At 66.5% G+C, this 56,639-nt stretch carries 54 protein-coding genes, 3 tRNA genes and 1 pseudogene (1 of these 58 running past the window's edge); 39 read left to right on the forward strand and 19 right to left on the reverse strand.

The annotated features are described in order from the left end of the window. The 6 genes and pseudogenes from NF876_RS09985 to NF876_RS10010 form a co-directional block, all read left to right on the forward strand. A pseudogene (locus NF876_RS09985) lies at positions 1-212 on the forward strand (aminotransferase); the annotation flags it as partial. Positions 213-280: 68 nt separating this feature from the next. Then, positions 281-1,603 (forward strand): homoserine dehydrogenase, encoded by a 1,323-nt coding sequence (locus NF876_RS09990; protein WP_262268654.1) that lies wholly within the window; start codon positions 281-283, stop codon positions 1,601-1,603. Between the two features lie 57 nt (positions 1,604-1,660). After that, complete coding sequence (glpX, locus tag NF876_RS09995; protein WP_262268655.1) at positions 1,661-2,659, forward strand: class II fructose-bisphosphatase; 999 nt, start codon at positions 1,661-1,663, stop codon at positions 2,657-2,659. A gap of 271 nt (positions 2,660-2,930) precedes the next feature. Further along, positions 2,931-3,371 carry a GNAT family N-acetyltransferase gene (locus NF876_RS10000; RefSeq protein WP_262268656.1) on the forward strand — a complete coding sequence of 147 codons (441 nt, stop codon included), beginning with the start codon at positions 2,931-2,933 and terminating at the stop codon, positions 3,369-3,371. 27 nt (positions 3,372-3,398) lie between these two features. After that, positions 3,399-5,210 (forward strand): single-stranded-DNA-specific exonuclease RecJ, encoded by a 1,812-nt coding sequence (gene recJ, locus NF876_RS10005; protein ID WP_262268657.1) that lies wholly within the window; start codon positions 3,399-3,401, stop codon positions 5,208-5,210. A 135-nt stretch (positions 5,211-5,345) separates the two neighbouring features. Then, positions 5,346-5,420: transfer RNA gene (locus NF876_RS10010), tRNA-Glu, on the forward strand. Positions 5,421-5,530: 110 nt separating this feature from the next. On the opposite strand, the gene NF876_RS10015 is transcribed toward NF876_RS10010, so the two are convergent. After that, positions 5,531-5,833 (reverse strand): hypothetical protein, encoded by a 303-nt coding sequence (locus NF876_RS10015; protein WP_262268658.1) that lies wholly within the window; start codon positions 5,831-5,833, stop codon positions 5,531-5,533. A 261-nt stretch (positions 5,834-6,094) separates the two neighbouring features. Here NF876_RS10015 and NF876_RS10020 point away from each other — a divergent pair, with 261 nt between their 5' ends. After that, complete coding sequence (locus tag NF876_RS10020) at positions 6,095-6,328, forward strand: DUF6894 family protein (RefSeq protein WP_099508000.1); 234 nt, start codon at positions 6,095-6,097, stop codon at positions 6,326-6,328. A 64-nt stretch (positions 6,329-6,392) separates the two neighbouring features. On the opposite strand, the gene NF876_RS10025 is transcribed toward NF876_RS10020, so the two are convergent. The 3 genes from NF876_RS10025 to NF876_RS10035 form a co-directional block, all read right to left on the reverse strand. After that, a complete protein-coding gene (locus tag NF876_RS10025; RefSeq protein WP_262268659.1) occupies positions 6,393-6,647 on the reverse strand; it encodes a hypothetical protein in 255 nt (84 codons plus the stop codon). 94 nt (positions 6,648-6,741) lie between these two features. Next, on the reverse strand, positions 6,742-7,368 hold the full coding sequence (locus tag NF876_RS10030) for a 2-dehydro-3-deoxy-6-phosphogalactonate aldolase (protein ID WP_262268660.1): 627 nt from the start codon (positions 7,366-7,368) through the stop codon (positions 6,742-6,744). 94 nt (positions 7,369-7,462) lie between these two features. Further along, positions 7,463-7,747, reverse strand: a complete 285-nt coding sequence (locus tag NF876_RS10035; RefSeq protein ID WP_262268661.1) for a hypothetical protein — start codon at positions 7,745-7,747, stop codon at positions 7,463-7,465. A 314-nt stretch (positions 7,748-8,061) separates the two neighbouring features. Here NF876_RS10035 and NF876_RS10040 point away from each other — a divergent pair, with 314 nt between their 5' ends. The 3 genes from NF876_RS10040 (at position 8,062) to speB (ending at position 10,936) form a co-directional block, all read left to right on the forward strand. Then, a complete protein-coding gene (locus NF876_RS10040; RefSeq protein WP_262268662.1) occupies positions 8,062-8,577 on the forward strand; it encodes an Lrp/AsnC family transcriptional regulator in 516 nt (171 codons plus the stop codon). A gap of 99 nt (positions 8,578-8,676) precedes the next feature. Next, the gene (gene rocD, locus NF876_RS10045; protein WP_262268663.1) at positions 8,677-9,876 is read left to right on the forward strand and encodes an ornithine--oxo-acid transaminase; all 1,200 of its coding nucleotides are present in this window, start codon (positions 8,677-8,679) and stop codon (positions 9,874-9,876) included. A 19-nt stretch (positions 9,877-9,895) separates the two neighbouring features. Continuing rightward, positions 9,896-10,936: an agmatinase gene (gene speB, locus NF876_RS10050; RefSeq protein WP_262268664.1), complete on the forward strand. Its 1,041-nt coding sequence runs from the start codon at positions 9,896-9,898 to the stop codon at positions 10,934-10,936. 124 nt (positions 10,937-11,060) lie between these two features. On the opposite strand, the gene NF876_RS10055 is transcribed toward speB, so the two are convergent. Continuing rightward, positions 11,061-12,020, reverse strand: coding sequence for an acetyltransferase domain-containing protein (locus tag NF876_RS10055; protein ID WP_262268665.1), 960 nt, complete (start codon positions 12,018-12,020; stop codon positions 11,061-11,063). Between the two features lie 104 nt (positions 12,021-12,124). Between NF876_RS10055 and NF876_RS10060 the strand changes: the two genes are divergently transcribed. The 4 genes from NF876_RS10060 to NF876_RS10075 all read left to right on the forward strand — a co-directional run bounded on the left by NF876_RS10060 (position 12,125) and on the right by NF876_RS10075 (position 14,479). Then, on the forward strand, positions 12,125-12,838 hold the full coding sequence (locus tag NF876_RS10060; RefSeq protein ID WP_262268666.1) for an SIR2 family NAD-dependent protein deacylase: 714 nt from the start codon (positions 12,125-12,127) through the stop codon (positions 12,836-12,838). 127 nt (positions 12,839-12,965) lie between these two features. Further along, a complete protein-coding gene (locus NF876_RS10065; RefSeq protein WP_262268667.1) occupies positions 12,966-13,586 on the forward strand; it encodes a cold-shock protein in 621 nt (206 codons plus the stop codon). Further along, positions 13,586-14,053, forward strand: a complete 468-nt coding sequence (locus NF876_RS10070) for a DUF192 domain-containing protein (RefSeq protein ID WP_262268668.1) — start codon at positions 13,586-13,588, stop codon at positions 14,051-14,053. The genes NF876_RS10065 and NF876_RS10070 overlap by 1 nt, the downstream gene beginning before the upstream one ends. 9 nt (positions 14,054-14,062) lie before the next feature. Then, positions 14,063-14,479, forward strand: coding sequence for a hypothetical protein (locus tag NF876_RS10075; RefSeq protein WP_262268669.1), 417 nt, complete (start codon positions 14,063-14,065; stop codon positions 14,477-14,479). A gap of 4 nt (positions 14,480-14,483) precedes the next feature. Here the strand turns inward: NF876_RS10075 and NF876_RS10080 are convergent, their stop codons facing one another. The 3 genes from NF876_RS10080 to NF876_RS10090 all read right to left on the reverse strand — a co-directional run bounded on the left by NF876_RS10080 (position 14,484) and on the right by NF876_RS10090 (position 16,801). Then, positions 14,484-15,368, reverse strand: a complete 885-nt coding sequence (locus NF876_RS10080) for a GGDEF domain-containing protein (protein ID WP_262268670.1) — start codon at positions 15,366-15,368, stop codon at positions 14,484-14,486. A 138-nt stretch (positions 15,369-15,506) separates the two neighbouring features. Further along, entirely contained in the window at positions 15,507-15,767 is a 261-nt protein-coding gene (locus tag NF876_RS10085; RefSeq protein ID WP_262268671.1) for a PilZ domain-containing protein, read from the reverse strand. 671 nt (positions 15,768-16,438) lie between these two features. After that, a complete protein-coding gene (locus tag NF876_RS10090) occupies positions 16,439-16,801 on the reverse strand; it encodes a CVNH domain-containing protein (RefSeq protein ID WP_262268672.1) in 363 nt (120 codons plus the stop codon). Positions 16,802-17,238: 437 nt separating this feature from the next. Between NF876_RS10090 and NF876_RS10095 the strand changes: the two genes are divergently transcribed. The 8 genes from NF876_RS10095 to NF876_RS10130 all read left to right on the forward strand — a co-directional run bounded on the left by NF876_RS10095 (position 17,239) and on the right by NF876_RS10130 (position 24,701). Further along, a tRNA-Pro gene (locus tag NF876_RS10095) sits at positions 17,239-17,315 on the forward strand. A gap of 37 nt (positions 17,316-17,352) precedes the next feature. Continuing rightward, complete coding sequence (locus NF876_RS10100; protein ID WP_210811866.1) at positions 17,353-17,658, forward strand: ETC complex I subunit; 306 nt, start codon at positions 17,353-17,355, stop codon at positions 17,656-17,658. A 20-nt stretch (positions 17,659-17,678) separates the two neighbouring features. After that, positions 17,679-17,755, forward strand: a tRNA-Arg gene (locus NF876_RS10105). A 321-nt stretch (positions 17,756-18,076) separates the two neighbouring features. Beyond that, positions 18,077-18,658: an Hsp20/alpha crystallin family protein gene (locus NF876_RS10110; protein WP_262268673.1), complete on the forward strand. Its 582-nt coding sequence runs from the start codon at positions 18,077-18,079 to the stop codon at positions 18,656-18,658. A gap of 185 nt (positions 18,659-18,843) precedes the next feature. Continuing rightward, entirely contained in the window at positions 18,844-19,917 is a 1,074-nt protein-coding gene (locus tag NF876_RS10115) for an NAD(P)-dependent alcohol dehydrogenase (RefSeq protein WP_262268674.1), read from the forward strand. 151 nt (positions 19,918-20,068) lie between these two features. Beyond that, a complete protein-coding gene (locus tag NF876_RS10120; RefSeq protein ID WP_262268675.1) occupies positions 20,069-20,902 on the forward strand; it encodes a universal stress protein in 834 nt (277 codons plus the stop codon). A 28-nt stretch (positions 20,903-20,930) separates the two neighbouring features. Beyond that, positions 20,931-23,525, forward strand: a complete 2,595-nt coding sequence (locus NF876_RS10125; protein ID WP_262268676.1) for a cation-translocating P-type ATPase — start codon at positions 20,931-20,933, stop codon at positions 23,523-23,525. A 165-nt stretch (positions 23,526-23,690) separates the two neighbouring features. Next, complete coding sequence (locus tag NF876_RS10130) at positions 23,691-24,701, forward strand: 2-hydroxyacid dehydrogenase (RefSeq protein ID WP_262268677.1); 1,011 nt, start codon at positions 23,691-23,693, stop codon at positions 24,699-24,701. Between the two features lie 37 nt (positions 24,702-24,738). On the opposite strand, the gene NF876_RS10135 is transcribed toward NF876_RS10130, so the two are convergent. After that, a complete protein-coding gene (locus NF876_RS10135; protein ID WP_262268678.1) occupies positions 24,739-25,434 on the reverse strand; it encodes a DUF1003 domain-containing protein in 696 nt (231 codons plus the stop codon). A gap of 107 nt (positions 25,435-25,541) precedes the next feature. Here NF876_RS10135 and NF876_RS10140 point away from each other — a divergent pair, with 107 nt between their 5' ends. After that, positions 25,542-27,143, forward strand: a complete 1,602-nt coding sequence (locus tag NF876_RS10140) for an MBL fold metallo-hydrolase (RefSeq protein ID WP_262268679.1) — start codon at positions 25,542-25,544, stop codon at positions 27,141-27,143. A 167-nt stretch (positions 27,144-27,310) separates the two neighbouring features. Beyond that, positions 27,311-27,538 carry a DUF6691 family protein gene (locus NF876_RS43140; protein ID WP_315975019.1) on the forward strand — a complete coding sequence of 76 codons (228 nt, stop codon included), beginning with the start codon at positions 27,311-27,313 and terminating at the stop codon, positions 27,536-27,538. On the opposite strand, the gene NF876_RS10145 is transcribed toward NF876_RS43140, so the two are convergent. Next, a complete protein-coding gene (locus NF876_RS10145; RefSeq protein ID WP_262268680.1) occupies positions 27,471-28,451 on the reverse strand; it encodes an aldo/keto reductase in 981 nt (326 codons plus the stop codon). The two genes, NF876_RS43140 and NF876_RS10145, sit on opposite strands and share 68 nt — an antisense overlap. A gap of 209 nt (positions 28,452-28,660) precedes the next feature. Here NF876_RS10145 and NF876_RS10150 point away from each other — a divergent pair, with 209 nt between their 5' ends. Further along, the gene (locus tag NF876_RS10150) at positions 28,661-28,960 is read left to right on the forward strand and encodes a hypothetical protein (RefSeq protein ID WP_262268681.1); all 300 of its coding nucleotides are present in this window, start codon (positions 28,661-28,663) and stop codon (positions 28,958-28,960) included. Positions 28,961-28,987: 27 nt separating this feature from the next. Here the strand turns inward: NF876_RS10150 and NF876_RS10155 are convergent, their stop codons facing one another. Both NF876_RS10155 and NF876_RS10160 read right to left on the reverse strand, forming a co-directional pair. After that, positions 28,988-29,185 carry a DUF779 domain-containing protein gene (locus NF876_RS10155; RefSeq protein ID WP_373696642.1) on the reverse strand — a complete coding sequence of 66 codons (198 nt, stop codon included), beginning with the start codon at positions 29,183-29,185 and terminating at the stop codon, positions 28,988-28,990. Between the two features lie 17 nt (positions 29,186-29,202). After that, positions 29,203-31,068, reverse strand: a complete 1,866-nt coding sequence (locus NF876_RS10160) for a PHA/PHB synthase family protein (protein ID WP_262268682.1) — start codon at positions 31,066-31,068, stop codon at positions 29,203-29,205. 481 nt (positions 31,069-31,549) lie between these two features. On the opposite strand from NF876_RS10160, the gene NF876_RS10165 reads away from it, so the two are divergent. Beyond that, positions 31,550-33,031, forward strand: a complete 1,482-nt coding sequence (locus NF876_RS10165) for a methyl-accepting chemotaxis protein (RefSeq protein WP_262268683.1) — start codon at positions 31,550-31,552, stop codon at positions 33,029-33,031. A 32-nt stretch (positions 33,032-33,063) separates the two neighbouring features. On the opposite strand, the gene NF876_RS10170 is transcribed toward NF876_RS10165, so the two are convergent. Next, on the reverse strand, positions 33,064-33,345 hold the full coding sequence (locus NF876_RS10170; protein ID WP_262268684.1) for a hypothetical protein: 282 nt from the start codon (positions 33,343-33,345) through the stop codon (positions 33,064-33,066). 254 nt (positions 33,346-33,599) lie between these two features. Between NF876_RS10170 and NF876_RS10175 the strand changes: the two genes are divergently transcribed. After that, entirely contained in the window at positions 33,600-33,797 is a 198-nt protein-coding gene (locus NF876_RS10175; protein WP_262268685.1) for a hypothetical protein, read from the forward strand. A 65-nt stretch (positions 33,798-33,862) separates the two neighbouring features. On the opposite strand, the gene NF876_RS10180 is transcribed toward NF876_RS10175, so the two are convergent. Together NF876_RS10180 and NF876_RS10185 are read right to left on the reverse strand one after the other, a co-directional pair. After that, positions 33,863-34,855 carry a phasin family protein gene (locus tag NF876_RS10180; RefSeq protein WP_262268686.1) on the reverse strand — a complete coding sequence of 331 codons (993 nt, stop codon included), beginning with the start codon at positions 34,853-34,855 and terminating at the stop codon, positions 33,863-33,865. A gap of 77 nt (positions 34,856-34,932) precedes the next feature. Next, a complete protein-coding gene (locus tag NF876_RS10185; RefSeq protein ID WP_262268687.1) occupies positions 34,933-35,130 on the reverse strand; it encodes a hypothetical protein in 198 nt (65 codons plus the stop codon). 473 nt (positions 35,131-35,603) lie between these two features. Here NF876_RS10185 and NF876_RS10190 point away from each other — a divergent pair, with 473 nt between their 5' ends. After that, positions 35,604-36,812, forward strand: a complete 1,209-nt coding sequence (locus NF876_RS10190) for an efflux RND transporter periplasmic adaptor subunit (RefSeq protein ID WP_262268688.1) — start codon at positions 35,604-35,606, stop codon at positions 36,810-36,812. Continuing rightward, complete coding sequence (locus tag NF876_RS10195; protein ID WP_262268746.1) at positions 36,812-39,958, forward strand: efflux RND transporter permease subunit; 3,147 nt, start codon at positions 36,812-36,814, stop codon at positions 39,956-39,958. Before NF876_RS10190 ends, NF876_RS10195 begins: the two co-directional genes overlap by 1 nt. 22 nt (positions 39,959-39,980) lie before the next feature. Here NF876_RS10195 and NF876_RS10200 read toward each other — a convergent pair whose 3' ends face one another. Continuing rightward, a complete protein-coding gene (locus NF876_RS10200; protein WP_262268689.1) occupies positions 39,981-40,355 on the reverse strand; it encodes a hypothetical protein in 375 nt (124 codons plus the stop codon). A 147-nt stretch (positions 40,356-40,502) separates the two neighbouring features. Between NF876_RS10200 and NF876_RS10205 the strand changes: the two genes are divergently transcribed. Further along, positions 40,503-42,536, forward strand: coding sequence for a prolyl oligopeptidase family serine peptidase (locus NF876_RS10205; protein ID WP_262268690.1), 2,034 nt, complete (start codon positions 40,503-40,505; stop codon positions 42,534-42,536). Between the two features lie 229 nt (positions 42,537-42,765). Further along, positions 42,766-45,201, forward strand: coding sequence for a helicase-related protein (locus NF876_RS10210; protein ID WP_262268691.1), 2,436 nt, complete (start codon positions 42,766-42,768; stop codon positions 45,199-45,201). 144 nt (positions 45,202-45,345) lie between these two features. On the opposite strand, the gene NF876_RS10215 is transcribed toward NF876_RS10210, so the two are convergent. Then, positions 45,346-46,515 carry a M20 aminoacylase family protein gene (locus tag NF876_RS10215; RefSeq protein WP_262268692.1) on the reverse strand — a complete coding sequence of 390 codons (1,170 nt, stop codon included), beginning with the start codon at positions 46,513-46,515 and terminating at the stop codon, positions 45,346-45,348. A 96-nt stretch (positions 46,516-46,611) separates the two neighbouring features. Here NF876_RS10215 and NF876_RS10220 point away from each other — a divergent pair, with 96 nt between their 5' ends. The 6 genes from NF876_RS10220 (at position 46,612) to NF876_RS10245 (ending at position 52,571) form a co-directional block, all read left to right on the forward strand. After that, positions 46,612-47,325: a phosphoribosyltransferase gene (locus NF876_RS10220; protein ID WP_262268693.1), complete on the forward strand. Its 714-nt coding sequence runs from the start codon at positions 46,612-46,614 to the stop codon at positions 47,323-47,325. A gap of 159 nt (positions 47,326-47,484) precedes the next feature. Beyond that, on the forward strand, positions 47,485-48,525 hold the full coding sequence (locus tag NF876_RS10225) for an ABC transporter substrate-binding protein (protein WP_262268694.1): 1,041 nt from the start codon (positions 47,485-47,487) through the stop codon (positions 48,523-48,525). A gap of 10 nt (positions 48,526-48,535) precedes the next feature. Continuing rightward, the gene (locus tag NF876_RS10230; protein ID WP_262268695.1) at positions 48,536-49,384 is read left to right on the forward strand and encodes an ABC transporter permease; all 849 of its coding nucleotides are present in this window, start codon (positions 48,536-48,538) and stop codon (positions 49,382-49,384) included. Further along, the gene (locus NF876_RS10235; protein ID WP_262268696.1) at positions 49,381-50,172 is read left to right on the forward strand and encodes an ABC transporter permease; all 792 of its coding nucleotides are present in this window, start codon (positions 49,381-49,383) and stop codon (positions 50,170-50,172) included. Before NF876_RS10230 ends, NF876_RS10235 begins: the two co-directional genes overlap by 4 nt. A 6-nt stretch (positions 50,173-50,178) precedes the next feature. Further along, the gene (locus NF876_RS10240) at positions 50,179-51,246 is read left to right on the forward strand and encodes an ABC transporter ATP-binding protein (protein ID WP_262268697.1); all 1,068 of its coding nucleotides are present in this window, start codon (positions 50,179-50,181) and stop codon (positions 51,244-51,246) included. Further along, positions 51,246-52,571 carry an amidohydrolase family protein gene (locus NF876_RS10245; RefSeq protein ID WP_262268698.1) on the forward strand — a complete coding sequence of 442 codons (1,326 nt, stop codon included), beginning with the start codon at positions 51,246-51,248 and terminating at the stop codon, positions 52,569-52,571. The genes NF876_RS10240 and NF876_RS10245 overlap by 1 nt, the downstream gene beginning before the upstream one ends. Before the next feature lie 3 nt (positions 52,572-52,574). Here NF876_RS10245 and NF876_RS10250 read toward each other — a convergent pair whose 3' ends face one another. Then, positions 52,575-54,449 carry an adenine deaminase gene (locus NF876_RS10250; RefSeq protein ID WP_262268699.1) on the reverse strand — a complete coding sequence of 625 codons (1,875 nt, stop codon included), beginning with the start codon at positions 54,447-54,449 and terminating at the stop codon, positions 52,575-52,577. Between the two features lie 83 nt (positions 54,450-54,532). Here NF876_RS10250 and NF876_RS10255 point away from each other — a divergent pair, with 83 nt between their 5' ends. Next, complete coding sequence (locus tag NF876_RS10255) at positions 54,533-55,456, forward strand: nucleoside hydrolase (RefSeq protein ID WP_262268700.1); 924 nt, start codon at positions 54,533-54,535, stop codon at positions 55,454-55,456. Between the two features lie 36 nt (positions 55,457-55,492). Then, a complete protein-coding gene (locus NF876_RS10260) occupies positions 55,493-56,026 on the forward strand; it encodes an ankyrin repeat domain-containing protein (protein ID WP_262268701.1) in 534 nt (177 codons plus the stop codon). Between the two features lie 99 nt (positions 56,027-56,125). Here the strand turns inward: NF876_RS10260 and NF876_RS10265 are convergent, their stop codons facing one another. Next, a protein-coding gene (locus NF876_RS10265; RefSeq protein ID WP_262268702.1) for an SAM-dependent methyltransferase crosses the window boundary here: on the reverse strand, positions 56,126-56,639 show its 3' portion. The gene runs 344 nt beyond the window's last position; only the last 514 of its 858 coding nucleotides appear in the window; its start codon lies beyond the right edge, outside the window; its stop codon occupies positions 56,126-56,128.

Below are 56,639 nucleotides of genomic sequence, written 5' to 3' on the forward strand. Positions count from 1 at the left end.
GCAGCCTGGAATTCTCCAAGCTCCTGGTGGAGAAGGCCGACGTGGCGGTGGCGCCCGGGATCGGCTTCGGCGAGCACGGCGACGATTACGTGCGCATCGCTCTCGTGGAGAACGAGCAGCGCATCCGCCAGGCGGCGCGCAACATCCGACGGTTCTTCGACCATGCCGACCAGACGCTCCACAATGTGGTGCCGATGGTCAGGCGGGGCTGACCGTCCGCATGGACAGGACGCCGCAGGGGTCGTAAAAGCAGCCCGAGATTTTCAAGGAGCTGTTGTTCGTGACACGTCCCCTTCGGGTCGGCATCGCCGGCCTCGGCACCGTCGGCGCATCGGTCATTCGCATTCTCGACCGCCAGAACGAGGCTGTCGCCCAGCGGGGTGGGCGGCCCGTCGAGGTCGTGGCCGTCTCGGCCCGCGACAGGTCCAAGGACCGGGGCTTCGATCTGTCCCGCTATGCCTGGTTCGACAGCCCTGTCGACCTGTCCCGTTCGGCCGATGTGGATTGCGTGGTCGAGCTCGTCGGCGGGGCCGACGGGGCGGCCCTGGAGACGGTGCGCGCCGCGCTGTCGCTCGGCCGGCACGTGGTGACGGCCAACAAGGCGCTGCTCGCCAAGCACGGACTCGAACTGGCGAAGCTGGCGGAGGAGAAGGGCGTGTCCCTGGCCTTCGAGGCTTCGGTCGCCGGCGGCATCCCGATCATCAAGACCCTGCGCGAGGCGCTGCCGGCCAACCGGATCTCGCGCCTCTACGGCATTCTCAACGGCACCTGCAACTACATCCTGTCGCGCATGGAGCTGGAGGGGCTGACCTTCGCCGAATGCCTGAGGGAGGCCCAGCGCCTCGGTTACGCGGAGGCCGACCCGACCTTCGACGTCGAGGGCTTCGACACGGCCCACAAGCTCGCCATCCTGACCAGCCTCGCCTTCGGGACCGAGATCGACGCGGACGCGATCTACGTGGAGGGGATCTCCTCCATCACCCCCCTCGACCTCGCCATGGCCAGGGAGCTCGGCTTCCGCATCAAGCTTCTTGGCGTCGCCGAGCGCACCAAGACCGGAATCGAGCAGCGGGTGCATCCGACCATGGTGCCCCGGACCTCGTCCATCGCCCAGGTGATGGGCGTGACGAACGCGGTGACCATCGACGCCGATGCCGTCAGGGAGCTGACGCTCATCGGCCCGGGGGCAGGGGGGGACGCCACGGCCTCGGCGGTCGTGGCCGACATCGCCGATGTGGCCACCGGCGCCGTGCAGCCGCTCTTCGGCTCTCCGGCGGACCGGCTCGAGAAGGCGCCCCGCGCGCCGATGCAGCGCCACGAGGGCGGCTATTACGTTCGCCTGACGGTCCACGACCGCCCGGGCGTCGCGGCCGGCGTGGCGACCCGCATGGCCGAGGCCGACATTTCGCTGGAAAGCATCCTGCAGAAGCGCTCGGAAGTGGCGGCCACCAAGGACCCGCACGGGCGATCGGGGGCCCCGGTCTCGCTGGTGCTCATCACCTATGCGGCCACGGAAGCCTCGATCCGGTCGGCCCTGGAAAAGATCTCGGGGGATGGTCTTATCGCCGAGCCGCCCCAAGTCATCCGCATCGAGCGCGAATAACCCCGGGGCCGGGCCATTCCGGTCCCCACACGATCACAAGAGGGAGACGACACGTCCATGTCGCAAGGCATTACCGTCCAACCGGGCCAAATCATCGAGCGCATCCTGACCCTGGAGCTCGTCCGCGTCACCGAGCGCGCGGCGGTCGCTTCCGCCAGGCTGCGTGGCCGCGGCAACGAAAAGGCCGCGGATCAGGCCGCCGTGGACGCCATGCGTCGTGAGCTGAACAAGCTTCCCATCGACGGCACCGTGGTGATCGGCGAGGGCGAGCGCGACGAGGCGCCGATGCTGTTCATCGGCGAGAAGGTCGGCAACAAGCAGGGCCCGAAGGTCGACATCGCGGTCGATCCGCTCGAGGGCACCACGCTCTGCGCCAAGGACATGCCGGGCTCCATCGCCGTCATGGCCATGGCCGAGGCCGGAACCCTGCTGGCGGCGCCGGACGTCTACATGCACAAGATCGCGGTCGGGCCGGGCTACTCGGCCGGCGTCGTCGACCTCGACGCCTCGCCGGAGGAGAACCTGCACAGCCTCGCCAAGGCCAAGGGCGTGAAGGTGAACGAGCTCACGGCCCTCGTGCTCGACCGGCCGCGCCATGCGGATCTCATCGCGGCCATCCGCAAGACCGGCGCCGGCATCCGGCTGATCTCGGACGGCGACGTGGCCGGCGTAATCTTCACCACGAAGCCCGAGGAAACCGGCATCGACATCTATCTCGGCATCGGGGCCGCGCCCGAGGGCGTGCTGGCGGCCGGGGCCCTGCGCTGCATCGGCGGCCAGATGCAGGGTCGCCTGATCCTGGACACCGAGGAGAAGCGCTCCCGCGCTCTCCAGATGGGCGTCACCGATCCCAACAAGAAATACGACATGACCGACCTCGCCCGCGGCGACGTGATCGTGGCGGCGACCGGCGTGACCGATGGCGCCCTTATCAAGGGCGTGCATTTCAGCAAGGACGTGATCACCACCGAGACGGTGGTCTACCGCTCCGCCACCGGCACCGTGCGCCGGATCTACGGCGAGCACCGGGAACTGTCGAAGTTCCACCTGGACTAGCAGCATCCGGAGAGCCCCAACCTCAATGGCCGGGCTCGTCCCGGCCATTTGCGTTCTGCCTCCCTCGCGTCATTGGCGCTTCCGGTCCACGATGGAGGTCCCGCAATGTCATGGCCGGGCTTGTCCCGGCCATCCCGATCGGAAGAGCGCCGCGCGTCCAACAATCGGGATCACCGGCACGAGGCCGGTGATGACGCAGGAGGGAGCGTCGGCGCTTTGTGAAAACAGGCTGTTGGGATTAAGGATGGTATCTCCCGAGATGGACGATATCATGCTTCAGATCCGCCCCTTCACCGCCGACGACCGGGCTGCCTGGGAACCCCTCTGGCAGGGCTACCTGACGTTCTACAAATCCTCCGTGCCGCCCGAGGTCACGGATGCGACCTGGCGCCGGTTCCTCGATCCCGCGGAGCCCCTGCAGGGCTTGGCGGCTGTTCTCGACGACCGGATGGTCGGGATCGTCCACACGGTCTATCACCGCTCCACCTGGACCACGGCGGATTACTGCTACCTGCAGGATCTGTTCACCGCCGAGGCGGCACGCGGACGCGGCGTGGCCAGGGCCCTGATCGAGGCCGTGTACGAGCAGGCCAAGGCCGCCGGAGCGGCCCGGGTCTACTGGCTGACGCACGAGACCAACACGACCGCCCAGGCGCTCTACGACAAGGTCGCGTCCCGCACCGGCTTCATCCAGTATCGCAGGATGCTTTGACCACAATTCGCGGATAAGACTCCCGCCGTGACCGAATCATCTCCTCTCGTCGTGCCGAAAGCCTTCCTCGGCGTCACCAGTTCCGCCCTCGGGCGCACCTGGGTGGAGCGTTGCGACGCCGCCCAGGGAACGATCGCGCTCGCCATCGCCCAGACCCACGGCCTGCCGGACGTGCTGTCGCGGGTTCTGGCCGGGCGCGGCGTCGGGCTGCACGATACGGACGGCTTCCTGAACCCGCGCCTGCGGGACCTGATGCCCGACCCCCACAAGCTCACTGACATGGAGGCCGCGGCCAGCCGGCTGGCCGATGCGGTCCTGCGCACCGAGAAGGTGGCGATCTTCGGCGACTACGACGTGGACGGGGCCTGCAGCGCGGCGCTGCTTGCCGAGTACCTGCGCGCCTGCGGGCTCGATTACGCGATCCACATTCCGGACCGGATCACCGAAGGTTATGGCCCCAATGTCGACGCCATCCGGGCCCTGAAGCAGCAGGGCGCCGACATCCTCGTCACGGTCGATTGCGGCACGGCCAGCATCGAACCACTGGCGGAGGCTCGCCGCCTCGGCCTCGATCCCATCGTGCTCGATCACCATCAGGCGCCGGAGCAGCTGCCGGACGCGCTCGCCATCGTGAACCCGAACCGCCAGGACGACCTCTCGGGCCTCGGCCATCTCTGCGCGGCCGGTGTGGTGTTCCTGTTCCTCGTCGCACTCAATCGCATTCTGCGCCTGCGCGGCTTCTTCCAGGGCCGGCCCGAGCCCGACCTGATGGGGAGCCTCGATCTGGTGGCGCTGGCGACCGTGGCCGACGTGGTGCCGCTCATCGGGCTCAACCGGGCCTTCGTGCGTCAGGGGCTTGCCATCATGAAGAGCCGCCGCAGGGTCGGCCTGGCGGCGCTCCTCGACACGGCCGGCCTCGCCGGCGCGCCGGAGAGCTGGCACCTGGGCTATCTCGTCGGGCCGCGGATCAATGCCGGCGGCCGCATCGGCGATGCGGCCTTGGGCTCGCGGCTCCTGCTGACGGAAGATCCCGTGCAGGCCGGGCGGCTCGCCGCCGAGCTCGACCGGCTCAACCGGGAGCGCCAGGCCATCGAGGTGGTGGCCGTCGCGGAAGCGGAGGCCCAGGCCCTGATGGCGCTCGAGCGCATGCCGGACCTGCCGGTGCTCGTCACCGCCTCGGCCGAATGGCACCCGGGCGTGGTCGGCCTGATCTCCGCCCGGACCAAGGAGCGGTTCCGCCGGCCGGCCTTCGCCTTCACTCTCAATCCGGACGGCACGGCGACCGGGTCTGGCCGATCCGTGCCCGGCGTCGACCTGGGACACGCAGTCCGGGCGGCCGTGGATGCGGGGCTCGCCATCAAGGGCGGCGGCCACACCATGGCGGCCGGCGTGACGATCCAGGCCGTCGATCTCGACCGCTTCCTCGCTTACGTCACCGAGAGGCTCACCGATCCGGTGAGCACCATGCGCCTCCGGGACAATTTCGCCATCGACGCGACGCTCACGGCAGGCGGCGCGCAGCCCGGGGTCGTGACGGCCCTGGAGCGGGCAGGGCCGTTCGGCCAGGGCCAGCCGGAACCGGTCTTCGCCTTCCCGCAGCACCGGCTGGTGGAGGCGCGGGAGGTCGGCAGCGGCGGCCACATGCGCGTCAAGCTTCGCGGCGGCGACGGCAGCATCATCGGGGGAATCGCCTTCAGGGCCGCCGGGCAGCCCCTCGGGAACGCCCTGTCACAGGCCATCGGCAACACGCTCCACGTGGCCGGGACCCTGTCCATCGATCGCTGGGGCGGAAACGAGAAGGTCGAGGTCCGCATCATGGATGCGGCGCGGCCGGAATGACGCGGATCCGGTGCCCGATCGGGGCATCATCCGCCGCGCGGAAGCGGGACACTTTTCCGGCATAAGGTGCTTGCGATGCGTCACGAACCCCTCTATAGGTTCGCCCACTTCGGCGGCACCGCCGCGAAGCACCGTGCGCCCTTCGTCTATCGGTTAGGACATCTGCCTTTCACGCAGGAAAGAGGGGTTCGACTCCCCTAGGGCGCGCCACTTCTCCCTCCCGGACAAATTGTCGTGTGCCGGCCGCGCGGATGCCGGTTCGGGGCTCTCGCGGCTTCGATGGCGCCTCACCTCGTGGAAGCGCTCGGGCGCGCTCGCGATCAGATCGGGCTGCCCTTGATCCTGGTGACCATTTCCCAGTTGTCGCCGGCGGCGATCATGCACGCCTTGCCGTCCGGCATGGTCATGACCATGGTCCAGGTTCCATTGGACGAGGCGAAGACCTCGAGCACCTGACCGGGCCGGGCGAGGCCGATGCCGACCGGATCCTCCTTGTACTGATCGGCCAGCAGCTTCACGAGCTGCTCGCGCGGCCCGCAGGAGGTCTGCGCGGACGCTGGAGCGCCGCCGAGCGCGATCGCCGCGCCGAGGACGGCAAGGTGTGGCAGAGGGATACGGATCATGACATGTCCCTGACGGTTGACCCGCGATTGCCCTTGGCGTGCCAATCAACGCGCCCTGCCTCGAAAAGCTCCATCGAAGCGCGTCACGGGGCGGCCGAAAGTCCGGGACGGCGGCCTGATCGATCGCGAGCGGCGCCGGTCTGGCGGAAAGGCATCCTGGCTTCCTGAAAATCCGTGTATAGAGAAGGGGCAGGGCCCGTATTGAACCTGCCGCCCGCGAGGGCGTTTTGTCCGCCAGACACCGAGCGAAGCTGAATCTCCATGCCGCGTTATTTCTTCAACATTCGGGACGGCTACGACGTCGATGAAGACGAGGAGGGAATCGAGCTTCCCGACCTCGAAGCGGCCCGGGCGGAGGCCCTGGCGACCGTCGAGGAGCTGCGGGACGAACTGGCCGATGCAGGCAATATCGAGCTCGAAATCACGGACGAGACCGGACGCCGGCTGCTGACGGTCCCGTTCTTCCGCGGCGGGCAGGGCGGCCGGCGCCGCTGACGGTCGCGCAACGAAAAAGGCCCGGCGCGACGCCGGGCCCTGTTCGATGACCGCGAAGGCCCGATCAGCACTCGGTCTTCTTCTTGGTCGTCGTATCGCCGAACTCATCCGTCTTCTGCTTGGTCTCCGTCGTGCAGCCGACCGACCCGGTGGTGGTCGTGACCGAGGTCGAGGACGTGGTGCTCGGCTCGGTCTTGCGCTCGATGGTCGTCTGGCTGCCCAGGATGCCCTCTTCCTTCTTGATGGTCGTGGTGGTGTCCTGTGCGAAGGCAGCCGTGCTGAGAAGCGAAGCCGCAAGAAGCAGTGCCGTATTCTTCATCGTGAACTCCCTGAACAAGCGTTTCCCCCTGAGAACGGCTTTCTCCGCCAGGGGTTCCTGCTCAGTTTCGTTCCCGATCATCGCCGGGGCGGGTTCAGGCAGCCCTGAGGTCCCGCCAGGCCGCGGCGAAATCGCGGGCCCGGCTGCCGATCTCCTCGACCGACATGGCAGGCGTGAACAGGGCGGAACCGAGCCCGAAGCCGTTCGCGCCGGCGTCCACATAGGGTTTCATGTTATCCGGCTTGATGCCGCCGACCGGGAGGACGATCGCGTCCTTCGGAAGAACGGCCCGCCAGGCCTTCACCACCGCCGGGGGAATGGCCTCGGCCGGGAAGATCTTGATGGCGTCCGCGCCCGCCTTCAGGGCTGCGAAAGCCTCCGTCGGGGTGGCCACCCCGGGGGTGCAGACGAGACGGGCCTTCTTGGCCGCCCGGATGACGTCGAGATCGGCATGCGGCATCACGATCAGCTTTCCGCCCACGTCATGGACGCCGATGACCTGGTCCGGATCGAGGACCGTCCCGGCCCCGACCAGCACGTCCGCCGGCATGGTCCTGGACAGGATCTCGATGCTTCGGAAGGGCTCAGGCGAGTTCAGCGGCACTTCGATGACGCGAAATCCGGCTTCGACCAGGCTATGGCCGACGGCTTCCGCGTTCTCAGGCCTGAGACCGCGCAGGATCGCCACCAGGGGAAGATCGGTCAGATAATCTCGCAGCACGGCAGCACCTCCAGCCCTGTCGCCCATTGGGATGTGGCGGATCGGCGCCGCCCGTCCCGGGGCCGCTACTAGTTGGCAAAGACGACAGCGGGTTTCAACCTCTGGCGGCCCGAGGAACAAGAAATCGCACCAGATACGAGACGGCGCTGCGCAGGGTGTCCCGACCGTCGGCGCAGTTCTCGATGAACCAGTCCTCGAGGGCAACACCCGGATACAGGGCCTCGACGCCGGTGAAGAACTCCACGAGCTTCATGGAATCGAAGGAGAGCGAACGGGTGAGCGACATGTCGAGGATGATCGGCGCCTCGCCCTGCCCGTGGAGCGACTGACACAGGGCGACGATCCGTTCGCCGACATCCGCCTCTGACAGAAAGCCCACTGATCTGCCCCCTTATCGATGACGTAAAGTCATATCCACGGACGGCACTGGTTCAATGACGAAACGAAATGAAACCCTGTACGGCAACACGACGCGATCCTAGCGTAAATGCAACAGAATGTCATGAGGGATACAGTCGTCGAAGGCCGATTTTGTCGGAATATTGTCGCCCACGAGCGAAAGGTGCGGACCCGGCAGGGGATCGGCCTCATTCCTTAGGTGGAATTGCAAGGCTCGGGCCTCGTAGGATAGAGACCTGCCAGTCCGTCGCGAGATTGACCCGCCTTTTCTTCGGGGCCCGTTCGAGCTGAACCATGAAGCCGCCTTCGAAGCTGCTGAGCCGCAGCGTCAAACCTTCTCTCGACCGGATCGACCTCCTGATCCTCGACGCTCTGCGCGACAACGGACGCATCACCTATCAGGCTCTGTCGGAGCGGGTCGGACTGTCGGCCCGGCCCTGCCTGGAACGGGTCAGGCGCCTCGAGCAGAAGGGCGTGATCCGCGGCTATACGGCCCTGATCGAGCCGGCGGCCCTCGGGCATGACATCATCGCGCTCGCCGGCATCAGCATGCGTGACCCGTCGACCGGAACCCGTCAGCGCCTGGAGCGCGCCCTGACAGCCAATCCTGCTGTCATCGAGCTGCAGGTGGTGAACGGCGAATACGACTACATCGCCCGGATCGTGGCTCCGAGCCTTGCCGCCTACGAGGCGCTCACCGAGGCCTATCTTGCCGACCCCGGTTTCGGAATCGGCCGCATCCACACGACCTTCGTGCTCAAGACCTTGAAGAGTTTCGAGGGTTATCCGGTGGCGGACAACCTGGACTGAGCCCGCCCGCCGGCCTTGGCGACAGAATCGGCTGCGGCAGGCCGGGAATTCAGCCTCAACCGGAGCAGCGCCCCCATAAGCTTGTCCATGGAGGATTCCATGGATCTCATCGCTCTCGAACGCTCGGTCACCGCTGCCAATTACGATCCGCTGCCTGTCGTCCTGAGGGACGCGAAGGGCGTCTGGGCGACAGACACGCAAGGCCGGCGCTATCTCGACATGATGAGCGCCTATTCGGCGGTCAGCCTCGGCCATGGCCACCCGCGCATCCTCAAGGCGATGATGGAGCAGGCGTCGAGGCTCGCCGTGACCAGCAGGGCCTACCACACGGAGCTTCTCGGCCCGTTCCTCGAGCGTCTCGTCCAAATCACCGGCCTCGACATGGCGCTGCCGATGAACACCGGCGCGGAGGCCGTCGAGACCGCCGTCAAGGCTGCGCGGCGCTGGGGCTACGCCAGGAAGAAGATCGCCAAGGATCAGGCCGAGATCATCGTGGCGAACAACAATTTCCACGGCCGCACCACCACCATCGTGGGGTTCTCGTCCGACGAGTCCTACCGGGAGGGGTTCGGTCCTTTCGCCGGCGGCTTCAAGGCGGTGCCGTTCGGAGATGCGCGGGCGGTCGAACAAGCCATCACGGCGAACACCTGCGCGATCCTGATCGAGCCGATCCAGGGCGAAGCCGGAATCGTCGTGCCGCCGGACGGTTACCTGAAGGACCTGCGCGCGCTCTGCGACCGCCACGACGTCCTGCTGATCCTCGACGAGGTCCAGTCGGGCCTCGGCCGCACGGGCCGCTGGTTCGCCCATCAGCACGAGGGCATCAAGCCCGACGGCCTGATCCTGGGCAAAGCCCTCGGCGGCGGCGTCTATCCGGTCTCCGCCTTCGTGGGCACCCGCGACGTCATGAGCGTCTTCAATCCCGGTTCGCACGGCTCGACCTTCGGCGGCAACGCGCTGGCCGCGAGGATCGGACTCGAGGCGCTGGCCGTGATCGAGGAGGAACATCTGGTCGAGCGCAGCGCGGAATTGGGCGGTTATCTCCAGGATCGCCTGCGCGCCATGCGCAGCAACATCGTGAGGGACGTGCGCGGGCGCGGCTTGTGGGTCGGGGTCGAAGTGAACGCCGGCGTGGTCTCGGCGCGGGCGGTCTGCGATGCGCTGCTCGAGAACGGCGTTCTCTCGAAGGACACTCACGGCACGGTGCTGCGCTTCGCGCCGCCGCTCACCATCACCCGCGACGAGATCGACTGGGGAATGGAGCGGATCGAGCGGGTTTTCGCCCGCGCCGTTCATTGACGCACGGGGACGAGGATCGATGGCACAGAACCTGACGATGAAGTCGGAATCCGCCTCCCGCGAGCAGCGCCTGGAGACCTATCAGCCCCTGTCCGGAATGGTGGTGCCCCGCTTCGCCGGCATCTCCACCTTCATGCGCCTGCCTTACCTCGCGCCGACCCAGGCGCCGGGCGAGATCGACATCGCGATTGTCGGCATCCCGTTCGACGGGGCGACCACGAACCGTCCCGGGACCCGCCTCGGGCCGCGCCAGGTGCGCGAGGCCTCATCGCTCATGCGCATGGTCAATTACGGGACGCTGGTGGCCCCCTACGATCTGTGCGCCTGCGCGGATGTGGGTGACGTGCCGGTCAATCCCATCGACGTGCAGGACACGCTCCGCCGGATCGAAGCCGAGATCTCCTACCTCCACCAGGGCGGCGTCACGCCTCTTTCCATCGGCGGCGACCACATCGTGTCCTATCCGATCCTGCGGGCGCTCGCGGCGAAGAGCGGGCCCGTGGGCATGATCCATGTGGATGCGCACAGCGACACCGGCGACACCTTTTTCGGGGGGCAGAAGCTCACGCACGGCACCCCGTTCCGCCGGGCCATCGAGGACGGCGTGCTCGACCCGAAGCGCATGGTGCAGATCGGCATCCGCGGGCACATGTACGCGGCGGACGAGCGGGAATGGGCCCTCGACCAGGGCATCCGCATCATCGACATGGAAGAGGTGGCGGAGAAGGGCATCCCGTTCGCGATCGCCGAAGCCCGTCGGGTGGTCGGCATGGAGCAGACCTACTTCACCTTCGACATCGATTCCATCGATCCGGCCTTCGCGCCGGGCACGGGGACGCCGGAGATCGGCGGCTTCACGAGCCGCGAGGCGTTGCAGCTCGTGCGCGGATTTCGGCACCTGAACCTCGTCGGCGCCGACATGGTCGAGGTGTCGCCGCCGCTCGACCAGTCCGGCGGCACCGCTCTGGTCGGAGCCTCCATCGCCTTCGAGCTTCTCTGCCTCCTGGCGGAGGCGAGGGCCGAGCGCGCCGCCAAGGAGAGCCGCCTGAACGTTGTCTAGAGCCTCAGACGTGACCCAGAGGGCCGCGTCAGCGAAAAGTGGACACCACTTTTGGGATTCATCCGAGGCTCCCTCTCTTGACCGGCGCATCGGATGAGGCGGCCCTCTGGGTCCGTCCGATGTCCTAGGACGGCGGGCTCTCGCGCATGCATTGCTGGGCTGCGCGCGAGATCCGGGTGTTGTCCTCGGCGGCGGCCTTGCCGGCCATGAGCCTCTGCCAGAGATCCCGCTCCGGCACCTGCTGCACAATGCAGGAGCACACCGATGGGCACAGCGCCGGGTCGCCGTTCTGCATCAGGCAGATCTGGCGGCAGGCCGCCGTCGGACTGGGGCCCGCGACCTGCGCGACGCCGGACAAAAGGCCGAGCAGGACGATCTGGTGGATCAGGTAGATCGGCAGGCTCTTGCGCCCGGCCCAGACCAGAATCCTGAAGAGGGGGTTGCCGGCCCGCCAGCCGGCCAGGCCGAGCGTCTCCGGCCGGCTCAGAAGCAGCCTGCCGGCCGCCACGCCGATCAGCACGAGGCCGAACCAGGGGAAGATCGGCACGTAATCGTTCGTGACGGGATCCGACGCGCCGAGACCGAGCCAGTCGAGCCACGGGGCATCGAGGGCAGGGCTCGTGAACAGCCGGGGGGCGACCAGGCAGAACGCCGCGCCCGCCAGCGTCAGGCCGGGGTGCAGCCGCAGGAAGGGCAGGGCCAGCACGCTGGAGACCGCGATGCAGTGAAGGATGCCGAAGAAGATGTAGCTTTCAGGAAACGCGACATAGGTCACCAGGGTCACGGCGAGAGCCGCGCCGCCGACCTTCGCGAGGCGCTTCAGGAACGGCCGCTCCCGGAAGCCCCGCACGTGGGCGAGCGTCAGGCCGAAGCCCGCGAGCACCAGGAACGAGCCGGCGATCCCGCGCGCGAACCAGCGCCAGGCCGGGATGTGGAGGATGTTCGTCCCGATCAGTTGCAGGAAGCTCAGGTCCCAGCTGACATGATAGAGGATCATCGCGGCGATCGCGATGCCACGGGCGATGTCGACCACGTCCCAGCGCTGGGATGCGGCGGTTCGGGCTTGCGAGGAGAGGGCGGTCAAATCTGCTGGCCTCGTCGGTTTGAAGGCGTTCCCTCCCGGTCCGCTTGCCATATGTCAGTGGGATGACCGAGAGCCTTTCCGCGTCAATCGCCACATTACGGGACATGATTCAAGACGCTCGTGTCGTTGCGGGCTTCACGGGAGCCGGCATCTCGACGGAGAGCGGCATCCCGGACTTCCGGTCGCCGGACAGCCCGTGGATGCGGCACAAGCCGATTTCCTTCGCCCTGTTCCTGCGGAGCCCGGAGGCGCGCCGGGAGGCATGGCGGCGCAAATTCGCCATGGACGATCTTTATCGGGGTGCTCGCCCGAGCGCCGGACATCGCGGCTTCGCGTCCCTTGTGACGACGGGCCGGATGCCGGCCGTCATCACCCAGAACATCGACGGGCTGCATCAGGAATCGGGCCTCGCGCCCGATCAGGTCATCGAGCTGCACGGCAATGGCACCTATGCCAGGTGCCTCGCCTGCGGCACCCGTCACGAACTCGACTGGGTGAGGCATTGCTTCGATGCCGACGGCGATCCACCCGATTGCCGGAGCTGCGGGGGCATCCTCAAGACGGCCACCATCTCGTTCGGACAGACCATGCCGGAGGAGCCCATGCGCCGGGCCCAGAAACTGACCGCCTCGTGCGACCTTTTCCTGGTCGCCGGTTCGTCCCTGGTCGTCTATCCGGCGGCGGCGTTTCCGGCCTTCGCCAAGGAGAACGGAGCCCGCCTCGTGATCGTCAACCGGGAGCCTACGCCCCTGGACCGGGTGGCCGATCTGGTGATCCGTGGTGAGATCGGCGCCGTCTTTTCAGTATTTCTGCCGTAACTTCAAGAACATGCCGGTTGCCGAAAATTTCATCGGCCTCGAATGCGCGTTTCTGGCTTCCCCTGATTCAGGACGATGTTATCCTCTTATTAAGAATCGGGATCATGATTCGAGTTTGGGTAATTTCATGACTGGCGATTACGGCTCCAATTCTTTCAGTCTCCGCGAGGAGAATTCATCATTCGAACAGGGGCGTCGCGAGGTCGCTCAGCCGACCTCGGAGGAGAGCGCTCTTGAGCTCGTCCAGGTCAGCGGCCGCATCAAGTGGTTCGACGTCGCCAAGGGCTTCGGCTTCATCGTTCCCGACAACGGCATGCCCGATGTTCTGCTCCATGTGACCTGCCTGCGGCGCGACGGCTATCAGGCGGCGAACGAAGGCGCCCGCATCGTCGTGGAGGCGGTTCAGCGTCCGCGCGGCCTCCAGGCCTTCCGCATCCTGTCGCTGGATGAATCCACCGCCCTGCATCCCTCCGAGCTGCCGCTGCCCCGGACGCATGTCCAGGTGGTGCCGACGAGCGGGCTCGAGCCGGCGGTCGTGAAGTGGTTCAACCGCCTGCGCGGCTTCGGCTTCCTGACACAAGGGGAAGGCAAGCCCGACATCTTCGTCCATATGGAAACCCTTCGCCGCTACGGCATCGCCGAGCTGAAGCCGGGCGAGCGGGTATTCGTCCGCTTCGGCGACGGCTCCAAGGGCCTCATGGCCGCTGAAGTCCGCCTCGCCGACATGGCCCTGCCGCACTCCCACTGATGAGTCTGCCCGTGCTGTCGCGTATCCGGCCGGCGTTTTCGGCCCTGACTTTTCTCGTACTGACCGCCGGCGCGGTGTACGCGCAGGCGCTGGAGACCCTGTCGATCGCCACGCAGGGCGGGCAGCGGCAGAGCTTCCGGGTCGAAGTCGCCCGCAACGACGCGGACCGGGCCCAGGGCCTGATGTTCCGCCGCTCCATGCCGGCCGATCAGGGCATGCTGTTCGACTTCGGCCGGACCGAGCCGGTGTCCATGTGGATGCAGAACACCTATCTGCCCCTCGACATGCTGTTCATCCGGGCCGACGGGACGATCGCCCGGATCGCGGCCAACACCGAGCCGCTCTCGACCCGGACCATCTCGTCCGGCGAACCGGTTCTCTCGGTCCTCGAGCTGAATGCCGGCACGGCGGCCAAGCTCGGCATCAAGCCCGGTGACCGGGTGGAGCACCCGCTCTTCAAGCGCTGATCGAGCCGAATGATCAAGGGACTCGGGGCCACGGCCGTTTCGCTGCTAGCGGCCGTTCTCCCGGTGCCCGCCCTGTCCGAGGTCGGCCCGCATGCTTTGCTCAACGTCTCGGAGGAGTTGCTTCGCGCCTATAGGGCCGAGGATGCTCAAGCCTTCCGCGAACTCCTTTCCCCGCCGCTCCAGGTCAAGTATCCGGTCGAGAGGCTTCATCAGATCCTGGCCCAATGCCGGGCTTTGACCCATGAGATCGACCGGTTCAGCATTCCGTCCTGGGGCGGGCGCCGCTACGGGTTCTTCGGCGTCTACGCCGAGTTGGCCGTTCTCGAGATGATCCTGGAGATCGACGAGAGCGGGAGGATCATCCACTGGGTGATCACGGACGACGTGACGTCCGGTCACCAGCCCTGCGCCGTCAGCATCTTCTGAACCCTTATGCGAGCGTCGACGTCGCCACCTGATTGCGGCCGTCGTTCTTCGCCCGGTAGAGCAGGTCGTCGGCCCGCCGCAGCAGGCTCGACAGATCCTTCTCCTTGGCTTCGCGCTCGACGACGCCGAAGCTCGCCGTCACCACGCCGGGATCGAGCCGGGCGACGGACTGGCCGGAGAGTCCTCTCTGGAGCCGCTCCGCAAGGGCCACGGCGTCGTCCAGCGAGGTCTTGGGCAGAATGATGCAGAATTCCTCGCCGCCCGTGCGCGCGAAGAGATGGGACGAGCGCAACTCGCCTTTCACGAACCGGGACACACCGACAAGCACGGCATCGCCTTTGGCGTGGCCGTAGCGGTCGTTGATGGCCTTGAACCGGTCCAGGTCGAAGAGAATGGCGCAGAGCGGTGCCTGGGTCCTTTGCGCGCGGTCGATCTGTTCCTCCGCGCGGCTGGCGAGCCAGCGCCGGTTGCCGATCCCCGTCAACGGGTCCGTCTCGGCGGCTCGCGCCAGGTTGCTCAACGTCAGATCCAGCTCTTCGAGGGTCTCCTGAACCTGGCCGAGCATCGTGCCGGCCTCGTCCGACAGGTTGCGGGGGAGGGCCGGCAGGTTCTTGTTCTGCCGATAATCGCCAAGAGCCTGAGTGACGACCCGCACCGGCGCCAGCATCCCATGGACGAGAACGAAGGTGATCGCCGTGCCCGCCAGGGTCGCGAGGAGCAGCACGAGAAGGTCCGCCCAGTTCTCCCGACCAAAAGCCTGATTCTTCACCAGGGCCCAGAGTGCAAAGGTGATGAGGGGGATGTGGGTGCCGACGAAGCAGATCAACAGGACCCGGCCGGCAAAGCTGCGCGGCCGTGGCAGCCTGTTGAAGAGACGATAGATTTTCATGGCAGCTCATCCCGATTGCGAGGGTCGGACGTCATGATCACTGGTCATCCAGCGGGGTCCTTTGCCCGATTCACTGCCGTTTGGGAAGATTGCCCTACCGGTTGAACTCTTCTCGGCTCCGTTGCCCAGCCGCCTGCTTCAGTCCGTGAACCGGGCCCCGTAATGGATTCCGGTGGTCCAGACCAGCCTGACTCGCGCTCTGGCACCTTCCGACGGGATCTGGAGTTCGAATTCGAGGGGAACGTCGGCCGGAGGGGCGACGACCAGGCGCACGCCGTCATTCGACAGGTCCCATACCGTGCACGCGATCGGCGCCTGAGCAGTCTGTCCTGCGATCCGTCCTTCCAGCTGGGTGAGGCGGCGCTGACTTGATCGACGCTCGGGTCTCCGATGGCTCATGCTTGCGATCCTGACGTCTGCGAGGAAGACGCTTTTCTATACGGCGAAGCTGGCGCGAACATGTTCTGGGGACCGCCACGGCTCCGGGCCCGGGGGAACCGCCGAGATCAAAAAAGAAGCGCCTCCCGAAGGCAGGCGCTGAGGTACGATCCGTAGGGGCAAACCTGGACCGGTGTCGGGATTATGGCTCGCCCGCGGAAGGAGGGAAGGACCCGGCCGCTGGTCATGAGAGGTATGGAACACCTCGGAAGATGGAACCGTCCGGATAGGTGCTCCGAGCCCCTCATCATCGTTGCAGACAGAGCGTCGGTGTCGCATTGGGCATTCAGGAGACCGCCGAATCCCGCTTTCCGCCCAAGGGTAAACAGTGAAACGGAAGCGAGAGCATCGGGTGTGGAAAAGGGGACCCATTTTTTGGATCGGATCCGATGCTCCCTCGCCTGGCTGGCGCATCGTTCATCATGGGAAAACCGGATCCACGTTTCCGCACAATGCGCCAGGGCGTGCGCCACGGTTCGTGAGAAGCGCCAACGGTACCCCGGCCCTCCAACCGGATCCCGATCGGCGCACCGATGAGCTCGGAAAACGGAAGTTGTCTCGCGGGGGGAGGTCATCCTGAGGATTGGCGATCAACGGGCCGTGGCGAGGTCCGACTATTCGGGATTTGGCGTTCAGTATTCCTCATAGTAATCACGAGGCCCGGGACGGCGATACTCCTCATAGTACCGGCCCCTGTCGTCGTATGGGCTACCGTAGCGGGGGCGGGGCTCGCGGTAGACGGGACGCCCTCCACCCTCGCAAACCAGCCGCCCGTTGGCATTGGCCGCTCTCCCGCCGGGACAGGCTCGCAAGTTCAACTGGCTCTCGACGAGCCGACCGAATCGGTCCTGGCAGAGCGCAGTGAGGAACGGTCCGCGCTGTCGGATGTCCGTGCAGGTCCGATAGAAGCTTCCTCCAGCCTGGGCGGACGCATCGATCGTCGCAGCCGCCCAGCCCGCAGCCGCGACGACGAAAACCAAACAGAAATGACGCATCCGACGCTCCAGTATTTGCCCTAAGCCGCTGTCCGGCAAAGTATAAGGTGCCACGCCGTTCCTGACAGGTGTCTGAACGGTTGATCCCGGAGATCGCAGTCGTGGCCGTTCGCACGACAGACGAACCGGGCGGCTTCGACGGGCGGCTTGGACGGGCGACTTGGACGGGCGGCTTGGACGGGCGACTTGGACGGGCGACTTGGACGGGCGACTTGGAACTGAGCGATGGCGACAGTTCCGGTCCCCTGCGCAATCGTCTTTGCCGGGATCATCGCCGGGCATCCTGCCCGGCCGCCCGGGCAACCGCAGCCTGAGGCCATAGCCCACCGTTCGCCCCGCCGATCGATCTCAAGCTTTCCGCTGTGTTCCCTTCCTGGAACCCGGCCCCTTGCGCTTCCGTTTCCAGAACGATAGAGAAACCAAGCTGTTGAGGATAACGGGGTGTAGCGCAGTCTGGTAGCGCATCTGCTTTGGGAGCAGAGGGTCGCGGGTTCAAATCCTGCCGCCCCGACCATCTTCACCGGATGAGCCTTGGAGAGAGTCCGAAACCAATGCCCGCACGGATCTACAAGCCCGCCAAGTCCGCAACGCAGTCCGGTCTGGCCCGGACGAAGCAATGGCTTCTCGTCTTCGAGCAGGACAAGCCCCGCGAGATCGAGCCCCTCATGGGCTGGACGAGCTCCGGCGATACCCGCCAGCAGCTCCGCCTGTGGTTCGACACCAAGGAAGAGGCCATGGCCTATGCGGAGCGCGAGGGCATCGCGTACCGGGTCGAGGAGCCGCATGAGGTGAAGCGGCGGACAATCTCCTACTCCGACAACTTCAAGTTCAACCGCGTCGGTCCCTGGACCCACTAGGGCAGGGCCGGCATCCGGATGGCTCCGTAGCTCAGCTGGATAGAGCAGCCGCCTTCTAAGCGGCAGGTCGTAGGTTCGAGCCCTACCGGAGTCGCCATTCTTTGCGGCATACTCGATGATCCTGTCGATGATCATCGCCAGGCAGGACTGAAGCGGCACGACATTCCTGTTGCCGCAGCACAGTGATAGATCGGCGTTCCTCCGCACGCGGGTCCGTCGTTCCGGCCCACCGAGCGCCCTGATTCCCATTCCAAGACGGGGGATGGGGGGTTATTATCGGGTCTGCGGATCGGGCGCGTCTGCCCTGGCCCGCCCATGGCGGAAATGCGGCTTCCAATCGCCCGGTCCCAGTTGTGTTGCCCTTCCGGCGCGGGACACCACCCGCCCGGCATCACCGGTTGATGAGGAGGAACGCACAATGGCCCGCAATCCCATGACCCCCTTCCGCCCCAGCGGCGGAATGTTTCCAGGCGATCCCTTCCTGTCTTTGCACCGCGAGATGAACCGTCTCTTCGACGATGTCTTCCGCGGCTTTGGTCTGCCCGCGGCAGCCGGCAGCCAGGGACAGGGTGACGTCGGCAGCGTCGTCAATGCCAGCATGAACGTGTCCGAGACGGACAAGGAGATCCGCATCACGGCCGAGCTGCCGGGTGTCACCGAGCAGGATATCGACGTGAGCCTCGATGACGATGTGCTCACCATCCGGGGCGAAAAGAAGTTCGAGCGCAAGGACGACAAGGAGAACTTCCACTTCGTCGAGCGCTCCTACGGCACCTTCCAGCGCTCGCTGCGGCTGCCCTATGCCGTCGACTCCGAGCAGGTCCGAGCCAGCTTCGAGAACGGCGTCCTGACCGTGACCGTACCGAAGACCGGTCGGCCGGAGCGCTCCCGGCGCATCCAGGTCCAGGGACGGGGCGCGTCCGGCCAGGGCGGCACGAATCGAGCTGGCCAGCAGGTTGTCGACAGGTCGGATCGCTCGGACGACACAAAATCCGGCTGATGCCGGCCCGGCTGTTCTGTCGGTGTCTGCCTGTCACCGAAAGGGCCGGCCCGCGCCACGGGGAGGCGAGGCTCTCCGTCCGAGTTGATCCGCGTCAATGCCGGCCTTCGGGAGCCCCGCCATAATCCCTATCGCGCACCCTCGGGGCCATGAGGCCCCATAGGGGCCAACCAGGGAGCATCGCCATGCCCAGGATGAAAGCCGCCGTCTTCGTGGAACCCGGCCGCATCGTTCTGGACGAGAAGCCGATCCCGGACATCGGTCCCCTCGACGCCCTCGTGCGCATCACCACGACGACGATCTGCGGCACCGACATCCATATCCTGAAGGGTGAGTACCCGGTGGCGCGAGGGCTGACCATCGGCCATGAGCCGGTCGGGATCATCGAGAAGCTCGGATCGGCCGTGCAGGGCTACCGCGAGGGCGAGCGCGTCATCGCCGGCGCCATTACGCCAAGCGGGCACAGCGAGGCCTGCCTGTGCGGCTGCCATTCGCAGGACGGAGCCGGCACGAAGCATGGATGGAAAGCCATGGGCGGCTGGCGCTTCGGCAACACCATCGACGGCTGTCAGGCGGAATACGTGCGCGTTCCCGACGCCATGGCCAATCTCGCCCCGGTGCCGGACGAGCTCACCGACGAGCAGGTGCTGATGTGCCCGGACATCATGTCCACCGGCTTCTCCGGGGCGGAAAGCGGAGGCATCCGCATCGGCGACACGGTCGCGGTGTTCGCCCAGGGGCCGATCGGTCTGTGCGCCACGGCCGGGGCACGCCTGATGGGCGCCACGACGATCATCGCGGTCGAGAGCGTGCCCGCGCGCATGGAGATGGCGCGCCGCATGGGCGCGGACCACGTGGTCGACTTCACGAAGACCGATCCGGTCGAGGAGATCCGGCGCCTGACCGACGGGCGCGGCGTCGACGTCTCCGTCGAGGCGCTCGGACGGCAGGAGACCTTCGAGGCGTCGCTGCGCGTGCTCCGCCCCGGCGGAACCCTGTCGTCGCTCGGAGTCTATGCGGGCGATCTGAGGCTCCCGCTCGACGGCTTCCTGGCGGGACTTGGCGACCACACCATTCGGACGACGCTCTGCCCGGGCGGCAAGGAACGCATGCGGCGCCTCATGTCTGCCATAGCGTCAGGCCGCGTCGACACGCGTCCTCTCGTGACGCACCGCTTCCCGCTCGACCGGATCGAGGAGGCGTATGATCTTTTCGCCCATCAGCGCGACGGGGTGCTGAAGGTCGCGATCACGCCGTAGGTTCACCGACAGGTTCACCGGGGGCGGGCCGAGAACGGATACGCCGATCGACGCGGGCGGGTTGCGCCAGATCAAGGCGCGGTCCCGCCTCCGGCCACATGATCATGGCCCCGGCATGAGGCCGTGACCTGGCAAGCAGAGGGATAGAGCGATGATCAAGGACATCATGGTGCATCTCGACGGAAGTCCCGAGGACGAGATCCGGCTGGAGCACGGGCAGGCGCTCGCGTCAGCCGATCGGGCCCACCTGATCGGGCTCTTCGCCAACCAGCTTCCGGATCTCACGATCGCCATGCCCATGGATGGCGGCGCGGCCGCGATGCAGGTCTTGACCGAACTCCAGGACCAGGCGCTGAAGGACGGCGATGTCACGGCCCGGCGGCTGACGGAGCGGCTGGCCAGCCTTCAGGTGCCGGGCGAGTTGCGCCGCCTCGACGAGACCTTCGGGGCATTGACCGGCAGGGTGGCGGAGCAGGCCCGATGCGCCGATCTCTTCATCGCCACGCGGTGCTACGGTGAGGCCCAATCAGCGCTCTGGCCCGACCTCGTGGAGGCGGTACTGTTCGGCAGCGGGCGCGCCTTGCTGCTCGTGCCGCCCGGCCGCCACCGAAAGGGACCGTTCGAGACCGTTCTGGTCGCCTGGAATGGCAGCCGCGAGGCGGCCCGCGCCCTGCGCGAGGGGATGGCCTTCATCGAACAGGCGGCGCGCACCGTCGTCCTGATCGTGGATCCCCCGGCGGATGTCGAGCCTGCGGCGGAGCTGAAGGCCCATCTCGCCCATCATAACGTCGTCGCGGAGGTCGTCACCGCCGACAGCCAAGGCCGCGATGTCGCCGAGGTCATCCTTGAAGAGGCGCGCCGCGTTTCGGCGGATCTGGTCGTCATGGGGGCCTACGGCCACACCCGCCTGAGGGAGCAGGTGTTCGGTGGCGCGACGCGGGACATGCTCACCGCTGCGGAAACCCCGATCCTGGTGGCCCAGTGAAGGTGGACCATCCCAACCGGAGGCGCACATGGCCGTGCACGCGCAAACCGCACCGGACGGCCATGGGGCAGGAACCATGGAGGCCGTCCCTGCGGGCTTGACGGGCCTCGACGAGGCCGAGGCACGGCGCCGTCTCTCGCGGCATGGGCCCAATGCGTTCGCGGGCAAGCGCTCCCGAGGCCTGATCGGCATCGTCCGCGACATCCTGCGGGAACCGATGTTCCTGCTGCTGCTCGCTGCGGCCGGGCTTTACCTGGTGCTCGGCGACATGGGGGAAGGCCTGTTCATGGCGGTCGGTGCCGCCGTGACGATCGGCCTGGTGGTGCTGCAAGAAGCCAGGAGCGAGCGGGCCCTGGCCGCCCTGCGCGAACTGGCCGAGCCCTCCGCGCGGGTGATCCGCGCCGGGACCGAGCGGCGCGTTCCGGCGCGCGAGATCGTCCCGGGCGATCTCTTCCTCATGGGCGAGGGGGAGCGGCTGCCGGCTGACGGGATCTTGATCGCGGGCGATGCGCTGACGGTCGACGAGTCGGCCCTCACCGGCGAGTCGGTCCCGGTATCCAAGCGTCCGGCGGCGGCCGATGCAATCCAGGACGGCGATCCGGAGCCGGGCGACGACACCCCGTACCTGTTTGCCGGCACCCTGAACGTCCGCGGGCAGGGCATGGCGCGTGTGGTGCGCACCGGCGCCTCGACGCGGCTCGGGCGCATCGGCTCCTCGCTCGCCGCCATCGCGGACGAGTCGACGCTGCTCCAGAAGACGACGGGCGCGCTCGTCGCCAGGCTCGGAGTTCTCGCGCTCGGGTTCTGCGCCATCGTTGCCGTGGCTTACGGCGTGCTGCAGGACGATTGGATCGGCGGCGCGCTGTCCGGCATCACGCTGGCCATCGCGCTCCTGCCCGAGGAGTTCCCGATGGTGCTGGCGATCTTCATGGCGCTCGGGGCCTTCCGCCTCGCCCGGCACAAGGTGCTGGTACGCCGCGCCGCGGTGATCGAGACACTCGGGGCCGCCACCTTCCTTTGCGTCGACAAGACCGGCACGCTGACCGAGAACCGGATGGTGCTCACCACCGTCTGGCGGGACGGCAACGCCCATGATCTGCGGCCCGACGGCAGGATTTCCGACGCTTTTGTCGAGCCGCTGAGGACGGCGCTGCTCGCATCCGCGGACCGCCCGGTAGACCCCATGGACCGGGCGGTCCGCATCGCGGCGATGCGGGCTCTCCCTGAGGGGAATGGGAGCGGGACCCCGCTGCGCACCTATCCGCTCCGCCCCGAACTGTTGGCCTTCACCCAGGTGTGGCCGGAGCCCGGGGGCGGCGTCCTGTACGCGGCAAAAGGCGCCCCGGAGGCGATTGTCCGTCTTTGCCGCATGAACGGTGACGAGCGAGCGCTGATGGATGCCGTGGTGGCGGGATTGGCAGGCCGCGGCCTGCGAGTGCTCGGGGTGGCGTCCGCCCGGGATGACAGGGACAGCCCCTCGTCTCCCGAAGATATGGCGTTCCGGATCGAGGGCCTGGTCGGCTTTGCGGATCCCGTCCGAGCCGATGTTCCACAGGCCGTCGCAGAGGCCACGCGGGCGGGGATTACCGTTGCGATGATCACCGGCGACTACCCAGCCACCGCCCTGACGATCGCTCGCCGGGCCGGGATCGACACGAGCCCGGGCGTGCTCACCGGCCGGGAGGTGGCCGAACTCGATCCAAGAGGCCTGAGGGAGCGGGTCCGACGCATCCGGGTCTTCGCGCGCATCATGCCGGAGCAGAAGCTCGCGCTTGTCGAGGCTCTCAAGGCCAATGGCGAGATCGTTGCCATGACCGGCGACGGCGTCAACGACGCGCCGGCGCTCGAGGCCGCCCATATCGGCATCGCCATGGGCCAACGCGGAACGGACGTCGCGCGGGAGGCGGCGGACCTTGTGCTTCTCGACGACCGATTCGTGTCGATCATCGGCGGCGTGCGCCTCGGGCGGCGCATCTTCGCGAATCTGCGCAAGGCGCTGACCTACGTGACGGCGGTCCACGTGCCCATCGCCGGGCTGGCCCTGCTGCCCCTCATCATGGGACTGCCGCCGATCCTTTATCCGATGCACGTGATCATGCTGGAACTCGTGATCGACCCGGTCTGCTCGCTCGCCTTCGAGGGGGAGCCCAGCGAGCGGCACGCGATGGAGAAGCCGCCGCGACCCGCGACCGAGCCGCTCTTCGGCACGTCACAGATCGTGCTCGGGTTCGTTCAGGGTGTCGTCGTACTCGGGGCCGTCTTCGGTTGTTATGTCTGGGCACTGAACTCAGGTATTCCCGACACGCAGGCGCGGGCGTCGGCGTTCGCCGCCCTGGTGGTCGCAAACCTGGTGCTGGCCTTCGCCGATGCGGCGGAGCCGGGCACCTCGTTCTTCGACCGGAGCAGGATCGCCTTCTGGGTGATCGGGGTCTCGGCTGCCGCCATCGTCGCGGCGGCGCTTTACATCCCACCTCTTGCTGCCATTCTACGCCTGTCGCCGCCGAGCCCGCTGAATCTGGCGACGGCCTTGACGATCGCAGTCCTGGCCGGCGGCTGGTTCGGATTGGCTCGGCGACTTCGGACGGTGTCGTTGCCCCGCGACGAACAGCGGAGACCGGCATGACGCGCATCGCCGACATCCAGGGTACACCGCTTCCCGCGGCGGGCATTTCCGTCATCCGCGGGCAGGCGCCTGCGTCGAAAGGGCCTTCGCGCGTAGGGAGGGCCTTGTCCTCCCACCGATGGTCCGGTTCCATACGAAGCCCTCTTGTAACGATGAGGTCGCCCGATGCACGTCGCAGTCTTCAGCACCAAATCATATGACCGTCGCTTCCTGGGCGCCGCGAATGCCGCATATGGCCACAAACTGTCCTTCTTCGACGCCCGTCTCTCGGCCGAAACAAGTCAGCTCGCCACGGGCGCAGGAGCCGTGTGCGCCTTCGTGAACGACGAGGTGGATCGGGACGTACTCGCCGATCTCGCATCCAGGGGGGTCAGACTTGTGGCCCTGCGCTCGGCCGGGGTTAACAACGTCGATCTGGAGGCAGCCGAGCGTGAGGGGATCGCGGTTGCGCGGGTGCCGGCCTATTCCCCGTACGCGGTCGCCGAGCACACGATGGCGCTCATCCTGACCCTGAACCGGAAGACCCATCGGGCCTACAACCGGGTGCGCGAGGGCAACTTCGCCCTGGAGGGACTGCTCGGATTCGACCTCAACGGCAAGACGGCCGGTGTGGTCGGGACCGGGAAGATCGGCGAAATCGTGGCGAAGATCCTGACGGGCTTCGGGTGCACGGTCCTGGCACACGACGTCCGCCCGAACCCGGCCTGCGAGGCGATGGGCGTGCGGTACGTGCCCATGGAGGAGCTCTTCCCTTCCTGCGATCTCATCACCCTCCACTGTCCGCTGACGCCGGCAACCCACCACCTGATCAACGCCGAGGCGGTGAGGCGCATGAAGCCTGGTGTGATGCTCGTCAACACGAGCCGGGGTGGCGTGGTCGATACCCGCGCCGTCATCAAGGGCCTCAAGGATGGCACCATCGGAAGCCTCGGGCTCGACGTCTACGAGGAGGAGACCGACCTGTTCTTCGAGGATCTTTCGAACCGCTTCATCAGCGATGACGTCTTTGCGAGACTGCTGACCTTCCCGAATGTGCTCATGACCGGGCATCAAGCGTTTTTCACCAGGGAAGCGCTGACCAACATCGCCGAGGCGACCCTGGCGAACATAACCGCATTCGAGGCGACCGGACGGGCTCTGCATGAAGTCTCGGTCGAAAGGGGCGCGGGAGGATGATCGCTCCGTCCTCGAGAGGATCCAACCGGGATCGTGCCTATCGGCGCTCCTGGAGCAGCTCGATCTGCATTTCCTGGATCTCGGCCAATCGCTCCCACTGGCGCGTGATCAGATGGTCCAGCTTCTCATGGAGATGCCGGATCTCGAGTTCCGCCTTCAGGTTGACCTGGTAGTCGTTGAGGGAGCGCAACCGATCCTTCGCCTCCTGCCGCCTTTGGCTCATCATGATGATCGGAGCCTGAACGGCCGCGAGGCAGGACAGCAGCAGGTTGAGCAGGATGTAGGGATAGGGGTCGAACGCTTCCGTCCCGCGCAGGGCATTGATGAGAATCCAGGCTCCCAGCAGAAACCCGAAGGCGATCAGGAACGGCCAGCTCCCGCCGAAGGTTGCGAGTCCGTCCGACAGTCGCTCCCCCAGGGTACGCTTCTCATCGTAACTTTCCTCGACATTGGCCGACACCATGCTGCCCTCGGCGAGACTGCGGGCCACCTCCCTGTCGAGTTTTGTCAGTTCGCCGCGTTCCTGGCGCAGCAGTTCCTCGACATAGAGCAGACGGTACCGGTCGACCGCAGCCCGGCTGATGCGGCCATGATCGTCCAGCTCCGGGTGATCCTGCCGGATCCGCTCTGCGAGGGCAGGTCGCAATTGATCGATGAGGATGAGGTCTCTCAGGGGGTAGGTTTTGCCTGTGATGGGGCAGGTGCCGTTGGAAGACGCTGCGTGGGAGGTCATGTTCGCCGTTCCGCGATATTGGCGTGGATCAAACCTAACGGCTCGACGCAGGTGTACCAAGGTGCGATTTGTACCATCGCGCGCTTCCTCGTGCCCAGGAGGGTTCCTTGTCGCTTCGTCTTCATTTCCACGGTGCCGCCCGAACCGTAACCGGCTCCTGCTTCCTGCTCGAGACGGAGGCGGCCCGCGTCCTGGTCGATTGCGGCATGTTCCAAGGGTCGAAGGAGGAGAGGGAGCTCAACTACGAGCATTTCCCGTTCCGCGCCGCGGGAATCGATGCGCTCTGCCTCACCCATGCGCATATCGACCACAGCGGCCTCGTGCCGAAGCTGGCGAAGGCCGGGTTCGACGGGCCGGTCTATGCAACCGCCGGAACGGCCGACCTGGCGAGCATCATGCTCCCGGACTCCGGCTACATCCAGGAGATGGAGGTCGACCAGCTCAACCGCCGCAACCGCCGCCGGGGCCGGGAGACCGTGTCGCCGATCTATACGGAGGAAGATGCCGTCGCGTGCCTCAGGCAGTTCCGGCCAGTGGCCTACGGCCAATGGCAGGAGGTCGCTCCCGGATTCCGGGCCCGCTTCTGGAACGCCGGTCACCTCCTGGGCTCGGCCTCCATCGAGATGGAGGTGGCGCACGGAGGCGAGGAGACACCAACCCGGCTGCTGTTCTCCGGCGATGTCGGCCCCGATCACAAGCTGCTTCAGCCCGATCCGGATGGACCGCGCGACCTCGATTACATCCTGCTTGAATCCACCTATGGTGACACGGATCGGGCTGGCACCACCATCGAGCGCCGCCGGCGGATGCTCCGGGACGAGGTCCTCGCAGCGATGCATCCGAGCGGCGCACTGCTGATCCCATCGTTCGCGGTCGAGAGGACACAGGAACTCCTTGTCGACCTCATGGAACTGATGGAGGCGGGCGAGTTGCCCGACATTCCGATCTTCATCGACTCGCCGCTGGCCTCGAAGGCCAGCGCCATCTTCAGGCAGCACGCCGGGGAGCTCAGGAACGGCGCCGACCTCGTGCAGGCGCTGGAATCCCGCTGGGTTCGCTTCACCGAGAGCGTGGAACAGAGCAAGGCCATCGACCGCATCCACAGTTTCCACATCATCATCGCGGCCAGCGGCATGTGCGAGGCGGGGCGAATCCGGCACCATCTGAAGGCTTGGCTCTGGCGGGACGAGGCCACCGTTCTCTTCGTAGGTTTCCAGGCGCAGGGCACGCTGGGGCGCATCTTGCAGGATGGCGCCTCGAAGGTCCGGATCCAGGGCGAGGAGGTGAGGGTCCGCGCCCGCCTGCGGACGCTCGACCTCTACTCGGGTCACGCGGACGGGCCGGAGCTGAAGGCGTGGCTTTCCGAGCGCCTTCCGGTCCGGCGCGGGCTCTTCCTCGTGCATGGCGAGGATGCGCCCCTCAAGGCGTTGCAAGCGTCTCTCGGCAGTCTCGACCGCGTGCCCGGGGCAATCATTCCGGACATCGACGACGTCTATGACCTGGCGGGCGACCGTGCGGTCCGGATCGAGCGGCATGAGGAGCGCCTGCCGCCTGCGAGCGCCGGGCACCGCGACTGGCACAACGACTATGCGCAACTGCTTCTGGAGATCGGCGACGCCGTCGAGGCCGCCGCCGATCGGAAGGCTAAAGGCGTCGTGATCCGGCGCATCAGGGACGCCTTGAAGAAGGGATCCGACCCGGCAGTCTGAATGGTCTGCCGTGTCTCCCGCTTCGGCATCGAACCAGATCGAGGCGGCACAGTGAGACCGATGCCATCATGGGGTGCCAAGACCCGTCCAGGATGAGGACGTGGCCATGAATGCAAGGCTTCGCGACGGGATTCTGTCCATTCTCGATCATCCGGGCGACATGACGATTGCGACGATCCGGAAGGATCGATGTCGGACTGTGTCCCGGCCCGGCCCTGACCGTGATCGCCTTCGGCCCCTGGCAGGTCGTCGTGTTCGCCGGCGCCATGGTGGCGGGCATGATCCAACTCGCTCCCGCGGAGCGCCTCCTGCCTCGGGCGGCTCGCCTCAGAGCCCGACCATCTTCATGCCCGGCTCCGGGTAGCGGGTGCCGGCGGCTGCTCCCGGCGGGATGATGCGGTCGATGCGCGCCAGATCGTCCTCGGTGAGGCTGACGGTGAGAGCCCCGACATTCTCCTCCAGATAGCGTCGGCGCTTCGTGCCGGGGATCGGCACGATGTCCTCGCCCTGTGCCAGCACCCAGGCGAGCGCGAGCTGCGAGGGAGCGCAGCCCTTCTCCCGGGCCATGGCCTCGATCTCGCGCACGAGGTCGAGGTTCTTCTGGAAGTTCTCGCCCTGGAAGCGCGGCGAGTTCCGGCGGAAATCGTCGGCTGCGAGATCGTCCACGCTCTTGATCTGCCCGGTCAGGAAACCGCGGCCCAGCGGCGAATAGGGCACGAAGCCGATGCCGAGCTCGCGCACGGTCGGCAGGATCTCGTCCTCCGGGTCCCGGCTCCAGAGCGAGTATTCGGTCTGCAGCGCCGTGATGGGATGAACCGCATGGGCGCGCCGGATGGTCTGCGGGCCGGCTTCGGACAGGCCGAGATAGCGGACCTTGCCCTCACGCACGAGGTCGGCCATGGCCCCGACTGTATCCTCGATGGGCGTGGCGGGATCGACCCGGTGCTGGTAGTAGAGATCGATCACGTCGACTTTCAGACGCTTCAGGCTCGCCTCGCAGGCCTGGCGCACATAATCGGGCTTGCCGCTGATGCCGAGGCGCTCCCCATTCGGGCCCCGCACGTTGCCGAACTTGGTGGCGAGCACCACCTTGTCGCGCCGGTCCGCGATGGCGCGGCCGACGAGTTCCTCATTGCGGCCGACGCCGTACATGTCCGCGGTGTCGAGGAAGGTCACGCCAAGCTCGATGGCGCGATGGATCGTGGCGATGGACTCGGCCTCGTCGCCGCTGCCGTAGAACTCGGACATGCCCATGCAGCCGAGACCGAGGGCGGATACCGGCAACTGACCAAGCTGACGCTGCTGCATAGGACGATCTCCAGGTCTGACAGGACGGTAGGGCCGCGGGCCGGGCGGCGGGCCCGACATCAACTGGTCTGCGGTTGCCCGGTTTCAAGGCTCCCGCGAGATCGTCCTCGGTCACGGGCCGCAGGCAGGCCGATCTGACGAAGCTGTGAAGGGAGGGTTCCTTGACCGCGGGCGCGCAAGCCCAAGCTTCCAGTTTCCCGACACCAAGGATGGGTACGATGCTCAAGCTCGCCGTGATCCTTCCCATGCTGCTCATCGCGACCGAAGCGTGGTCGCAAACCAGGCCTGTCAGCACCGCGATGAGCTGCTCCCGCGCCGCCGGTCTCGTCGCGGCCCAGGGCGCCGTCGTGCTGGGCACCGGCCCCTACACCTATGACCGGTATGTGAGCGGCACCAACCGCTGCGCGCTGGGAGAGACGATCGAGCCCGCCTGGGTGCCGACCGCCGACAACCCGCAGTGCTTCGTCGGGTACCAGTGCAGGCTGCGTACGCAGCCGCAGGGGCGGTAAGAGGCGGGAGACGCCGTTGCCGTCCGGTCAGGTTGAGGGCTCTGCCGCCCTCTCGTCGGGGAACAGGCGCGACCGGGTCAGGAACCGGATGCCGCAGCCGTTCTCCAGGGAGAACATGCCGCCTTCGCCCGGGACCAGGTCGATGATCAGCCGGGTGTCCTTCCGATGTCCGTATTGCGACGGGCTCATGTGGAACGGTGCCCCGCCGATGGTCTCGAGGAGCACGTCCTCGTCCCCGAGTGTCAGGTCTGCAGCACGTAGGTGCCAGGGGCGTCGCAGAGGACGGGATAGCCTCGCTCCGGGGCTCCCATTTCCGGGGGCGCGACGAGTTCGCCGGAATGCAGCCTCAGCCACTCACTCCATTCCGGCCACCACGAACCCTCGAACCGAGGCGCGATCTTGGTCCAGGTGTCCGGATCGAGATAGTGGCCGACCGAGGATCGCGTGAGAACCTGAAAGCTCCCTCCGGTCCGGTTTCGACCCGCCACGATGCCGGCGTTGTGACCGCCCGTCGCGAGGAGGAACGTCACGTCGGTGTCGGCAAGCAGATGGATCTTGAACGCCGATCGCCATGGGGCCACGTGGTCGCGCTCGGTGCCGACGGCGAAGATCGGCGCGCGGATGTCGCTGATGGCGATCGGGCGGCCGTCGACGTCGAAGCGCCCTTCGGCGAGATCGTTGTTGAGGAAGAGCTGGCGCAGGTATTCCGCATGCATGCGATAGGGCATCCGGGTCGCATCGGCATTCCAGGCCATGATGTCGTTCAAGGGCGTGCGCTCGCCCATCAGGTAATGCCGGACGAGGCGGGACCAGATCAGGTCGTTCGAGCGCAGGAGCTGGAAGGCGCCGGCCATCTGCCGGGTATCGAGAAAGCCCTGGCTTCGCATCAGATCCTCAAGGAAGTGAAGCTGGCTTTCGTTGATGAAGAGCGTGAGTTCCCCGGCCTCGCGGAAATCCGCCTGGGCGGCCAGGAGCGACAGGGATGCGAGACGGTTGTCGCCATCTCGCGCCATCGCGGCGGCGGCGATCGACAGGAGCGTGCCGCCGAGGCAGTAGCCGACCGCATGGACGTTCTGGTCGGGCACGACGGCATTCACGGCATCGAGGGCCGCCATGATGCCGAGCCTTCGGTAGTCGTCGAGACCGAGATCCCGATCGCCGACGGTCGGGTTCTTCCAGGAAATGATGAATACCGTAAAACCCTGTTCGGTGAGATAGCGGACAAGGGAATTTTCGGGCGAAAGATCCAGGATGTAGTACTTCATGATCCAGGCCGGCACGATCAGGATCGGCTGCGGCCGCACCTTCCCGGTCGTCGGAGCATACTGGATCAACTCGATGAGACCGTTGCGGTAGATCACCTGTCCGGGCGTCACGGCGACATTCCGGCCCGGACGGAACGCTTCCGTGCCGGCGGGTGGCCTGGAGCGGACGATGCGCTCCCAGTCGTCGAGGAAGTGGCGGAATCCCTGCACGAGATTCTGCCCGCCCGTTTCAAGAATGCGGCGCTGAACCACCGGGTTGGTTGCAATAAAGTTCGACGGCGAGGCCATGTCGAGGACCTGTCGCGTGACGAACTCGACGACCGCCTGATGCTGCCTGGTGACCCCGTCCACATCGGTGGTTGCATTGTCCCACCATTGCTGCTGCAACAGGAAACTCTGCTGAACGACATTGAACGGCCAGCGCCACCATTCGGTCTCGGCGAAGCGTCGGTCCTGGGGCAGCGGCTCGATGCACGGCTCGCACCTGCCGCCATCGACCGCACAATGGGATGCGAACTCCGCCAGCCGCGCCCATTTGCGCACGCCCTTCGTGGCGAGTTCGACCTGTTTGCCCGGTGAAATGGCAAGATGCGCGGCCCAATCCATATAGGCGTCGACAATGGCCGCGGGTGAGAGCCCGCCGGTCAGGCGGGCGAGACCCGCATGGGCGACGTGGTCGAGCGCGTCCCTGAGCCGGTGGAGCTCCGCATCGTCCCATGAGCCCGCGTCGGAGGGCGGTCCGGTCATCGAGGGGTCGGCCGCAGCCGGCGACATCGGCAGCAGGGCGGCTTGCGGGGGCAGCTTCCGGCTCCCCATGGGCGTGGAGGATGTAGGAGCCGGCATGTCCATCTCCCGGGCGGCGGCCTACGCGCACTGGATGACATCGAAGGATTCCTGCGAATTTCGTCCACATGATGGTGGTGCGTCCAGCGGATCGGCCTCGTCCCGTCCCTCGCACGACCCGGGGGATGACGGGATGGGATCGGGATGACGTCTCTGCCGATGACCGGGAGGATGGCGTCATTCTAGAGCATCGGACCCACAAGTGGACCCGCTTTTGGGATTCATCCGAGGCTCCCTCTCTTGACCGGCGCATCGGATGAGGCGGACCGAAAGGGCCGCGCCAGCGAATACCGGATCCACTTTTCACTGGCGTGGCCCTTCGGGTCGCTGACGGGGCCCTCTGGGTCCGTCCGATGCTCTAGGTGGAATTACGTAGTTCCGCACTTACCAGTCGTTATCCTTTTCTCCTCACTCTCAATAACAGCAACAGTCACAGTTTCGTGGCGAGTCCTGTCATTTTTTTGAGTGTCGGAGCCAATCTATGTTGAGCATCTTGTCTCAAGCCCGATCCGAAATGGACGCGAAACTTGCAGCGCTCGACAGAGCGCAGGCGATCATTGAATTTAATCTTGACGGCACCATCGTCACGGCCAACGAGAATTTCCTTCGCACGGTCGGCTACTCCCTTCAGGAGATCCAGGGGAGGCATCACAGCATGTTCGTCGAGCCCGCCGACCGGGAGACGCCGGCCTATGACGAATTCTGGCGCAGGCTGAGAGCCGGTGAATATCAAGCGGCGCGTTACAGGCGCCTCGGCAAGGGCGGTCGGGAGGTCTGGATCGAGGCGAGCTACAATCCCCTGATCGGGCGCGATGGAAGGCCCTTCAAGGTCGTCAAGTTCGCGACCGACATCACCCGGCAGATGAACGACCAGGCCGATCTGAAGGGGCAGGTCGAGGCGATCGGGAAGTCTCAGGCAGTGATCTCGTTCGATCTCGATGGACACATCCTCGACGCGAATGACAATTTCCTCGCGGCCGTCGGGTACACTCTTCCGGAGATCCAGGGACGGCACCACAGCATGTTCGTCGAGCCGGGACAGAGGGCCAGCCCGGAATACCTGGAGTTCTGGCGCCGGCTCAAGAACGGCGAGTTCCAGGCGGCACAATACAAGCGGATCGGAAAGGGCGGGCGGGAGATCTGGATCGAGGCGAGCTACAACCCGATCCTGGACGCCTGCGGACGCCCGTACAAGGTCGTGAAATATGCGACCGACGTGACCCAGCAGGTCGGACTTCTGATCAGTCTCAGGGGCATGATCGAGACCAACTTCGGCGAGATCGATGCGGCCGTCGGCCAATCCTCTCGGGAGGCGACCTCCGCCGGGCAAGCCGCGACCGCGACCTCCAGCAATGTGCAGATGATGGCGTCCGCCTCGGAGGAACTGGCCGCCTCGGTCCGTGAAATCGCCCAGAGCATGGCGACATCGCGGGCCGCGACCGACACCGCCTTTGCCGAGGCGGAAAGCGCGAACGAATACACGAACAAGCTCTCCGCGGCCGCGGAGGCGATGGGGGGCATCATCGGCCTCATTCAGAGCATCGCCGGTCAGATCAACCTGCTGGCCCTGAATGCGACGATCGAGTCCGCCCGGGCCGGCGAGGCTGGTCGCGGCTTTGCCGTGGTTGCCAGCGAGGTGAAAAATCTGGCCTCGCAGGCGGCCAGGGCCACCGAGCAGATCTCCACCGAAATCGACGGGGTCCGGACCGTGTCGAGCGGGGTGGTCGAGGCGCTCGCGAAGATTCGCGGATCCATCGAGACCATGCGGGCGCACGTGGTCGGAGCGGCCACCGCTGTCGAGGAACAGAGCGCCGTCACGCAGGAGATGTCGTCCAACATGCAGGATGCGTCCCATGCGGTGACGCGCATCGCCGGCAGCATCGGGGCCATCTCGGCGGCGGTCGGACGGGTGTCGGACGCGGTCGACACGACGAAGAAGGCCGCGCAGGTGCTGGCCCGTTAGACGAAAACCCTGAGACCGGGGACGTGGTCCCGTCAGGCGAAGGTTGCCTCCATCTGCTCCTCGATCGCCATGAGTTCCCGGATGTAAGGGGCTCGCCGCTCCCGGTGCTCGTGCCGGAGGCTCGCGATCGTCGCGCTCTTGCGCGCCTCGTCGTCGGCGCTCTGCCTGACCGCGTCGAGGCTTTTCTCATGGGCGAAGTCGAGATCGGCGAGGTCCGCGAGAACGGCCTGCAACCGGGGCAGGAGATCGGGCGCGTAGCACCCGGCCCCGTGTGACACACTCGCGGAACGGACACGTTCGACAGCACTGGTCATGCCTTCCTCCGACGTGTTCTTGAAGTCAGCATTTCCTTCGAGGGATTAATCTAGGTTAGCGCCTCGACTTTGGTCAGGATGGGGCAGCTTGGCGCTGCAAATTTGCCGTCCCGTGTTTCCCTTAAGGCTCGCGCGCCTTGCCGGATCGGCCTCGCGGCGGTCGGACGCGGCGACGGGAGCCCTGCCATAATGGCAATCGGTTTGACGTTTAGTCTGCAGTCCTGTCGTCGTTCGGGCGGGCCGTGGAGGCACACATGATCAGCTGGATCGTTCGGATATTGATGGTTGCCGCCGGAGTCGTCACGAGCTGGTTCGTCGCCAAGGACGCCCCGATCTTCGGAGTGGCCCAGATGATGGTAGCGCTCCTCCTGCTGACCTTCGTGGTTGCCGTCCTGGCCTTTTGGCCGCATCGCTGGACGGCGGCCCTCGACCGGTCCGACAAGCCGCTCTGACCCGCGTCGCGCGGACCCGAGGGACGCCCCCGGCTCGTGGCCGGGAGCGCGATTGCACCGGACGGTCAAGCTGCCCGGCCGACCCGTTCCGCGAGCTGCTTCACTTCGACTGTCGCGTTGCGGGCGGCCTCGTCGGCCAGCTGCATCGTGAGTTCCGCCATGCGGCGGCTGTTGTCGACGGTCTGCTCCAGATTGTCCCGGATGAGGGAACTTTGAACCGTCACGAAGTCGTTCATGGAGCGGCAGCGGGCGAGGGCATTCAGGCCGTCGAGATTCGTCTGCAGTCGCTTCTGGCTCAGTTCAAACCATTCCCGCGACACGTCCTGGAAGCCACGCACGAAGACCGCGTTCGATCGGGCCGCGCCCGGGGCGGTGCCGGAATCCTGCGCCGCGAGGCCGCGGGCCTCTCCGTCGTTGCGAGCGAACATCTGCATGGCTTGGCCCGTCGAGCGGCGGGCGAGTTCGGAAAACAGCCCAAAACTGTTCTCGACGACCTGCTGCATCGACTTGGCGATGGTCTGAGCCCCTTCAGTCCCGGCTCGCACCGTCTCGGCGAGATCCTCGGTGACGCGTTGAACCGCCTCGACCGGTTCGCGGAGCCGGCGCGCCTCGGAGCGCTTGCCCTCGTCGAATGCCACCATGTCGTCCTCCACCTTCTCTGCGACCGCCTCGGCCTCGTCGTCGCTCAGAACCTTGAGCACGGCCGGCAGAAGCTCCTTTCTGTCGTCCCGGATATGCTGCTGGAACACCCGTCTCAGCTCTGCCACCTTGGCGAGGAACTCGCCGTTGTTCTTCGGCATGCGCTCGATGTCGGCCAGAAGTGCGGTGGTTTCCTCATGATCGCCGAGAGCCTGGCGCAGGAGGTCGTCCATTCCGTGCCGGCGCAGAACCGGCAGCAGATGCTGCTCCTGGAGGGCCGCCAGAAGGGTCAGCTCCTCCTGCAGCTCCGCGAACAGACGCTCACGGGTTTTGACCGCGTTGTCCGACGTGGCCAGAAGCTTTTCGAAGAGATCCCGCGCCCGGTCGGGCGGGGCTTGGGTGATTTTTCGTGTGGTCATGATTCGACCTCCAGGTTCCGATGAGACATGATCCTGCGCTCGGCGCAGGCTGCACCATGGCGGGTGTGAGATTTCGACTAGTGCTGCAGCCCCAATGGCCAGGGAGCAAAAAGGTTCGGACGCCTCCACAAGACGAAATGGTCCTGTGTGGCGAGATCGAGACGGGTGTCTTTCTCCAGCAGGGCGATCTGCGCCTCCACGGCCTTGAGCTCACGCTCGAGCTTGGCCGTGCGCCGGAGCTCGGAAGAAATAGGCTTTCGTTTCTTGCTCTTCATCAAGCACTCCATGGTCCGGCGCAGCCCATCGCCTTCGATGAAGGAGCGGACGGCGTACGGATGGCCATGATTGTGCCCCCGGTGAATCGTTCATTGTCGTGGTTGCTGAGGATGATACCGAAGCATCGCTGTTCGTCTGTCAGAAACCCGACACAAGGAAAGAATTTGTTAACACAGGTTAAAGTGCCGCAGGCATTCCCGGGCCGGGTTCCGGCAGCCGGCCGGGCCGTCTCGGAACCGAGGCATGGCCCGGATGTTCATGCCTAGCGCATCGTGCGGACCCGGCGGGTCCGCGCCGAACGATGCGCCGCTTAAGGGGTTGAGCATCGGATCGATCCCAAAAGTGGGTTCAAATTTGGGATCGATCCGATGCTCTAGGGTCGGCGATCTGCGGCCTGCCGCTCGCCCTTGATGAATCGCTCAAGGTCAGTGCGTCCGTTCGGAGCAGTTCGTGTCGCGGTCTGGAGGGCACATTGATCAGGCGCATCCTTCTCATTGCCGTCTTGGGCTTGGCGCTGGCTGGCGGCATCTATCTCTCTATGAGCCGCGCACCGGAGACCGCGGCGCGGCCGCAGGCCCCCGTGGCCCCGGCGCAGCCTCCGCCGCAGGTCGGGATCATCGTCGCTCAGCCGGCCGAAGTGCCGCTTCCCGTCGTGTTCGCCGGTCGCGTGGCGGGCTTCCGCGACGTCGAGGTGCGCCCGCGCGTCGGCGGTCTCCTGCTCAAGCGTGAGTTCGAGGAGGGGGCGCCCGTCAAGCAGGATCAGGTGCTCTTCCGGATCGATCCGGCGAGCTACGAGGTGGCTCTGAGCCGTGCGGAGGCGCAGCTGCTCCAGGCACAGGCGGCCCTGCGCCAGGCCGAGGAAAATTTCAACCGCATCGAGCCGCTGGCCCGGCGCGGGGTGTCGACGGACGTGCAGCTCGAGGAGGCGCGCTCCCAGCGCGACCAGGCCCGCGCCGGTGTCCAGCTTGCCGAAGCCGAGGTTCAGAACGCGAGGCTCAACCTCGGCTACACGACCGTCACGGCGCCCGCTGCCGGAATCACGGCGCTGAAATCGCCCCCGGTCGGAGCCCTGATCCAGGCCCAGCAGACGCTTCTGACAACCATATCGCAGCTCGACCCGGCCTATGTGAACTTCTCCTTCACGGACGAGGAGGGGCGGGAGTTCCGCGCCCTGAACGAGCGGCGGGAGAAACCCATTTCCGAGAAGGACCTGAAGGTCGAGCTGCGGTTCGGCCAGGGGGCCGAGTACCCGCAAACCGGCAGGATCGACACCGCCGCCCAGCGGGTCGACCCGCAGACCGGGACGATCCAGGCACGGGCGATCTTCCCGAACCCGGACGGCGCCTTGCTGCCGGGCCAGTTCGTGCGGGTGCGTCTGATCGGCATCACGTTGCCCGGAGCCATCGTCGTGCCCCGTCAGGCCGTAAGCCAGGGGCCGCAGGGGCCGGCGATCTACGTGGTCGGGGCGAACGACGTCGCACAGGCGGTGCCGGTCCGGCTGGGACCGGAGGTGCCCGAAGGATGGGTGATCCAGTCCGGCCTGAAGGGAGGCGAGCGGGTCGTGGTCGACGGCGTCATCCGGGTGCGCCCCGGCCAGCCCGTCCGGCCCGTTCCGGTCGACCCGCAGGCCGCGCAGACGACCGGGACGGCCAGCGGCCAGCAGCCTGGAGCGCGGCCATGATCTCGAAATTCTTCATCGATCGGCCAATCTTCGCCTCCGTCCTGTCGATCGTGATCGTGCTCGTCGGTCTGATCGCCATGCGGGTGCTGCCGGTTGCCCAGTACCCCGAGATCGTTCCTCCGCAGGTGGTGGTCTCCGCCACCTACCCGGGCGCCAGCGCTCAAACCATCGCCGAAACCGTCGCGGCTCCGCTCGAGCAGCAGGTCAACGGCGTCGAGGACATGATCTATCTGCAATCCACCTCCACGGGCTCGGGGACCATGAGCCTGTCGGTGTATTTCCGGACCGGCACCAATGCCGATCAGGCGACGATCAACGTCAACAACCGGGTCCAGCGGGCCACCGCGGTTCTTCCCGAGGAAGTGCGCCGCCAGGGTGTGACGGTGACCAAGCGGTCGTCCTCCATCCTCCAGATCGTGGCCCTGTCGTCGCCGGATCGCCGCTACGACACGATCTACATCTCCAATTATGCGCTGGTGAACATCATCGACGAGCTGCGGCGTACGCCGGGCGTCGGCGACGCGTCCCTGTTCGGCGCCTCCGATTACTCCATGCGCATCTGGCTGAAACCCGACAAGGTCGCCCAGTACAACCTGACGCCGAGCGACATCGCTGCCGCGATCCGCGACCAGAACGCCCAGTTTGCCGCGGGGCGATTCGGCGAGGAGCCGAGTCCGGGCCAGCAGGCCTTCACCTACTCGGTCACGACCCAGGGGCGCCTGGCCGATCCCCGCGAGTTCGAGCAGATCATCCTGCGTTCGGACGAGAACGGCGGGGCGCTGCGCCTGAGGGATGTGGCCAGGGTGGAGCTCGGGTCGCAGAACTATTCGACGGTCGCGTCGCTGAACGGAGCCCCGACCGTTCCCATCGGCATCTACCTTCAGCCGGATGCCAACGCCCTCGACGTATCCAATGCCGTCGCCGCCACCATGAACCGGCTGGCGCAGCGCTTCCCCGAAGGTCTGCGCTACGATGTGCCGTTCAATACCACCAGGTTCATCGAGGTCTCCATCGAGGAGGTGGTCAGGACGTTCATCGAAGCGATCGTGCTGGTCGTCCTCGTGGTCTTCCTCTTCCTGCAGAACTGGCGCGCGACGCTGATCCCGCTGCTCGCCGTTCCGGTGTCGATCATCGGAACGTTCGGAGGCATGTATCTCCTCGGTTTCTCGATCAACCTGCTCACCCTGTTCGGCATGATCCTCGCCATCGGCATCGTGGTGGACGATGCGATCATCGTGCTGGAGAACGTCGAGCGGATCATGACGACGGAGCGCAAGCCTCCCCGCGACGCCGCGATCCAGGCCATGCAGGAGGTGAGCGGCCCGGTGATCGCGGTGGTGCTCGTTCTGTGCGCGGTCTTCATCCCGGTGTCGTTTCTCGGCGGCCTCGCCGGCGAGCTCTACCGCCAGTTCGCCGTCACCATCGCGGTGTCGGTGGTGATCTCCGGAATCGTCGCCCTGACGCTCACGCCGGCCCTGTGCGCGCTGCTGCTGAAGGAGGGGCACCGGGAGCCCTGGCTGCCCTTCCGGATCTTCAATCGTGGCTTCGACCGGGTGACGCGCACCTTCACGGCCGGCACGGCATTCTTTCTTCGCCACGCCGCGGCCGCCCTCGTCGTCATCGCCGTGATGCTCGGTGCGACCTGGTGGCTGTTCGAACGGGTGCCGGGCGGCCTCGTGCCGGCAGAGGATCTCGGGTCGGTTTTCGTCGTGACGTCCCTGCCGCCCGCGGCATCTCTCGACCGCACCCTTGCGGTGACGGGCAAGGTGACCGAAGGGGTCATGCAGAACCCGGCCGTGGCCGATGTGGTGACCCTGGCGGGGTTCGATCTCCTGTCCGGCGCGCAGAAGACCAACGCGGGCGTCTCCTTCGTGTCGCTGAAGGACTGGTCCGAGCGCACCGACCCGCGGCTCGACGCCCGCAACCTCGCTCCGGCCTTCGCGGCCCTCAACGCCAATTTCCGGGACGGCGTCGCCATCGGGTTCAACCCGCCGCCGATCCAGGGGCTGAGCACGACCGGAGGCTTCGAGTTCTATCTTCAGGACCGCTCCGGCGGGAGCCTGGACAACCTCGCGCAGGCCGCGCAGCGCGTCGTTCAGGCGGCCGGACAGCGCCCCGAAGTGACGGGCGTTTCCACCACTTTCAACACCGGCGTGCCGCAGTACCGGATCGACGTGGATCGCGACAAGGCGAAGGCGCTCGGCGTTCCCATCTCGGCCATCTTCGACACGATGCAGAGCACGTTCGGCAGCCTCTACGTCAACGATTTCAGCCTGTTCGGGCGCACCTACCGGGTCAGCCTCTCGTCCGAGGCCGAGTTCCGGCAATCGCCCGACGACCTGCGGCACGTATTCGTCCGGTCGGACAACGGCACGATGGTTCCCCTCAACGTGCAACTCACGACCGTCCGCATCGTGGGGCCCGACGTGGTCGACCGGTTCAATGTCTTTCCGGCCGCGAAGATACAAGGCAATCCGGCGCCGGGCTTTTCCTCGGGACAGGCCATCGCGGCCATGGAGCAGGTCGTCGCCCAGACCCTGCCGTCCGACTACTCGATCGGCTGGACGGGGTCGGCCTATCAGGAGCTGCAATCGGCCGGCACCGGATCCCAGGGGTTCCTCCTGGGCCTCGTCATGGTCTTCCTCATCCTGGCCGCCCAGTACGAGCGGTGGTCGCTGCCCTTCGCCGTCATCACGGCCGTGCCCTTCGCGGTCTTCGGCGCCATCCTGGCGATCTGGTTGCGCGGGATCGAGAACGACATCTACTTCCAGGTCGGGCTCGTCACCCTGATCGGGCTTGCGGCCAAGAACGCAATCCTGATCGTCGAGTTCGCGGCCGAGCGCTACAGGGCCGGGGAAACGGCCTTCGATGCCGCCCTGGATGCGGCCCGGCTCCGCTTCCGTCCCATCGTCATGACGTCGCTCGCCTTCATCCTCGGCGTGGTGCCGCTCGCGATTTCGACGGGCGCAGGCTCGGCGAGCCGTCATTCCGTCGGCACCGGCGTCATCGGCGGAATGCTGGCGGCAACCTTCCTGGTCGTCCTGTTCGTACCGCTGTTCTTCCGCCTTGTGACGCGGGACCGCAAGCGTTCGGACAGGGACGCGGCGGCGGTCGTGCCCGAGAGCGTGCCGGCGAAGGAGGTTTAGAGCGAACGGGCGCGGCGGAGCCTCAGCGCTTGCGCAGGCGCTCGATGGCCTCCTTGTGCGCGGCTGGGTCGACATCGTACTCCGCGGCCAGACGGGCGATCTCGGCCTGCCTCTCGTCCGCGGAGAGCCTGGGGTTGAGGCTCGCGACCGCGGCCAGGAACGAGGCGCCCGCGAAAACCGGGTCGCGGCGCCTCGCGGTCTGCTCCCGCTCCTTCTTCAATTCGGCCTGACGCTGCCTGTAGGTCTCGAGCGGGCCCAGTGCCCGCAGCGCCCGGTTGCGCAGGGCCGGGAGGGGCACGCCATGCTCCTCGGCGATCTCCGGAAGGACCTCTTCCGGATCTTCTCCCGCCAGGAGGGCATCGGAGAGTTCTTCGAGTGCAGTGACGAATGGATCCATGTCGGCCCCTTCAGATGCGTTCATCGTCAACGGATGGTGATGGGTTCGGTTCTCGGCGAGATGTTGCCCGGGACCCGGGGTGCCCAATAATCCATCGAACCGATTCTCGCCCGCCGAAACGCAACAACCTGAACGGAAAGCACGATCATGGCCGAACGGACGCAGGAGCGACCCGATCCCTATCTCTGGCTGGAGGATGTGGAGGGCGATGAGGCGCTCTCCTGGGTGCGGGCGCACAACGAGATCACGAGGGCCGCCTTGTGCGATGCAGGCTTCCAGGCCGACAAGCAGGCGCTCTACGAGATCTCCACACGCCCCGACAATATTCCCTTCATCACGAGAAGGCGCGGCCTTCTCTACAATTTCTGGCAGGACATGAACCACGTGCGCGGCCTGTGGCGGCGCACGTCGATGGAGCGCTATCGGACCTCGGATCCGTCCTGGGAGACGGTGCTCGACGTCGACGCGCTGGCGAAGGACGAAGGCGCGGACTGGGTCTGGAAAGGGTGCGGGACGCTCCAGCCAGAGCAGCGCTACGGCCTGGTCAGCCTCTCCCGCGGGGGCGCCGACGCCGCGGTCGTGCGCGAATTCGACCTCGTCGAGAAACGCTTCGTGGACGACGGCTTCGCGCTTCCCGAGGCCAAGGGCGGGGCGACCTGGCTCGACAAGGACCAGTTGCTGGTGTCCACGACGCTCGGCGACAATGCCGCGACCGCTTCGGGCTATCCGCGGACGGTGCGGCTGTGGCAGCGCGGCACCGACTTCCATCAATCTCCGCTGCTGTTTCAGGGCGAGTTCAACGACATCTACATCTCGGCATCGGTCGACATCGAGCCGGGCTATGAACGAATCTTCTATCGGCGCCAGATGACCTTCGAGGAGGGGATCAGCTACCTGGCGCAGGAGCAGGGCGATCCGCTGCTCATCGATCTCCCGCGGGACGCCCGGTTCGACGTGGAGAAGGACTGGCTGCTCGTGAAGCTGAAAAACGACTGGGCCCTGCCGGACCGCGCCTATCCGGCCGACGCGCTTCTGGCGATCAGCTTCTCCCGGTTCATGGCGGGCGACCGTCGCTTCGAGGTCCTGTTCGAGCCCGGTCCGCGGCGTGCCCTGTCCGGGTTCTGGTGGACCAGGACCCGCCTCGTGCTGACGGTTCTCGACAATCTGGCGAGCCAGATCTGGTTGGCGACGCCGGGAGCGTCCTGGCAGATGGAGCGGCTCGCGGGCCTGCCGGAGACCGCGGCGGTTCACGCCATGGCGCTCGACGCGAGCCAGCTCGAACGGACGGACGAGTTCCTGCTCTCGGTCTCGAGCTTCATCGAGCCCACGAAGCTCGCCCTCGTGACCGAGGACAAGCGGATCGAGGTTTTGAAGGAATCGCCTCCCGCCTTCGATGCCTCGAACCTGGAGGTGACCCGGCACGAGGGGGTGTCCGTGGACGGCGAGCGCATTCCCTATTACCAGATCGGTCCGAAGGAGCAGGGCGGCCAGCGTCCGACCGTGCTCTACGGCTATGGCGGCTTCTCGGTTTCCCTGACGCCCGGCTATTTGGGCGGGATCGGCAAAACCTGGCTGGAGCGCGGCCATGTCTGGGTGGTCGCCAACATCCGGGGGGGCGGCGAGTTCGGAGCCGCCTGGCATAAGGCGGGAATGCGTGAGGGCAAGCGCCTGTCCCACGATGATTTTGCCGCCATCGCCCAGGATCTCGTCGGGCGCGGCGTCACCTCGGCAGGGCAGCTTGCGGCCTATGGCGGCTCGAATGGCGGACTGCTGGTCGGCAACATGCTGACCCGTTACCCGGAGCTGTTCGGGGCGATCTGGTGCACCGTGCCGCTCCTCGACATGCAGCGCTACACCCGTCTGCTGGCAGGACCGAGCTGGGTGGCCGAATACGGGGACCCGGACCGTCCCGAGGATTGGGCCTACATGGCGGGTTTCTCGGCCTATCAGAACCTGCAGGAGGGGCAGACCTATCCGCCTGTGCTTCTGGTGACGTCGCGACGGGACGACCGGGTTCATCCGGGCCACGCCCGCAAAATGGCCGCCAAGCTCGAGGCCATGGAGCAGCCGGTGCTCTTCTACGAGCCCGAGGATGGCGGTCACGGGGCGGCCAACAAGGAGCAGGCGGCCTTTCTCACGGCCCTGGGATTGTCGTTCCTTCGGAAGACCCTCATCCCTTGATATTCGGCCGTTTCGTCGTCACATAGAGGGAGAAAGATTCGGCCGCCCAATGCTTTAGATCGCCTCCCGCGGCAGAAGGGGATGATCCTCGGCCAGGCCGGAAGCCCTTCCCCGCAAACATCTGCGCCTTTCGGGTGTTGAAACCGGTGTGAAACCGATCCGTCCTGAGGCGCTCCTCAAATGGACCGGGGCGGCCCCGCCTGGGCTGCTCCGGTCAGCGAAAGTCTGAATGTCCAAGAAGTCGAAACATCTCGTCAGTCTCAATCACCTGCCCGGGATCCTGCTCGCCAGCGCGGCCGAATGCGAGCGCTGGATCGACGCCGGTCTGATCCCCGTGGCCGAGCGCCGGACCTTCCAGAAGCGCGGACGCAGCTTCGAGGCTCCCATGTTCGATCCGGACGTGGTCGCCGCGCTGGCGGCCGAGGTTCCGGCCTGGCGCATGCAAGGAGGCGAGACGCCCGAGCGCAATGGACCTGCCCGCCGGAACGCGGACGAGGACAGGACCCAACCCGTGGATGAAGCCGCACATCGCCGCCGGCAGAGCATTCTCGCTCCGGTTCGGAAGAACACCGGGATCTATGTCGCCGAAGACATCCGCCGGATCGAGAGCGGTCGCTGGAAGCCGGAGCGGGTCTTCGCCGGATACCGGGCGGTGTTCAGCCGGCCCATGCAGATCCTCCCGGACGGCGTTCCCGTCGACATCGCGGTCGAGTACGCGTTCGCCGAACCGGTCGAGGTCGCGGCGGTCGTGCTCGCGCCGGCGCGCGTGGAGCGGACCGAGCTCGCGGCCGCGTCCGAGGCGCTCGAGGCTCGCCTGATCGCGCTCCAGGATGCAACCTTTGCCGCCTGCGAGCAGGAGCTGGCCGCCTGGCGCGACGAACTCGAGACCTATCTCGATGCCTATGAGGATGCGAACGAGCGGCAGGCGATCCTCGGCGGCATCCGCTCGGCCCTCGAAAGGCTCGACCGGATCCATGCCTCGGACAAGAGCGGTCCCGCGGGAGCCGGGCGCAAGCTCCGGCAGAAGCTCGACGATTTCCGCTCCAAGGCGGCCGCCCGGCGGCTGCGGCACCTGCGCGAGGCGCAGATCCGGGAGGCGTCGGGCTACGAGAGCTATGCGGCGATCTTCCCCGTGGCGCGGTCCCTGAACCGCCGGTTCCTGTTCCTGGCGGGGCCGACCAATTCGGGCAAGACCCACGAGGCGCTCAGGCTCGCCGGCGAGGCTCAGTCGGCCGAGATCCTGTCGCCCCTGCGGCTCCTCGCGCTCGAGCATTACGAACGCATGAATGAGCAGGGCTTCGCGACCGGCATGATCACCGGTGAGGAGCGTGTGCTTCCGGAAGGCGCGACCCATATCGCCCGCACCATCGAGACCCTGGATCTGCACCGGGTGGTCGACGTGTGCGTGATCGACGAGGTCCAGATGCTGGGCGACCCGAGCCGCGGCTGGGCCTGGACCCAGGCGATGGTCGGAGCGCCGGCGAAGCTCGTGGTCCTGACCGGCGCACCCGAGGCGATCCCCCTCGTGGAGCACCTGCTTGCCATGACCGGCGAGCCGCTGGAGGTGAAGATCCTCAAGCGCAAGGGCAAGCTGCGCGTCGATGGTGTTCCGGCCAATCTCAACAAGCTGATGCGGGGCGACGCGGTCGTGGCCTTCACCCGCCGCGACGTGCACGATCTGCGCACGCGCCTGGTCGCGGCCGGGCGCACGGTGGCCACCGTCTATGGCGCCCTCGGGCCGGAGGTCCGCCGTGCCGAGGCTGCGCGGTTCCGCAACGGCGAGGCGGACGTTCTCGTCGCAACCGATGCCATCGGCATGGGGTTGAACATCGGCCCGCTGAGGCGGATCGTGTTCTCGACGCTGCGCAAGTTCGACGGCGTGCGGGAGCGGCAGCTCAACGCCATGGAGATCAAGCAGATTGCCGGCCGGGCAGGGCGCTTCGGCCACCACGACGAGGGCCTCGTGACGGCGCTGCCGGAGGTCGGAGCCTATGCGCAGGTCGAGACTGTCATCCGCAACGCGCTGAACGGGGATGCCGCGAAGCTGCGCGGCAAGGCGTTCGTCCGTCCGAACCAGGAGACCGTGCTGTCCGCAAGCGAGGTCCTGCAGACGGACCGCCTCGGCCGCGTGCTGCGCCACCTGAACGACACCCTCGTCGCAGGGCACCCTGACCTGCGCATGGCCGACATGGACGAGATGATCGAGCTGGCATCGCTCCTCGATACGGTGGACATGCCGATCCTCGACCGCCTGTCCTATTCCATGGCGCCGGTCGACGGTCGCGAGCGGCTGGCGGTCGAGCTCCTCCTCGACTGGGCGCGGCAGCATGCGGCGCACGGCCGGGTCCAGGCTCCGGATTTCGGCGTGAACACGGATCTTCTCAAGCTGGAAGCCAGGGTGAAGATCGCCACCAGCTGGCTGTGGCTGGCGCAGCGCTACCCGCAGGTCTTCGAGGATGTGGATGCGGTGGTCGACCTGCGCGCGAGCCTCAATGCGAAGATCGAGGAGAAGCTCGTTGCGACCTCCGTGTCGCACCGCCGGAGACCCGACGAGAAGGTGCGGCGCGACCGGAGCGCGAAGCCCCGACGGCAGAAGAACAGGCGCCGCGGTCGGGACGAGGCTCCCGCGGGCGAGGCGGAAACCTATCGTGCCGGGGGCCGGTGAGCACCAGACCTCGAGGGCTGCCGTTTGAATGCCATGGCCCGGCTCGTGCCGGCCATCCCGATGCGATTGAGCGCGGCGCTTCACGGCATCGGGATCACCGGGACGGGCCCGGTGATGACGGAGCATGCAGACCGCCGGTAAGCCTCAAGCCGCCAGTTCCTGCTCCACGAGGGCGACCCAGAAGGCAACGCCGGTCGGAATGGCCTCGTCGTTGAAGTCGTAAGCCGTGTTGTGGTGCAGGGCTCCGTCGACGGCAGGCCCGTTGCCGAGCCAGACATAGGCCCCGGGTGCGGCCTCGCTGAAGAACGCGAAGTCGTCGCCTGCGGTCGAGGGCTCGAAATCCGTCACGACCTTGGCGCCACACACGGCCCGCGCCGCTTCGAGCGCACGGGCCGTGGCATCGGCCTGGTTGACGACCGGCGGGATGCGGCGGCGGAATTCGTATGACGCCTCGATCCCGAACATCGCCGCGACCCCGCGCGCCAGACGCTCGATCTCCTCTTCGAGCTGATCGCGCACATGTGCGGAATAGGCTCGCGCCGTTCCGCCGATCTCCACCACGTCCGGAATGACGTTGAGCGCCCGCGGATCGCCGGCCTGGACGGAGCAGGCGCTCACCACGGCGGGCTGGAGCGGATTGACCACCCGGCCGACGATCGTCTGGAGCGCGGAGAGGAAATGGCCGCTCGCCGTGATCGGGTCCTTGCCGAGATGAGGTTTCGCCCCGTGAGTCCCGATGCCCTTGAAGGTCGCGAGCCAGGTATCCGACGAGGCGAGCTGCGGGCCCGCGGTAACGGCCATTTCGTCGATCGCCAGTCCGGGCATGTTGTGCAGCCCGTAGACGGCGTCGCAGGGAAAGAGGTCGAACAGGCCGTCCTCGACCATCTTCTTGGCACCGCCGCGGCCTTCCTCGGCCGGCTGGAAGATGAAATGCACCGTGCCGGAAAAGTTGCGGGTCTTGGCCAGATGACGGGCCGCTCCGAGGAGCAGCGTCGTATGGCCGTCATGACCGCAGGCATGCATCTTTCCGGCAACTCTCGACTTGTAGGGACGCTCCGCCTGCTCCGGCATGGCGAGGGCGTCCATGTCGGCGCGCAGGCCGATGGTCCGGGCGCCGTCGCCGATCTGCAAGGTGCCGACGACGCCCGTCTTCCCCAGGCCCCGATGCACCCGAAGACCGGCCTCTTCCAGCAGGGAGGCCACGATCCCGCTCGTGCGCTCCTCCTCGAAACCCAGCTCCGGATGAGCATGGAGATCCTGGCGGAGTTCGCGCAGGAAGGAGAGATCCGCTTGAATGAGGTCCTGTCGGGGCATCGCGATGTGGTCCTGGATTTGCGGCCGGAATCGTTCGATAACGCGGCTGAAGACCCACCACAATCATCCTGTGCGACCCAAGGAACGAGACGAGCGATGCAGCCGCACGACTTCTGGCAGGAGATCCACCCGCCTCGGACCTTCGAGCGGTCGCCCTCCGACGGGCTTCGCGGGTTCTTCCCGGCCGAGTTCGCGGATGGGCGCCAACTGCGCCTCCCGATCCGCGAGCTGGCTGACGGAGATCACGCGCTGGCGTCGCTCATCATCAACCAGGCGGGCTTCGCGGTCGAGGAAGCCCTGTGCGCCGGCCTCGCCGAACTGGCCCGACCCTTCGACCCGGAGGTGGTGGTCGGACTGCCGACCCTGGGCCTGACTCTGGCGAGCGGCACCGCGAAGAGGCTGGGACACGCCCGCTACGTGCCGCTCGGGACCTCGCGCAAGTTCTGGTACCGCGAGGAGCTCTCCGTCCCGATGAGCTCCATCACGAGCCCCGAGCAGGTGAAGCGCCTCTATCTCGATCCGCGCATGCTGCCGCTGGTGGAAAACCGGCGCGTGCTGCTCGTGGACGACGTGATCAGCAGCGGCCGCTCCATCGTCGCCGCCCTGCGGCTGCTCGACGCCTGCGGCGTCCGACCCGTCGCCATCGGGGCGGCGATGCTGCAGACGAATGCGTGGCAGGAGCCGGTTTCGGCCGTCTATCCCGGAGCACGGGACCGGGTCGTGGGAGTGCTCCGGACACCGCGCCTGAAGCGGAACCCGGCCGGAGGCTGGACTCCCCAACAGGCCGACATCGATTTGCAAGTTTTTTGAGCAGAATGGCTGTAAGGTGGGCAGGGTCCCCGACGTGCGGGGCTTTCCAGAGGCCGTGGTTGTGTTAATGCGTGGACCCCACAGGGCGGTCAACGACCGCGTAAAGGGCATCGGCACCCTTTCCTTGGCCGTGAAACAGTGAACCCGGGAGACACTCAGATGACAGGGCGTTGGCAGAAACCTTTGGCGGGCATGGCGTTTGTTCTGACCGCGCTGGCCGGGGCCCCGGCCATGGCCCAGAACAAGACGCTGACGATCTCCTGGTGGGGCTTCAACGGTGACAAGCTGGAAGAAATCATTCTCAAGCCCTTCCGCGCCCAGTGCGGCTGCGAGCTGGTCTTCGAGACGGGCAACAACGCCGACCGCCTGAACAAGATCAAGATCCGCGGCGGCAGCGGCGTGGACGTCGTCTACCTGACCGACAGCTATTCGCAGCTCGGGATCCAGGAAGGACTGTTCCAGCCGGTCGACCGCTCGAAGATCCCCAACGTCAACGGCATCTACGATCTCGCCAAGGAGCCGCAGGGCAAATACGGCCCGGCCTACACCATCGGACGGGTCGGCATCATCTACGACAGCGCCAAGGTGTCGGCCCCGATCACGTCCTGGAACGACCTGTGGCGCGACGATCTCAAGCGCCGCGTTTCGCTGCCGGGCATCACCACCACGGCGGGCCCGATGACGGTTCTCGTCGCGGCCAACAAGGCCGGCGTCGATCCGTACAAGGACGAGAGCGCGGCCTTCAAGGCGCTCGAGCAGCTGAAGCCCAACGTGGTGAAGAACTACAATACGGGTTCGGAGCTCGTGAACCTGTTCTCCACCGGCGAGGTCTCGGTGGCCATGGCCCAGGACTTCACCCTGGCCCAGATCCAGGCCGCGGTCCCGACCGTGCGCTGGGCCGAGCTGAAGGAGGGCGACTACGCCACCCTGAACATGGTCAACATTGCCAAGGGAGCCGCGAACCCCGAACTGGCGCACCAGTTCATCAACTTCATCCTGGATCCCAAGATCCAGCAGACCCTGGCCGAGCGGGGCGTGGATGCTCCGGTGGCCACCGCCGTTCAGCTGAAGCCCGAGGAGGCCGCCCGCTGGACCTATGGCCAGAAGATGATCTCGTCGCTGAAGCGTCTCGACTACGAAAAGCTCAACGCGGCCAAGGGCGACTGGCTCGACGCCTGGAGCGAGGTCTTCGGGAAATAAACCGGCCATCATGACAGCAAGACGCTTCTGGCGCCGGAACGGCGCAACCGGGTGGGCGCTGACGGCGCCTGCCACGCTCGCCGTGGTGGCGTTCCTGATCGTGCCGATCGGGGCTGTGATCGCCGGCACCTTCATGGATCCCCGCGGGGTCTTCGCTCCCTACATTTCCTATTTCAACAGCGGCTTCCGCACGACCGTCCTGTTCCGGACGCTGCAGATCTCGGCCTTCACGACGGTCATCTCCCTGATCTTCGGCTTCATGACCGCCTATGTGGTGTCCCGCGCGCCGGGCAAGGTGAAGAGCCTGCTCATCGTGGCGGCCGTATTTCCCCTTCTGACCGGCGTCGTCGTCCGCGCCTTCGCCTGGCTCATCATCCTGGGCCGCAACGGGATCCTGAACCAGGCCCTTCTCGCGCTCGGCATCGTCAACGAACCGCTCGAGATGCTCTATACGCAGGGCGCCGTCATCGTCGGCATGGTCTATCTCTTCGTGCCGCTGATGGTCCTGTCCCTGGTGGGAGTCCTCGAGAACATCCCCAAGGATGTGCTGCAGGCCTCGTCGTCGCTCGGAGCCTCGCCCATGGCGACGTTCTGGCAGGTGCTGCTTCCCCTGGCTGTCCCGGGACTCATCGTCGGCGCCGTGCTGGTCTTCACCGGCAGCTTCACGGCCTACGCGACCCCGCAGCTTCTCGGCGGCGAACGCCAGACCGTTCTCGCCACGCTGCTGCAGCAGCGCGCCATGGTGTCGTTCGACTGGGTCGGGGCTTCGACCATCGCGGCCATCATGACGGTGATCACGATCTCCATCGTTCTCGCAATGAGCCACATCGCCCGCCGAATCAACCCCATGGCCACGTGATGTCCGACAGACCTCATCCCCTCCTGATCGTCGTCGCGGCGCTGGTCTATCTCTTCCTGATGGTGCCGCTCGTCATCGTGGTCGGCGCGGCCCTCAGCGACACGACGTACCTGACCTTTCCGCCGCAGGGGCTGTCTCTGCGGTGGTTCGAGAACATCTTCCAGATCAGTGCCTTCCGGCGAACGATCGTCACGAGCCTGCAGATCGCGTTCCTCGGGACGCTGATCGCGCTCCTGATCGGCATCCCGGCCGCCTATGCGCTCAACCGCTTCAGGGTCGAGCTGCCGAAATGGCTCGGCACCCTGTTCGTGCTGCCGATCCTCGTGCCCGAAATCGTGTTCGGCTTCGCCCTGCTGAAGTCGCTCACGGTCGGGACAGGGGCGCCGATTTTCCTGGCCCTTCTCATCGGCCACACGCTCATTGTCCTGCCCTACGTGGTGCGGGTGATCAGCGCGAGCCTCGCGTCCTTCGACTTCTCCATCGAGGAGGCGGCAATCAGCCTGGGCAGCGCTCCGGTGAAGACCTTCTTCACCATCGTTCTGCCGAATGTCCGGGGAGGGGTCATCGCGGCATTCATCCTCGCCTTCATCACCTCGCTCAACGACGTGTCGGTGTCGCTCTTCCTGACAGGACCGGGCATCAGCACCCTGCCCATCCAGATCCTCGCCCATGTGGAGCAGTTCTTCGATCCCACGGTCGCGTCCGTGTCCGTCCTTCTGATGGTCCTCACGGTCGCCGTGATGGCCATCGTGGAGCGGACCCTCGGCCTCACCTTTCTAGCGAAGTAGCTTTCCGTGACACAGCCTCTCCATCTCGAAGCCGTTTCCGCCCATTATGGAACGACCAGGGTTCTCGAAGACCTCTCGCTCTCTGTCCAGGCAGGCGAGCTCGTGTCCCTTCTGGGCGCCAGCGGCTGCGGCAAGACCACGACCCTGCGCCTGATCGCCGGGTTCCTGTCGCCCACCAGCGGGTCGATCACGCTCGGCGGCCGCGACCTGACCCGTCTGCCGACCCACAAGCGCGATATCGGCCTGGTCTTCCAGAATTACGCCCTGTTCCCGCACCTCTCGGTGCTCGACAACGTTGCCTTCGGGTTGAAGCAGCGCGGGATCGCCGCCGACGAGCGCCGCAGGCGAGCCATGGCGATGCTGGACCGCGTCGGGCTCTCTGTCCTGGCGGACCGCGCCCCCGGAGCGCTCTCCGGCGGCCAGAAGCAGCGCGTCGCCCTGGCCCGGGCTCTCGTCATCGAACCGCCGCTGCTGATGTTCGACGAGCCGCTCTCGAATCTCGATGCGAAGCTCCGGGTCGACATGCGCGTCGAGATCCGCCAGCTCCAGCGGGCCAACGGCACCACGTCGGTCTACGTCACGCACGACCAGGAGGAGGCGTTCTCGATCTCCGACCGTGTCGCCATCATGAACGCCGGACGTCTGATGCAGTTCGACCGGCCGGAGGTGCTCTACCGGCGCCCGGCCAATACCTTCGTGGCCCGCTTCGTCGGGTTCGAGAACGTCATCCCGTTCCAGGTGGTCGCGCGCGACGGCGACATGGTGACGGCCGAAACGGCCGGGATGAGGCTGGGGCTCTCGCAGAGCCTGTACGGGACCATTCCCGACACCTTCCTGCTCGCGACGCGCCCGGACGGCCTGACCGTTTCGTCCGATGCGGCTGCCGACGGCCTTCCGGCGCGGCTGGGCTTGCGGACCTATCTCGGTCGGGCCTACCAGTATCAATGCGAGACCGCGGCCGGCCATCTCGTGGCCAACGGCAGCCTCACGGCGCCCCTGCAGGCCGGAGCCCGGGTGAAGCTCGTGCCGGTTCCCGAGCAATGCACCATCCTGGCGGCCGGGGGAGACGAGTGATGGCGTCGATCCTCATCGCGAATGCGTGCCTGCTCCCCATCGACGAGACCATGAGCGTCATCGAGCCAGGATGGGTGCATGTCGAGGGGAGTACCATCCGGGCGCTCGGCTCCGGTGAGCCGCCGCCTATCGAAGGCGCCGAGATCGTGGACGTCGGCGGCGACGTGGTCATGCCCGGCATGGTCAATCCCCACGCGCATCTGGCCATGACGCTCTTCCGCGGCCTCGGCGAGGACGTGGACGACCGGCTGTTCCGCTATGTGCTCCCCATGGAGCGCAAGTTCGTGACGCCCGAGATGGTCCGCGTCGGCACCCTTCTCGGCGCGCTCGAATCCATCGAGGCGGGCGTCACCACCATCGCGGACATGTATTACTTCGAGACGGAGGTCGGCCGCGCTCTGGACCAGGCCGGGCTGCGGGGCGTCGTCGGCCAGACGCTCGCGACCTTCGATCCGCCCGATCACAGGACCGTCGATGAGGGCTTCGCGCTTGTCGAGGAGCTGGCGGCCGAGTTCTCCGGGCATGAGCGGATCGTTCCCTCCATTGCGCCGCACGCGCCATATTCGACCGATGTCGCCATCATGGCCCGCGTCGCCCGCTGGGCCGAGGCGCATCCCGGCGTTCCGGTGCAGCTCCATCTCGCCGAGATGGACAGCGAGATGGAATGGTGCCGCAAGAACCATGGGCTGCGGCCCGTCGCGGTGGTCGAGAAGGCGGGTCTTCTGCGTCCGGGGCTGATTGCGGCGCATTGCCTGCACGTCGATCCGTTCGAGATCGAGCGCATGGCGAAGGCGGATGTGCGCGTCGCCCACAACGCGCGCTCGAACGCGAAGGCGGGACGCGGCATCGCCCCCATCGAGGCCATGCGTGCGGCCGGCATCAAGGTCGGCATCGCCACGGACGGTCCGATGAGCGGCAACACCCTCGACCTGTTCAGCCAGTTCGGTCCGGTCTCCATGTTCCAGAAGCTGCTCGGTCACAGCCGTAAGCCCATGCCGGCCGCCCAGGTGATCCGCATGGCGACCCTGGAAGGCGCGCAGGTGCTCGGCCTCGACGGACGCATCGGCTCCCTCGCGCCCGGCAAGCAGGCGGACCTTATCCGCATCGATCTGTCCGCGCCGCGCCTGCAGCCGGTCTACGACATCTACGCCACGCTGGTGTTCTCCGCCATGCCGGTGGACGTGCAGGACGTGATGGTCGGCGGCCGCTGGATCATGCGCGGACGCCAGGTCGAGAGCCTGGAGCGCAAGAAGGTCCTGCGCGACGCAGGGCAGATCGCGGCCGCGTTCAAGGCCGAGATGGCCCGCATCGACGCGGCCGGATGAGGTCTACCAGACGACCGGGTGCGTCTGCCCGGTCGCCACGTTGACGAAGCCCTGCGGGGCGGCCTCGCAGGGCGCCACCAGGACCCAGCGCCAGGGCGCGCAGGTCAGGGTCGCGAACTGGAGTCGCTCCGGGAAGCCCGGGTACCAGCGCGGCGAGAATGTGGGCTCGTAGAGCCACTCGATCTCTTCCGCCGCCGCATAGAGCCGCTGCATCTCCGCATCGAGGTCCTCCGCGGAGCGCTGCGTCATCAGCCCGCCGATCTCATAGCGCACTTCGGCCAGGATTTTGCCGCCGCTCGCCAGAACCCAGCCGCCGCCGATCTCCGCCACCCGGTTCGCCACCATGGCCATGGCTTCGTCGGAGGAGCCGACGATCCAGAGATTGTGCTTGTCGTGCGCGACCGTGCAGCCGACCGCCGTGTCGGACGTCTTGGGTCCGCAGCCGAGCCAGAACATGCGCGAGATATGTGCCTCGCCCGAGAAGCGGTCGACGATGGAAAACTTCGTGACGTTCCGGCCCGGATCCCGCTGCACGGCGCCGTTCTCGACCGGGAGCTCCATGGTGATGAAATCGTCGTGCCAGTGGAACGGGCGCAGCAGGGCGGCCTGCATCGTGACCCGGCCCGGCGCTGCCGCAATGGCGAAATCTTTCGGTTCGATCCGGCGCTGGATGTTCACGGTCCGCGAAGCCCAGTCGGGCCAGTCGATGGCGGGCAGGGGGCCGAGATAGTCCGGTCCTTTGGACACCGGCTTGCCGTCTGCCCAGACCTCGGCGATGGATACCTTCGCGACGTCGTCGAGCAGCACGATGTCCGCGAAGCGGCCCGGCGCGATGCTGCCGACCCAGGGCGTCAGCCGCATGTGGCGGGCTGGGTTGATGGTCACGCACTGGATCGCGATGTCCGGGGACAGACCCGTCTCGATGGCGAGGCGGACATTGTGGTCCGTGGCGCCCATCCGCAGGGTGTCCGAGGCGCTGCGGTCGTCGGTCGCAAAGGCGATCTGCGACCAGTCGGAGAGGCCGCGCTGGAGGAGGCCGGAGATGATCTCCGGCATCGAATGCGGCCTGATCTCGATGAAGATGCCGTGGCGAAGCTTGTCCCACACCTCCTCGGCCGTCCAACCTTCGTGGTCCGAGGCAAGGCCCGCCGCCGCGAAGGCGTTGATGGAATTCAGATCACGCAGGCCTGCCCCATGGCCTTCCACGACGCCGCGTTTCTCGAAAGTGGCCTGGATCATGCCCCAGAGCCGCCGGTGCGAGGGATTGTCCGGGTTCCAGACGGCCGGCCAGTCCATGACCTCGTCAAGGCCCGCCACCATGAGGCTCTCTTTCAGGAATCCTGCCTGCTCGTCGTAGCCGTAATGGCCGCCGCCCCATTCATAGGCGGTCGGCGGAACGGCCGATCCCGGCAGCGGGAAGATCTTCATCGGCGAGCCGTGACGCCGGGCGGTCAACCAGAATTCGAGGTTGTGAGGCCCGTCCACGTTCGAGAATTCGTGGCTCGCCTCGCAGGTCCACGTGTTGCCGCGCGGCAGGACGAGCGCGGCCTCGTATTCCGGCGTGAGGTGCGAGCTCTCGATATGCTTGTGCACCTCGCCGAAGCCGGGAACCGCAGCAAGACCGCGCCGATCCACCCGAGCCTCGGCCGCACCGGGGAAGGTGCCCGCCGGCCCGGTCCAGGCGATGCGGCGGCCACGGATGGCGATCTCCTGATCGTCGAGCCAGGTGCGGGTATGGACGTCGAGCAGGCGCCCGACGCGCAGCAGCAGGTCGGCAGGTCTCTTGCCCAGGGCGACCAGAACCAGATCCTGTCTTATCGCCACCTCATCCGCGGCATTCACGAGACGATCGTCGGGGAGCGAGGCTGAAGGGTTCACGGGGCACCTGTGGCTATGGTCAAATCCCGTCCGGTGTCGGATAAGCGATCGAACGGACTCACAGCAAGGTTTCTAGCCCCATCATGCCCGACGCAAAACCCCGGCGGATCGTCATCGACACGGACCCGGGCATCGACGATGCCATCGGGATCCTGCTTGCTCTCGCCTCATCCGAGTTCTCGATTACCGGCCTGACGACGGTCGCCGGGAACATCGGCATCGAAACGACGACCCGCAACGCCGGCCGTCTGCTCGCCTTCGCCGGCCGGGAGGATATCCCGGTCGTTCGGGGGGAAGCGGCGCCGCTCTCGCGGCCGGGACCCGAACCGTTGAACCTCCATGGCGAGAACGGGATCGGCGGCGTCGCTCTGCCCGATCCCGGCCGACAGCCCGAGAGCCGGCCTGCCGTCCCATGGCTCGCGGATCTCCTGCTCGATCAGCCCGCCGGCACCATCGAGATTCTCGCTCTCGGGCCGCTCACGAACTTGGCCCGGGTGTTCCTGCACCATCCCGATGCGGCCCGGCGGATCGGCGGGATCATCGCCATGGGGGGCGTGATCCATGAGACCGGCAATGTCGGCCCGCGGTCCGAGTTCAATCTCTGGGCCGATCCCGAGGCCGCCGAGGTGGTCGTGTCGTCGGGATTGCCCCTGGTGCTGGTGCCGCTCGACGTCACCCGGCGGGTGCGAGCGTCACGGGAGTTCGCGCTGGCCTTGCGGGCGGCCGGAACGCCTCTGGCCGTCATGGTGGCCGATCTCGTCGAATCCTATTTCGAGACGAAGACGCATCAGGAGAGCCGTCCGCTGCATGACCCCTGCGTGATGCTCTTCGCCTTGGCGCCTGAGCTCTTCCGCCTCGAGGATCTGCACCTGGTCGTCAACACCGGATCAACCGGGGAGGCGGGGGCGTTGACCGTGGACGCCAGGGGGAGTGCGGTTCGGGTCGCCACCGGCGTCGACGGACCGGCGGTCCTCGATCTTCTCGCCAGGACCTTGACTGCCGCCTGACGCATGATGCGCCGTAGGCGGGACTCGGAGAGCACGATGCAGAATGAACCGCCCAAGCCCGAACTGGACGAGGAGACCATCGCGTTCGCCCAGCGGGTGTTCCAGCATGCGAGAGCCGGACAGGCGCAGGAACTCGGCGAATTGCTGCGCATGGGCCTGCCGCCGAACCTGCGCAACGAGAAGGGGGATTCGCTGCTGATGCTGGCGAGCTACCACGGCCATGTGGACGCGGTGCGGGTGCTCCTTGCGCAGGGGGCGGATCCGGACCTCGCGAACGATCGTGGCCAGACGCCGCTCGCCGGTGCCGCCTTCAAGGGCGATATGGCCACGGTCCAATGCCTGCTGGACGGCGGTGCGGATGCCAACGGTCGCAGCGAAGGCGGCAAGACCCCGCTCATGGTCGCCGCCATGTTCAATCGGACCGAAATCGTCGATGCGCTTCTCGCGCGGGGAGCGGTTCTCGATGCGCAGGACGCGGGCGGCCTCACGGCCGAAGCGCTGGCCGGTGCCATGGGAGCCGCCGACACCGCGGATCAACTCTCCAGGGCAGCGCGCCAGTCCCGAGATTAGAGCATTTTTCGGCGAAGTGGATCCGGTTCACCGTCAAAGAATGCGTTGAGAGCATCGGACCCAAAAGTGGACTTGCACTTTTGGGATCCATCCGATGCTCTATGCTCTATCCGACGGCTTATGGGCCGTCAGGAGCCCGTAGCGCATCGATCCAGTGCGATAGGCGAGCCAGATCCGGGGAAGGCTCAAGGCGAAGACGCGGTTCTTCGAGCGCGCATCGAGCAGGTAGCGCCTGTAATCCGGTCGGGTCAGGAGCTTCGTCGCCACCCGGCCGGCGCAGAGCGACCAGGTGCGCCTCACCCTCCGGCTGAGATCCTCGAACCCATCCATGTCGAACCCGGCCTTTTCGGCCCAGGCGCGATACTCCGCTTCCGTGCCCATGCCGGGCAGCCGGCCCTCGCGGCAGATCGGTTCGAGCAGAAGACGCTCCTCCCAGGACCGCGACCGGTCCCGGGCGAGCCAGGCATAGATTGCAAGCCGGCCCCCGGGTTTCAGGGTTCGGTACGCCTCATCGAAGAACCGCTGCTTGTCCGGCATGTGCTCGGAGCTTTCGATCGCGATGACATGGTCGAACGCGCCGTCCTCGAACGTGTTCGCGAGCCAGTCCTGCCGC

It is taken from the genome of Microvirga yunnanensis (assembly GCF_025460875.1).

Coding starts and splice junctions, on each gene's coding strand:
- NF876_RS10120 (WP_262268675.1), top strand. CDS start 20,069: ATGATCAAGGACATCATGGTGCATCTCGACGGAAGTCCCGAGGACGAG.
- NF876_RS10060 (WP_262268666.1), top strand. CDS start 12,125: ATGATTCAAGACGCTCGTGTCGTTGCGGGCTTCACGGGAGCCGGCATC.
- glpX (WP_262268655.1), top strand. CDS start 1,661: ATGTCGCAAGGCATTACCGTCCAACCGGGCCAAATCATCGAGCGCATC.
- NF876_RS10220 (WP_262268693.1), top strand. CDS start 46,612: ATGCAGCCGCACGACTTCTGGCAGGAGATCCACCCGCCTCGGACCTTC.
- rocD (WP_262268663.1), top strand. CDS start 8,677: ATGGATCTCATCGCTCTCGAACGCTCGGTCACCGCTGCCAATTACGAT.
- NF876_RS10110 (WP_262268673.1), top strand. CDS start 18,077: ATGGCCCGCAATCCCATGACCCCCTTCCGCCCCAGCGGCGGAATGTTT.
- NF876_RS10165 (WP_262268683.1), top strand. CDS start 31,550: ATGTTGAGCATCTTGTCTCAAGCCCGATCCGAAATGGACGCGAAACTT.
- NF876_RS10040 (WP_262268662.1), top strand. CDS start 8,062: ATGAAGCCGCCTTCGAAGCTGCTGAGCCGCAGCGTCAAACCTTCTCTC.
- NF876_RS10145 (WP_262268680.1), bottom strand. CDS start 28,451: ATGCAGCAGCGTCAGCTTGGTCAGTTGCCGGTATCCGCCCTCGGTCTC.
- NF876_RS10090 (WP_262268672.1), bottom strand. CDS start 16,801: ATGCGTCATTTCTGTTTGGTTTTCGTCGTCGCGGCTGCGGGCTGGGCG.
- NF876_RS10130 (WP_262268677.1), top strand. CDS start 23,691: ATGCACGTCGCAGTCTTCAGCACCAAATCATATGACCGTCGCTTCCTG.
- NF876_RS10085 (WP_262268671.1), bottom strand. CDS start 15,767: ATGAGCCATCGGAGACCCGAGCGTCGATCAAGTCAGCGCCGCCTCACC.
- NF876_RS10185 (WP_262268687.1), bottom strand. CDS start 35,130: ATGAAGAGCAAGAAACGAAAGCCTATTTCTTCCGAGCTCCGGCGCACG.
- NF876_RS10115 (WP_262268674.1), top strand. CDS start 18,844: ATGCCCAGGATGAAAGCCGCCGTCTTCGTGGAACCCGGCCGCATCGTT.
- NF876_RS10080 (WP_262268670.1), bottom strand. CDS start 15,368: ATGAAAATCTATCGTCTCTTCAACAGGCTGCCACGGCCGCGCAGCTTT.
- NF876_RS10025 (WP_262268659.1), bottom strand. CDS start 6,647: ATGAAGAATACGGCACTGCTTCTTGCGGCTTCGCTTCTCAGCACGGCT.
- NF876_RS10200 (WP_262268689.1), bottom strand. CDS start 40,355: ATGGATCCATTCGTCACTGCACTCGAAGAACTCTCCGATGCCCTCCTG.
- NF876_RS10225 (WP_262268694.1), top strand. CDS start 47,485: ATGACAGGGCGTTGGCAGAAACCTTTGGCGGGCATGGCGTTTGTTCTG.
- NF876_RS10180 (WP_262268686.1), bottom strand. CDS start 34,855: ATGACCACACGAAAAATCACCCAAGCCCCGCCCGACCGGGCGCGGGAT.
- NF876_RS10020 (WP_099508000.1), top strand. CDS start 6,095: ATGCCGCGTTATTTCTTCAACATTCGGGACGGCTACGACGTCGATGAA.
- NF876_RS10065 (WP_262268667.1), top strand. CDS start 12,966: ATGACTGGCGATTACGGCTCCAATTCTTTCAGTCTCCGCGAGGAGAAT.
- NF876_RS10175 (WP_262268685.1), top strand. CDS start 33,600: ATGATCAGCTGGATCGTTCGGATATTGATGGTTGCCGCCGGAGTCGTC.
- NF876_RS10170 (WP_262268684.1), bottom strand. CDS start 33,345: ATGACCAGTGCTGTCGAACGTGTCCGTTCCGCGAGTGTGTCACACGGG.
- NF876_RS10150 (WP_262268681.1), top strand. CDS start 28,661: ATGGGTACGATGCTCAAGCTCGCCGTGATCCTTCCCATGCTGCTCATC.
- NF876_RS10245 (WP_262268698.1), top strand. CDS start 51,246: ATGGCGTCGATCCTCATCGCGAATGCGTGCCTGCTCCCCATCGACGAG.
- speB (WP_262268664.1), top strand. CDS start 9,896: ATGGCACAGAACCTGACGATGAAGTCGGAATCCGCCTCCCGCGAGCAG.
- NF876_RS10215 (WP_262268692.1), bottom strand. CDS start 46,515: ATGCCCCGACAGGACCTCATTCAAGCGGATCTCTCCTTCCTGCGCGAA.
- NF876_RS10075 (WP_262268669.1), top strand. CDS start 14,063: ATGATCAAGGGACTCGGGGCCACGGCCGTTTCGCTGCTAGCGGCCGTT.
- NF876_RS10070 (WP_262268668.1), top strand. CDS start 13,586: ATGAGTCTGCCCGTGCTGTCGCGTATCCGGCCGGCGTTTTCGGCCCTG.
- NF876_RS10210 (WP_262268691.1), top strand. CDS start 42,766: ATGTCCAAGAAGTCGAAACATCTCGTCAGTCTCAATCACCTGCCCGGG.
- NF876_RS10000 (WP_262268656.1), top strand. CDS start 2,931: ATGCTTCAGATCCGCCCCTTCACCGCCGACGACCGGGCTGCCTGGGAA.
- NF876_RS10205 (WP_262268690.1), top strand. CDS start 40,503: ATGGCCGAACGGACGCAGGAGCGACCCGATCCCTATCTCTGGCTGGAG.
- NF876_RS10015 (WP_262268658.1), bottom strand. CDS start 5,833: ATGATCCGTATCCCTCTGCCACACCTTGCCGTCCTCGGCGCGGCGATC.
- NF876_RS10125 (WP_262268676.1), top strand. CDS start 20,931: ATGGCCGTGCACGCGCAAACCGCACCGGACGGCCATGGGGCAGGAACC.
- NF876_RS10255 (WP_262268700.1), top strand. CDS start 54,533: ATGCCCGACGCAAAACCCCGGCGGATCGTCATCGACACGGACCCGGGC.
- NF876_RS10230 (WP_262268695.1), top strand. CDS start 48,536: ATGACAGCAAGACGCTTCTGGCGCCGGAACGGCGCAACCGGGTGGGCG.
- NF876_RS10100 (WP_210811866.1), top strand. CDS start 17,353: ATGCCCGCACGGATCTACAAGCCCGCCAAGTCCGCAACGCAGTCCGGT.
- NF876_RS10135 (WP_262268678.1), bottom strand. CDS start 25,434: ATGACCTCCCACGCAGCGTCTTCCAACGGCACCTGCCCCATCACAGGC.
- NF876_RS10260 (WP_262268701.1), top strand. CDS start 55,493: ATGCAGAATGAACCGCCCAAGCCCGAACTGGACGAGGAGACCATCGCG.
- NF876_RS10160 (WP_262268682.1), bottom strand. CDS start 31,068: ATGCCGGCTCCTACATCCTCCACGCCCATGGGGAGCCGGAAGCTGCCC.